The 57671-nt window shown below is 36.8% G+C and carries 48 protein-coding genes and 1 pseudogene (2 of these 49 only partly in view); 37 read left to right on the top strand and 12 right to left on the bottom strand.

All coding sequences use genetic code 11. The features are described from left to right. From DV428_RS09855 to qatD, 6 genes and pseudogenes are all read left to right on the top strand, one after another. Positions 1-1352: pseudogene (locus tag DV428_RS09855) on the top strand (surface lipoprotein assembly modifier) (it extends 117 nt beyond the left edge of the window). A 125-nt stretch (positions 1353-1477) separates the two neighbouring features. Then, positions 1478-3328 (top strand): monovalent cation:proton antiporter-2 (CPA2) family protein, encoded by a 1851-nt coding sequence (locus DV428_RS09290; RefSeq protein WP_114909522.1) that lies wholly within the window; start codon positions 1478-1480, stop codon positions 3326-3328. Between the two features lie 417 nt (positions 3329-3745). Continuing rightward, positions 3746-5512, top strand: a complete 1767-nt coding sequence (locus tag DV428_RS09285) for a KAP family P-loop NTPase fold protein (protein ID WP_114909521.1) — start codon at positions 3746-3748, stop codon at positions 5510-5512. A 3-nt stretch (positions 5513-5515) separates the two neighbouring features. Next, a complete protein-coding gene (locus DV428_RS09280) occupies positions 5516-6256 on the top strand; it encodes a hypothetical protein (protein WP_114909520.1) in 741 nt (246 codons plus the stop codon). After that, the gene (gene qatC, locus DV428_RS09275; RefSeq protein WP_114909519.1) at positions 6256-7572 is read left to right on the top strand and encodes a Qat anti-phage system QueC-like protein QatC; all 1317 of its coding nucleotides are present in this window, start codon (positions 6256-6258) and stop codon (positions 7570-7572) included. Before DV428_RS09280 ends, qatC begins: the two co-directional genes overlap by 1 nt. Then, entirely contained in the window at positions 7569-8300 is a 732-nt protein-coding gene (gene qatD, locus DV428_RS09270) for a Qat anti-phage system TatD family nuclease QatD (RefSeq protein WP_046938950.1), read from the top strand. Before qatC ends, qatD begins: the two co-directional genes overlap by 4 nt. Before the next feature lie 224 nt (positions 8301-8524). Here the strand turns inward: qatD and DV428_RS09265 are convergent, their stop codons facing one another. After that, complete coding sequence (locus tag DV428_RS09265) at positions 8525-9031, bottom strand: single-stranded DNA-binding protein (RefSeq protein ID WP_114909518.1); 507 nt, start codon at positions 9029-9031, stop codon at positions 8525-8527. A gap of 153 nt (positions 9032-9184) precedes the next feature. On the opposite strand from DV428_RS09265, the gene uvrA reads away from it, so the two are divergent. The 10 genes from uvrA to secF all read left to right on the top strand — a co-directional run bounded on the left by uvrA (position 9185) and on the right by secF (position 24498). Further along, on the top strand, positions 9185-12016 hold the full coding sequence (gene uvrA / locus DV428_RS09260) for an excinuclease ABC subunit UvrA (RefSeq protein WP_114909517.1): 2832 nt from the start codon (positions 9185-9187) through the stop codon (positions 12014-12016). A 298-nt stretch (positions 12017-12314) separates the two neighbouring features. Further along, the gene (locus tag DV428_RS09255; protein ID WP_114909516.1) at positions 12315-17027 is read left to right on the top strand and encodes a S6 family peptidase; all 4713 of its coding nucleotides are present in this window, start codon (positions 12315-12317) and stop codon (positions 17025-17027) included. Positions 17028-17174: 147 nt separating this feature from the next. Beyond that, positions 17175-17618: a hypothetical protein gene (locus DV428_RS09250; RefSeq protein WP_114909515.1), complete on the top strand. Its 444-nt coding sequence runs from the start codon at positions 17175-17177 to the stop codon at positions 17616-17618. A gap of 186 nt (positions 17619-17804) precedes the next feature. Continuing rightward, on the top strand, positions 17805-18896 hold the full coding sequence (gene queA, locus DV428_RS09245) for a tRNA preQ1(34) S-adenosylmethionine ribosyltransferase-isomerase QueA (protein WP_114909514.1): 1092 nt from the start codon (positions 17805-17807) through the stop codon (positions 18894-18896). Between the two features lie 344 nt (positions 18897-19240). Then, a complete protein-coding gene (gene tgt / locus DV428_RS09240; RefSeq protein WP_114909513.1) occupies positions 19241-20389 on the top strand; it encodes a tRNA guanosine(34) transglycosylase Tgt in 1149 nt (382 codons plus the stop codon). Between the two features lie 64 nt (positions 20390-20453). After that, positions 20454-20972, top strand: a complete 519-nt coding sequence (locus DV428_RS09235; RefSeq protein ID WP_114909512.1) for a hemerythrin domain-containing protein — start codon at positions 20454-20456, stop codon at positions 20970-20972. Beyond that, positions 20969-21190 (top strand): sulfurtransferase TusA family protein, encoded by a 222-nt coding sequence (locus tag DV428_RS09230; RefSeq protein WP_005634417.1) that lies wholly within the window; start codon positions 20969-20971, stop codon positions 21188-21190. Before DV428_RS09235 ends, DV428_RS09230 begins: the two co-directional genes overlap by 4 nt. Before the next feature lie 109 nt (positions 21191-21299). Continuing rightward, the gene (yajC, locus tag DV428_RS09225; protein ID WP_005631054.1) at positions 21300-21593 is read left to right on the top strand and encodes a preprotein translocase subunit YajC; all 294 of its coding nucleotides are present in this window, start codon (positions 21300-21302) and stop codon (positions 21591-21593) included. 69 nt (positions 21594-21662) lie between these two features. Then, complete coding sequence (gene secD, locus DV428_RS09220; protein WP_114909511.1) at positions 21663-23513, top strand: protein translocase subunit SecD; 1851 nt, start codon at positions 21663-21665, stop codon at positions 23511-23513. A 10-nt stretch (positions 23514-23523) separates the two neighbouring features. Further along, a complete protein-coding gene (gene secF / locus DV428_RS09215) occupies positions 23524-24498 on the top strand; it encodes a protein translocase subunit SecF (protein ID WP_114909510.1) in 975 nt (324 codons plus the stop codon). 98 nt (positions 24499-24596) lie between these two features. On the opposite strand, the gene DV428_RS09210 is transcribed toward secF, so the two are convergent. Then, positions 24597-25646, bottom strand: a complete 1050-nt coding sequence (locus DV428_RS09210) for an AI-2E family transporter (RefSeq protein WP_114909509.1) — start codon at positions 25644-25646, stop codon at positions 24597-24599. A gap of 77 nt (positions 25647-25723) precedes the next feature. Between DV428_RS09210 and arsC the strand changes: the two genes are divergently transcribed. The 4 genes from arsC to DV428_RS09190 all read left to right on the top strand — a co-directional run bounded on the left by arsC (position 25724) and on the right by DV428_RS09190 (position 27460). Further along, positions 25724-26074: an arsenate reductase (glutaredoxin) gene (arsC, locus tag DV428_RS09205; protein ID WP_114909508.1), complete on the top strand. Its 351-nt coding sequence runs from the start codon at positions 25724-25726 to the stop codon at positions 26072-26074. A gap of 67 nt (positions 26075-26141) precedes the next feature. After that, positions 26142-26387 carry an alternative ribosome-rescue factor A gene (locus DV428_RS09200; protein WP_114909507.1) on the top strand — a complete coding sequence of 82 codons (246 nt, stop codon included), beginning with the start codon at positions 26142-26144 and terminating at the stop codon, positions 26385-26387. 23 nt (positions 26388-26410) lie between these two features. Continuing rightward, entirely contained in the window at positions 26411-26707 is a 297-nt protein-coding gene (locus DV428_RS09195) for a DUF5377 family protein (protein WP_114909506.1), read from the top strand. Positions 26708-26848: 141 nt separating this feature from the next. Next, on the top strand, positions 26849-27460 hold the full coding sequence (locus DV428_RS09190) for a YagU family protein (protein WP_114909505.1): 612 nt from the start codon (positions 26849-26851) through the stop codon (positions 27458-27460). Between the two features lie 82 nt (positions 27461-27542). Here the strand turns inward: DV428_RS09190 and DV428_RS09635 are convergent, their stop codons facing one another. The 5 genes from DV428_RS09635 to pnp all read right to left on the bottom strand — a co-directional run bounded on the left by DV428_RS09635 (position 27543) and on the right by pnp (position 34430). Next, a complete protein-coding gene (locus DV428_RS09635; protein WP_005631066.1) occupies positions 27543-27695 on the bottom strand; it encodes a hypothetical protein in 153 nt (50 codons plus the stop codon). Between the two features lies 1 nt (position 27696). Further along, a complete protein-coding gene (gene mltF, locus DV428_RS09185) occupies positions 27697-29148 on the bottom strand; it encodes a membrane-bound lytic murein transglycosylase MltF (RefSeq protein WP_114909504.1) in 1452 nt (483 codons plus the stop codon). A gap of 168 nt (positions 29149-29316) precedes the next feature. Next, a complete protein-coding gene (locus DV428_RS09180) occupies positions 29317-31155 on the bottom strand; it encodes a DEAD/DEAH box helicase (protein WP_114909503.1) in 1839 nt (612 codons plus the stop codon). Positions 31156-31274: 119 nt separating this feature from the next. Next, a complete protein-coding gene (nlpI, locus tag DV428_RS09175) occupies positions 31275-32219 on the bottom strand; it encodes a lipoprotein NlpI (protein ID WP_114909502.1) in 945 nt (314 codons plus the stop codon). Between the two features lie 81 nt (positions 32220-32300). Continuing rightward, positions 32301-34430, bottom strand: coding sequence for a polyribonucleotide nucleotidyltransferase (gene pnp / locus DV428_RS09170; RefSeq protein WP_114909501.1), 2130 nt, complete (start codon positions 34428-34430; stop codon positions 32301-32303). Between the two features lie 243 nt (positions 34431-34673). On the opposite strand from pnp, the gene nanQ reads away from it, so the two are divergent. Then, positions 34674-35141, top strand: coding sequence for an N-acetylneuraminate anomerase (gene nanQ / locus DV428_RS09165; protein ID WP_114909500.1), 468 nt, complete (start codon positions 34674-34676; stop codon positions 35139-35141). A gap of 52 nt (positions 35142-35193) precedes the next feature. Here the strand turns inward: nanQ and DV428_RS09160 are convergent, their stop codons facing one another. From DV428_RS09160 to DV428_RS09150, 3 genes are all read right to left on the bottom strand, one after another. Continuing rightward, positions 35194-35415, bottom strand: a complete 222-nt coding sequence (locus tag DV428_RS09160) for a sulfurtransferase TusA family protein (protein WP_005631077.1) — start codon at positions 35413-35415, stop codon at positions 35194-35196. A gap of 9 nt (positions 35416-35424) precedes the next feature. Beyond that, positions 35425-36468, bottom strand: a complete 1044-nt coding sequence (locus DV428_RS09155; protein WP_114909499.1) for a YeeE/YedE family protein — start codon at positions 36466-36468, stop codon at positions 35425-35427. Positions 36469-36743: 275 nt separating this feature from the next. Continuing rightward, the gene (locus tag DV428_RS09150) at positions 36744-37451 is read right to left on the bottom strand and encodes a 7-cyano-7-deazaguanine/7-aminomethyl-7-deazaguanine transporter (protein WP_005631081.1); all 708 of its coding nucleotides are present in this window, start codon (positions 37449-37451) and stop codon (positions 36744-36746) included. Positions 37452-37735: 284 nt separating this feature from the next. Between DV428_RS09150 and pdxH the strand changes: the two genes are divergently transcribed. Further along, the gene (gene pdxH / locus DV428_RS09145) at positions 37736-38368 is read left to right on the top strand and encodes a pyridoxamine 5'-phosphate oxidase (protein WP_114909498.1); all 633 of its coding nucleotides are present in this window, start codon (positions 37736-37738) and stop codon (positions 38366-38368) included. Positions 38369-38454: 86 nt separating this feature from the next. Here pdxH and typA read toward each other — a convergent pair whose 3' ends face one another. Beyond that, the gene (gene typA / locus DV428_RS09140) at positions 38455-40305 is read right to left on the bottom strand and encodes a translational GTPase TypA (RefSeq protein WP_114909497.1); all 1851 of its coding nucleotides are present in this window, start codon (positions 40303-40305) and stop codon (positions 38455-38457) included. A gap of 233 nt (positions 40306-40538) precedes the next feature. Here typA and glnA point away from each other — a divergent pair, with 233 nt between their 5' ends. The 14 genes from glnA to rfbB all read left to right on the top strand — a co-directional run bounded on the left by glnA (position 40539) and on the right by rfbB (position 55942). Further along, positions 40539-41957, top strand: coding sequence for a type I glutamate--ammonia ligase (gene glnA / locus DV428_RS09135; protein WP_114909496.1), 1419 nt, complete (start codon positions 40539-40541; stop codon positions 41955-41957). Positions 41958-42078: 121 nt separating this feature from the next. Then, on the top strand, positions 42079-42870 hold the full coding sequence (locus DV428_RS09130) for an ABC transporter permease (RefSeq protein ID WP_114909495.1): 792 nt from the start codon (positions 42079-42081) through the stop codon (positions 42868-42870). Next, positions 42867-43598 (top strand): ABC transporter ATP-binding protein, encoded by a 732-nt coding sequence (locus tag DV428_RS09125; RefSeq protein WP_114909494.1) that lies wholly within the window; start codon positions 42867-42869, stop codon positions 43596-43598. Before DV428_RS09130 ends, DV428_RS09125 begins: the two co-directional genes overlap by 4 nt. Positions 43599-43643: 45 nt before the next feature. Further along, positions 43644-44585, top strand: a complete 942-nt coding sequence (locus DV428_RS09120) for a hypothetical protein (RefSeq protein WP_114909493.1) — start codon at positions 43644-43646, stop codon at positions 44583-44585. Between the two features lie 18 nt (positions 44586-44603). Continuing rightward, positions 44604-46814, top strand: a complete 2211-nt coding sequence (locus DV428_RS09115) for a hypothetical protein (protein WP_162790808.1) — start codon at positions 44604-44606, stop codon at positions 46812-46814. A 34-nt stretch (positions 46815-46848) separates the two neighbouring features. Further along, positions 46849-47883: a WavE lipopolysaccharide synthesis family protein gene (locus DV428_RS09110; protein ID WP_114909491.1), complete on the top strand. Its 1035-nt coding sequence runs from the start codon at positions 46849-46851 to the stop codon at positions 47881-47883. Positions 47884-47888: 5 nt separating this feature from the next. Further along, positions 47889-48599, top strand: coding sequence for a glycosyltransferase family 2 protein (locus DV428_RS09105; RefSeq protein WP_114909490.1), 711 nt, complete (start codon positions 47889-47891; stop codon positions 48597-48599). A gap of 10 nt (positions 48600-48609) precedes the next feature. Beyond that, a complete protein-coding gene (locus DV428_RS09100; protein WP_114909489.1) occupies positions 48610-48996 on the top strand; it encodes an HAD-IIIC family phosphatase in 387 nt (128 codons plus the stop codon). Further along, positions 48983-50533: an aminoglycoside phosphotransferase family protein gene (locus DV428_RS09095; RefSeq protein ID WP_114909488.1), complete on the top strand. Its 1551-nt coding sequence runs from the start codon at positions 48983-48985 to the stop codon at positions 50531-50533. Before DV428_RS09100 ends, DV428_RS09095 begins: the two co-directional genes overlap by 14 nt. A gap of 14 nt (positions 50534-50547) precedes the next feature. Further along, positions 50548-51699, top strand: a complete 1152-nt coding sequence (gene glf, locus DV428_RS09090; protein ID WP_114909487.1) for a UDP-galactopyranose mutase — start codon at positions 50548-50550, stop codon at positions 51697-51699. 72 nt (positions 51700-51771) lie between these two features. Next, entirely contained in the window at positions 51772-52701 is a 930-nt protein-coding gene (locus DV428_RS09085; protein WP_114909486.1) for a glycosyltransferase family 2 protein, read from the top strand. 1 nt (position 52702) lies between these two features. Further along, positions 52703-53473 (top strand): DUF4422 domain-containing protein, encoded by a 771-nt coding sequence (locus DV428_RS09080; protein WP_114909485.1) that lies wholly within the window; start codon positions 52703-52705, stop codon positions 53471-53473. Between the two features lie 10 nt (positions 53474-53483). Then, positions 53484-54899, top strand: a complete 1416-nt coding sequence (gene wbaP, locus DV428_RS09075) for an undecaprenyl-phosphate galactose phosphotransferase WbaP (protein ID WP_114909484.1) — start codon at positions 53484-53486, stop codon at positions 54897-54899. Then, positions 54899-55942, top strand: coding sequence for a dTDP-glucose 4,6-dehydratase (gene rfbB, locus DV428_RS09070; RefSeq protein ID WP_114909483.1), 1044 nt, complete (start codon positions 54899-54901; stop codon positions 55940-55942). Before wbaP ends, rfbB begins: the two co-directional genes overlap by 1 nt. Before the next feature lie 11 nt (positions 55943-55953). Here rfbB and DV428_RS09065 read toward each other — a convergent pair whose 3' ends face one another. Next, a complete protein-coding gene (locus tag DV428_RS09065) occupies positions 55954-57174 on the bottom strand; it encodes an O-antigen ligase family protein (RefSeq protein WP_114909482.1) in 1221 nt (406 codons plus the stop codon). Positions 57175-57321: 147 nt separating this feature from the next. Between DV428_RS09065 and pepB the strand changes: the two genes are divergently transcribed. Next, positions 57322-57671 carry the start of an aminopeptidase PepB gene (pepB, locus tag DV428_RS09060; protein ID WP_114909481.1) on the top strand. It continues 955 nt past the right edge of the window, so the window shows 350 of its 1305 coding nt (coding positions 1-350); the start codon lies at positions 57322-57324; its stop codon lies off the right edge, out of view.

The raw sequence follows: 57671 nt of genomic DNA, 5'->3' as shown, positions 1-57671 counted from the left end.
GTCGCCAAACTTGAAAAACGCGAACAAAATTTACCGCCCTTAGGCACAGAGCAAGTCGAACAAATTCAAATTACCCTTGAGCAACTTAAACAAAACCCAGTTTTAACCCACGAATTATTAACTCGTGCCATTTACGCACGCAATCCAGAAATGATAAAAAAATTGCTGGAAATTTACCGCACTTTTCCAAATCGTGACCCGATTATGGAACACTTTGCGGAAGGAAAATTGGCTGCGCTAACGGAAAACTATACTGCAGCCATTGATAAATATCGCGAAATTTTGGCGAAAAATCCAAATTTAAACCCTGTGCGAATTGAACTGGCTATCGCTTTATTCAATCAAAAACAAGATGGGGCTGCTAAAGACCAATTTGAAAAAGCACAAACCGCAGAGGATTTACCGCCTCAAGTTAAGCGTTTAATGGATGCTTATTTAGAGGCTTTAAAAGAACGTGATAGCTGGAATGTGGATTTTTCTTTTAATTATGTGCGTGATACCAATGTCAATAATGTTGGTGAGGGCAAAACGGTCGTATTAAATAATGGTGGCACCTTAACACGTTCGGAATCGATGATGCCACAAACAGCCACGGTTTGGCGTATTCACTCGATATTTCGAGAGATTTTAATTTATGGAGCTCTAATTACCTCACGGTGGGCAATGAGTTTGGGGGAAAGAGCTATTGGGATAATCATGAATTTGATGATATTTCCAACCGCACTTTTATTGGCTATGCACATAAAACCGCGAAGCAAAATTTCCGCATTAAACCTTTTTATGAAAAACGTTGGTATGGCGGCGAAAGTTACCGTTGGTCTAATGGGGCAAGGGTGGAATTTTCTCGCTGGTTAAGTCCAAACTGGCAACTTTTTACGGCGGGAGAGTTTTCAAAACAACGTTATTTAGACAGTACATCACAAAACGGTAATAACAAACTGATTTCCGCAACCTTACTTTGGGCAAGAACACCGAAACAGTTTTTCTATCTCGGTTCTGATTTTATGGCAGAAAGAACGAAGGTTCGTCAATATGGTTCAGACAGTAAAAGCCTACGTTTAGGTTGGGGACAAGAATGGAATTGGGGTATTTCCTCACGTCTCGGCTTATCCATAATGAAACGTGAATTTAAAGATATTGCCAAACTTGGTAATCTCAATTTGTTTTCTTTTGGAAAACGTCGAGAAGATAAAATTTACGGCATAAATTTATCCCTATGGAAACGCGACTGGCATATTTGGGGAATTACACCAAAACTCCAACTAAGCTGGCGTAAACAAGATAGCAATATTCCAGAAATGTATTCTTACACTCAGAAGAATGTGAATATGTTGTTTGAAAAGACATTTTAAGTTAATTAATTGAACTTAGGTTTATCCATTTCTAAAGTGAGCATAATATGAGATATGCTCACTTTTTTATTTAAAGGAAACTAGTTAGAATACAATTATATTCCATTTCATCATTGGAGCTATTAATGTCCCATCTTGCTGATTCAGATCTGATTAAAACCGTAATTTTGCTTGCGTCGAGCGTGACTATTGTGCCGTTATTTAAACGCCTAGGGCTTGGTAGTGTGCTAGGGTATTTAGTGGCTGGTTGTATGATTGGTCCTTCAGTATTCGGTGTTATTCAAGAGCCGGCTTCAGTCGTGCATTTGGCTGAATTGGGTGTCGTGATGTTCTTGTTCATTATTGGGCTTGAAATGCACCCTGAACGGCTTTGGTCTATGAAAAAAGCAATTTTTGGGCGGGGATTATTACAAGTTGGATTGTGTGGTGTTCTGCTTACTTTTGCGGGGATTTATTTACTTGATTTACCGAAAGAAGTGGCGTTTATAGCAGGTATGGGATTTACACTTTCTTCAACCGCGATTGTGATGCAAACGTTAGAAGAACGTTGTATTACCAGTACATCTAAAGGTCAGCGAATTATTTCGACTTTAATTTTTGAAGATATTGCTATTGTGCCATTATTGGCATCAGTGGCGTTTCTTGCGCCTCATTCTGAAGAAAGCACTCATACCGATTGGATGTCAATCGGCATCGCATTAGGGGCGGTAATCGGCTTGATTGTCGCGGGTAAATGGTTAATGAATCCATTATTCCGATTAATTTCTAAAGCACATATTCGAGAGATGATGACAGCGGCGGCTTTATTAGTTGTACTTGGCGCAGCATTAGCCATGGAAATAGGTGGACTTTCAATGGCAATGGGGGCATTTGTAGCAGGCGTTATGCTGTCAGAGTCTTCGTTCCGTCATCAATTAGAAGCGGATATCGAGCCATTTCGAGGTCTATTGCTTGGCCTGTTTTTTATGGGCGTGGGCATGTCATTGGATTTGAGCTTAGTGTTTAATCACTGGTTATTACTACTCGGAATTGTATTCCTTTATATTATTGGTAAAGGACTTTCTGTGTATGTTGTTGCTCGAATTACTCGCTTAGAACATAGGGAAGCAGTGGGAAGAATGTCACTTTTGGCGCATGGTGGTGAATTTGCTTTCGTACTTTTCTCTGCCGCAACAACAGCAGGCGTAATGAGCAACCATGAAAATGCCACTTTTACTGCAGCGGTAATTATTTCCATGTTGTTTTCTCCATTTATTACACAAATTACTCGTAAATTAGCGCAATCTGGAGAGAGAAAATTAGCGACTCAACCAGATACGAGCGATCTGTCGCCTATTGATGATTTAGAAGATAACGTGCTTGTAATTGGTTTTGGCCGCTTTAGCCAGATCGTATGTCAAACATTATTAATCCGAGGCATCAGCGTTTCAGTGATTGATCGTAATATAGAAAATATCCGTGCTGCGGCAAAATTTGGTTTTAAAGTCTATTATGGTGATGGTATTCGTTTGGATGTACTTTACGCCGCGGGAATTGAAAAAGCTAAATGTGTGGTGATTGGTATTAATGATACAGATCGCATTGAAACGATTGTGAGCCAACTTAAAGGGGCTTATCCAAACTTGCCGATTTTAACCCGCACTTATGATAGAAAAACGACGGTGAGCCTAATTAAGCAAGATGTGGATTTTATTGTGCGTGAAACTTTTGAATCCGCCATTGCACTTAGCCAAGCAACACTAATGAAACTTGGCATTGATAAGATTGAGGCTGATGAAGTTATTAAAGAAGTACGAGCATTGGATCAAGAACGTCTAAATGAGGAAGTTCTACATGGTTTTTCTAATGAAATCTTAAAAAAATATTGGACGCCAAAACCATTTATTAAACCTCATGTAGATGCTCAAGCGCTAAATGATGAAACAGCAGGAATATTGATTGAGGAATCTGAAGAAACGTCAAATAATAATTCTTAAAATTCTTTCAATACATTTCAACTAAAAAAGGAAGCAAATTGCTTCCTTTTTGTTTTGAGTTGGTTTGAATTAAAATGGTTGTTTCTATTTTATAGTAAAATGTAAATCATAAAGTTATTTAAAATCAAATAATTAGGTTTTAGTCATTCACTTTTTACACAATGTGCTTGCTATGAGATACCAAATTGACAATGTTTATCTATAAAATCCTTGAAAGAAGGAAAAGCTGGTCGATTATAGTAGTTTAATTTGTTTTATTCCACTTCCATCCCTTTTCCTAATATCTTTTAATTTCGATAATTCATCCATCAATCTTGATACCTTCTATATACTTATCATTATAAAAACATTAAAAATGCTTGTTGAAAAATGTGTTAGTATATAAAAATCTATATTTTTATAAATAAGGGTAATTTAGTGTGGTCAGATACTGAATCTAAAGAAGACTATCTCAATTTTGGTGAGGTATCCCAAATTGTTACTGAAATATTGGAATCTGAGGCTATGCTACCAGTTTCAATAGGTATTTTTGGTAACTGGGGAGCAGGTAAGTCCTCTTTGTTAAATTTGATTGAGCAACAAATCAAGCCTGATGAGTGGATTATAATTAAATTTGATGCTTGGCTCTATCAGGGATTTGATGATGCCAGAGCGGCGCTTTTGGAAACTATTGCAAGCCATTTGATTCAGGCCGCCAAAGATGAAGAAACCATCTTGAAAAAATCCAAAAACTTATTTGCGAGAATTAATGGTTTGCGTTTGCTTGGTTTAATGGCCGAAGGAGCTGCGTTGGCTGCAGGAGTGCCAACTTTTGGCTTAATTTCCAAAACATTTGAAACAGCAAAAGAATCATTGGATGGTGTTCAAAATGAAACAGAAAGTAAGCAAATTGTAGAAGTAGGGAAAAATCTTGTTGATTCAGGGAAAAATCTTATCAAGCCAAAAGAGAAACAAACACCACCACAACAAATAGATGAGTTTAGAAAAGAATATAGCGAAATATTACAGGATTTAGGTAAAAAGCTGGTTATTGTAATTGATAATCTTGACCGTTGTCTGCCTGCTAATGCTATTCAGACATTGGAGGCGATTCGTTTATTTTTGTTTTTAAATCGGACGGCATTCATTATCGCGGCCGACGAGGAAATGATTCGCCATTCAGTTGCGGAGCATTACAAAGATTTGTCGTATCGTCATCAAATTGATTATTTGGATAAGCTCATACAGATTCCTATTCGTGTACCCAAAGCAGGTGTGCTTGAAATTCGTGCGTATTTATATATGCTGTACGCCATTCATCAAAAAGTACCAACCGGAAAATTAGCAAGCTTACGCCAATTTTTAGAAACTCATTTGCAACAATCTTGGAAAAGTCAATCTTTAAATCCAGAAGAAGTGGCCAAAACTATTGAAGAGCAACACAATCAAGCTCTATTGTCAGATTTTGAACGCGCAAACAGAGTAGCGCCTTTATTAGCAAATTCACCTAATATTCACGGTAATCCTAGAATTGTAAAACGCATTTTAAATACCATTAAAATGCGTACCAAAATCGCAAACAAGCGTCAAATGTCATTAGATGAAGCGATTATTACCAAGTTGGTTATTTTTGAGCGATGCGTGGATTCTGATGTGGTAACAAAATTTTATCAGAGTATCAATGAAGAAGATGGTAACTCTGAATTATTAAAAGGGCTTGAAAAGAACAATGAGCAAAATTTATCAATGCTCTCCGAAAATAAATCCATTCAAACATTTATCAAAGAATGGGTAAAATTAGAGCCAAAATTATCTGATGTTAATTTACGAGCAGCAATTTATTTATCTAGAGAAACCATTCCGCTAAATACTTACACTGCTCAACTTTCTCAAAAAGCCCAAGATGTTTTAAGTATTTTACTTGTAACTAAATCAAGAACAGGCTCACAAAATACTCAGAACGCTATTCAGGGATTAACAATTGATGAACAAATCTCCGTTATGGAAGCATTGATTGAACAATTAAGAAAACTGGATAATTGGGATAAAAGCCCAGATGGTTTTATGGGGGCTTGTTTGCTAGCGGCAAATTCAGAAGACGGTGCAAAAATTTTAACTCGCTTTATTGCTGAATTGAAAAATAAAGACATTAACTATCCGTGGTTGAACAAAAGATTAAAAAGTGAAACTTGGTACAAGGAGTAAGCAATGGGTACTTCACAATCTAGCGTAGGGCCAAATGGTCGTTCGCCTCTATTGCCCTCTTGGGTTGATGATAGTCAGACATCGTTACAAACACCAGACCCACAGAGATTAAAGGGATTGCGTCAAGCAATCGGTAGGGCTGTACGAAGCGGTGGGCGTGATGATGTCCGTAAAGCACTTGGGCATTATGCACGAAAAGCCAGTGGTGGTAAGCATATAGCTGTCCAAAAATTGGGGAAAATTACCCAAGCAGGCTCGGGTTTATTTGGTATTTTTTCAGGCAGCCAGCAGCAACAATATTCGGTTAATTTACATAGTTTAAATGGTCAGCCTTGCGATGAAGCCATCAACCAAATTACCGAACTTTTGGCTGGTCATCACGGTGATTCAGACAAAATTCGTTCTGCAATGAATATTGCTTTATCAGAAGCATTGGAAGGAATGACAACTTTTGATGAAAATAGCATTACCACTGAAGTCATTGGTAAAATGATGATTTGTTATTTAACCGAAAGTATTTTTCTGCAAATTGTACACGATGCTGGTAAGGCGTGGAATAAAGGTGGCGATCTTGTTCAAATTTCAAATGTTGAAAATGATTTGAGACAATTAGTTCATGAGGTGGTGGATATTACGCTTGCCCCTAAATTTACGGATGATGTTTGTCAGTTAACAACCGAACAAATGCAAGAAATTCAAAACCAAGTTATTTTGGAAATTTGGGAAGAATGGGAGAATTATTGATGAATCAATTATTTTTTCACCACGATATTGAGCAATTAAAAAATTTGCCTAATGGTGTTTTACCTATTCGTCTTTATGGTATGGGTGATAAAAGTCTACAAATCGCTCATATTGGTAATATGGTTTTGGATAGAGTAAGAAGATTAGGTGTTGAACTCAATAATCAAGTAATGGATTTTCTAACTATTGCAATGGCAGTTACAGCAGCAGATACTTTTATTTTGCGAAAAGATACTGCAAATGGCTGGTGTCGTTCCTTTTCTATCACGTTACCATTGTGCCAGCCAGATATTTGGCAAGCAAACAAAGTTCATTTAGAACAGATTTTACACTTTTTAAGTGGTGATATTTGGCAATTTGATTTTCAGGCAGGCGGACAGTTACCGCCACAGCCCTATAAATTAAGTGGCAGAACCAAATTGGTAGATCTAAGAAATAAGGACTGTGTTTGTTTATTTTCAGGTGGGTTAGATTCAGCAATTGGGGTAGTTGATTTATTGGAGTTGGGGCATTCACCAGTTTTAGTTAGTCATTCTTATAAAGGTGATAAATCACGCCAGCAAGCTATTATTCAGCAACTTAACCGAAATGGTTATATTAATCAATTTTCCCAATTTAATGCGATTGCACAACCTCATTCAAATAATGGAAAAAGCACTGAAATCACAATGCGAACTAGAAGTTTAAATTTTTTGGCATTTGCCATTGTATCAGCTTATGCATTACAGGAAGTCGCGCAAAAAAAGATTGATATTTTAGTTCCTGAAAATGGGGTAATTTCAATCAATGCACCTTTAACAGTACGCAGAGTAGGCACTTTAAGTACCCGTACCACTCACCCTTATTTTATCCAAGAAATACAAAAATTTCTCACTGCGGTCAATATTCCTTTCACTTTAAGAAATCCTTATCAATTTAAAACCAAAGGGCAAATGATAGCAGAATGCAAAAATTTACCATTATTAAAGCAAATTATCCCTGATACTGTTTCGTGTAGCCATTGGAAACGCAAAAATCAACAATGCGGGGTTTGTGTTCCATGTCTGATTCGTAGAGCGTCATTGCATTATGCTGGTATTACCAATGATGCCCAATATGAATTTAATGACATTCGGCAAATTTTAATAAATCAGGACAGAAGAGATGATTTATTTGCTTTAATAAGTGCTATTCGTCAAAAAAATCATCGCAACATCAATCAATGGGTTTTACAAAGTGGTTCACTACCCACTCAACAATTAAATCAGTTTGCAAATGTTTTTATAAATGGGTTGGATGAAGTGGAGCAACTTTTAATAGAGAACCAAATATTATGATGGATATGCATTGCCATTTGGATTTATATACTAATCCACAATACGTTGCAAAACGATGTAAAGATGAAAATATTTATGTCTTATCTGTTACAACTACACCAAAAGCGTGGTGTGGAACAAGTTCATTAGCAAAAGATTGTCCTCGTATTCGTACCGCCTTAGGATTGCATCCCCAACTAGCTCATGAACGTTGGCAAGAATTGGAATTGTTTGATGCATTATTAAACCAAACTCGCTATGTGGGTGAAATTGGTTTGGATGGCGGAAAAGAGTTTAAAATACATTGGGAAACACAATTAAAGGTCTTTCGCCATATTTTAAGAAGCTCAGCAAAATCTGGCGGAAAAATCTTAAGTATACATTCTAGGATGAGTGCAAATGCTGTACTAGATGAATTAAGTCAAGTAAATGATAACCTGCCAATCCTTCATTGGTTTTCAGGCACAAAGCAACAGTTAAAACGAGCGATTGAAATGGGCTGCTATTTTTCTGTAGGCCCCGCAATGTTAAGTAGTAAAAAGGGGGATGATTTAGCTCAACTTATGCCAATAGAAAAAATATTAATTGAAACTGATGGACCTTTTGGGAATTTTAAAACACAAGCTTTATTCCCTTGGAATGCTGATATTGCCATTGCAATATTGGCAGATATGTGGAGGATGAATATTTCAGAAGCTGAAAGTATGCTGAGACAAAATCTCTTTAGCTTAGTTTCAAAACATATATAAACCATAAGCTTACCTCAAAATTATCAATTACTTCCAATAACTCAAATTCCTTATAATATCTCTACCTACAATCTCAACTCAAACCATTATCCTAATGGTTTGAGTTATTTAATTATAGCCAGACTTTCGTCTGGCTATAATAAACGTAAAAAGAGAAACCTTGTTTTATAAGGTTTCTCTCTGGTTATTATGATGTATTTTTACATAATTTATGTATATGGAATTCAAAACGGGATATCGTCATCGAATCCGTCCATTGGTGGCTCAGCCTGTGGTGCAGCTTGTTGTGGCGCTGGACGAGATGATTGGTAACTACCACTATTGTTAGTTTGACGAGCTTGGTAAGAGGGTTGTGGTGCAGCTCCCATATCACTAGGATAACCACCTGTGTTTTGATTGCGCGCACCAAGCATTTGCATTACATCACCTTGAATTTCTGTGGTGTAACGATCTTGACCATTTTGATCTTGCCATTTACGGGTACGTAAACGACCTTCCACATATACTTGAGAGCCTTTGCGTAAATATTCACCACAAATCTCCGCTTGACGACGATAGAATACAATACGGTGCCACTCTGTTACTTCACGGCGCTCGCCAGTATTGCGGTCGTTCCAGCTTTCACTCGTTGCTACGCTAATATTTGCTACAGCATCGCCATTTGGCATGGTACGAATTTCAGGATCATTGCCTAGATGACCCACAATAATGACTTTATTAACTCCAGCCATAAAAAAACCTCATTTTTTATCTAAAAAAGTGCGGTTATTTTGCCTGAAATTTTTCAAAAGATCTATATATTTTAACTGGATATTTGCACAGATATTAAAATATGCGATAATGATCGCAGAATTTAAACTTATTTCATCCTTTTGAGTTATTTTATGGAAAATATCGATATTCGCGGGGCTAGAACCCATAACCTGAAAAATATAAATCTAACTATTCCACGCAATAAACTTGTGGTGATCACTGGGCTTTCAGGTTCGGGAAAATCCTCTTTAGCGTTTGATACACTTTATGCGGAAGGGCAGCGCCGCTATGTTGAATCTCTTTCGGCGTATGCACGCCAGTTTTTATCTTTAATGGAAAAGCCTGATGTGGATTCTATTGAGGGACTTTCGCCTGCGATTTCGATTGAACAAAAATCTACCTCACACAATCCACGTTCTACGGTGGGAACAATTACGGAAATTTATGATTATTTACGTTTATTGTTTGCCCGAGTAGGTGAACCGCGTTGTCCAGATCATGATGTTCCATTAACGGCACAAACGATTAGTCAAATGGTGGACAAAGTATTAAGTTTGCCAGAAGACAGCAAGATGATGTTACTTGCGCCAGTTGTCAAAAACCGAAAAGGCGAACATGTTAAGATTTTAGAAAATATTGCTGCGCAAGGTTATATTCGTGCGCGTATTGATGGCGAAATTTGCGATTTATCTGATCCACCAAAATTAGAGTTACAGAAAAAACATACTATTGAAGTGGTAGTAGATCGCTTTAAAGTGCGGTCAGATTTAGCAACACGTTTAGCTGAGTCTTTTGAAACAGCATTAGAGCTTTCAGGTGGCACCGCGATTGTGGCAGATATGGATGATCCGAAAGCGGAAGAATTAGTTTTTTCGGCAAATTTTGCCTGTCCGCATTGCGGTTATTCTGTGCCAGAATTAGAACCACGTTTATTTTCCTTTAATAACCCTGCTGGAGCTTGCTCTACTTGTGATGGTTTGGGTATGCAACAATATTTTGATGAAGATCGTGTGGTGCAAAATCCAACTATTTCCCTTGCTGGTGGTGCGGTGAAAGGTTGGGATCGTCGTAATTTCTATTATTATCAAATGCTCACCTCATTGGCGAAACATTATGATTTTGATGTTGAAGCGCCCTATGAATCTTTGCCAAAGAAAATTCAACACATCATTATGCATGGTTCAGGTAAAGAGGAAATTGAATTCCAATATATGAATGATCGTGGCGATGTGGTTATTCGCAAGCATCCTTTTGAAGGTATTTTGAATAATATGGCTCGCCGATATAAAGAAACAGAATCAATATCGGTGCGAGAAGAATTAGCGAAAAATATTAGCAATCGACCTTGTGCAGACTGTGGCGGATCTCGTTTGCGACCAGAAGCGCGTAATGTGTATATTGGAAAAACGAATTTACCGATGATCGCGGAAAAAAGCATTGGTGAAACGCTCGAATTTTTCACCGCACTTTCTCTCACTGGTCAAAAAGCGCAAATTGCAGAAAAAATTCTTAAAGAAATCCGCGAGCGTTTGCAGTTTTTAGTGAATGTTGGTTTGAATTATCTTTCTCTTTCTCGTTCTGCTGAAACTCTTTCAGGCGGTGAAGCACAACGTATTCGCCTTGCTAGTCAAATCGGTGCAGGGCTTGTTGGTGTAATGTATGTATTAGATGAACCTTCGATTGGCCTACATCAACGTGATAATGAACGCTTACTTAACACGTTAATTCATTTGCGTAATCTTGGTAATACGGTAATTGTCGTGGAACATGATGAAGACGCGATTCGTGCGGCTGACCATATTATAGATATTGGGCCTGGTGCTGGCGTGCATGGTGGGCAAATTATTGCGCAAGGAAACGCTGATGAAATTATGATAAATCCAAATTCCATAACAGGAAAATTCTTATCGGGCGCAGATAAAATCGAAATCCCGAAAAAACGCACCGCACTTGATAAGAAAAAATGGCTCAAACTTAAAGGCGCATCAGGTAATAACTTAAAAAATGTGAATTTAGATATTCCCGTTGGTTTATTTACTTGCGTAACTGGTGTATCAGGCTCAGGAAAATCCACACTTATTAATGACACTTTATTTCCACTTGCGCAAAATGCATTAAATAGAGCGGAAAAGACGGATTACGCACCTTATCAATCTATCGAGGGATTAGAGCATTTCGATAAAGTTATTGATATTAACCAAAGCCCGATTGGACGTACGCCACGTTCAAATCCAGCCACTTATACAGGCTTATTTACCCCAATTCGCGAGCTTTTTGCAGGTGTGCCAGAGGCGCGTGCGCGTGGTTATAATCCTGGGCGTTTTAGCTTTAACGTGCGAGGCGGACGCTGTGAAGCCTGTCAGGGCGATGGTGTACTCAAAGTTGAAATGCACTTTTTGCCCGATGTTTATGTTCCTTGCGACCAATGTAAAGGCAAACGCTATAATCGCGAAACCTTAGAAATTCGTTATAAAGGCAAAACCATCCATCAAGTTTTAGATATGACGGTGGAAGAAGCACGCGAGTTTTTTGATGCGATTCCAATGATTGCAAGAAAATTACAGACTTTGATGGATGTGGGATTATCCTATATTCGATTAGGTCAATCTTCTACAACACTTTCAGGCGGTGAAGCGCAGCGCGTTAAGCTAGCGACGGAGCTTTCTAAACGTGATACAGGTAAAACTTTATATATTCTAGATGAGCCGACTACTGGTTTGCATTTCGCTGACATTAAGCAATTACTTGAAGTACTGCATCGATTACGCGACCAAGGAAATACTATCGTCGTGATTGAACACAATCTTGATGTGATTAAAACTGCAGACTGGATTATCGATCTTGGTCCAGAAGGGGGAAGCGGTGGCGGGCAAATTATTGCTACTGGTACGCCTGAAAAAGTCGCTAAAGTCGAAGGATCTCATACAGCCAGATTCCTTAAATCAATTTTGGAAAAACGTTAAAAATTACCGCACTTTATAGAATGTAGATATAAAGTGCGGTGATTTTATTTGCTATATGTAGGTTTAATTTAATCCCTATTTGTAAAACTTATTCCCAATATTATATAGGGCGATAATATTACCTATCAATCGGTAACCACAGTTCCTGGCGATTGCTTATTTAATGATGTATAATTTTTAACCCTCATTTTCTCCTAAACCTTTCAGTTTTTATCTGAAATATTTTCAGAAAATTACCGCATTTTTAATGTTTAACTATAAGTTTTATACATAACGAATTGTTTACTGAGTAAGTCTTATGAAAAAAACTATATTTCGTTTTAATTTTTTAACTGCTTGCATTTCATTAGGGATAGTATCGCAAGCCTGGGCAGGACATACTTATTTTGGCATTAATTACCAATACTATCGTGACTTCGCGGAAAATAAAGGCAAGTTTACGGTGGGTGCGCAAGATATTGATATTTATAACAAAAAAGGTGAAATGATTGGCACAATGATGAAAAATGTGCCAATGCCTGATTTATCAGCACTTGCAAAAGGTGGGTATGCCACATTAGTGGGCGATCAACATTTAGTGAGTGTGGCACATAACGTGGGATATCAAGATGTCGATTTTGGTGAGTTTGGACTCAATCCCGATCGACATAACTATAAATATCTAGTTGTTAAACGATATAACTATGTCAATGATGCTCGACATCCATTTATGACGGATTACCAACATCCTCGTCTGGCCAAGTTTGTAACAGAAGTCGCACCGATTGAGATGGTAACAAACACTCACGGTAATGTTTACACCGACTTAAAAAAATATCCTATGCGAGTACGCGCAGGAAGCGGACACCAATATTGGAAGAATGATAATAATGAAACCAATGGTGACTTAGCTTATAGTGGTTCATGGCTGACAGGTGGTAATACCTTTATGGATGGCGGTACAAGAAACGGCGATCTTTATCTTAATGGACGTGTACAAAATCCTAATGAATATGGACCATTACCGATTGCAGGGGCACAAGGCGATAGCGGATCCCCTATGTTTATTTATGATAAAGATAAAGGCAAGTGGTTATTAAATGGCGTGTTGCGTGAAGGACACCCTTACGCAGCGGTAGGCAATGGATACCAAGTTGCTCGCCAAGAGTACCTTGAAGAAGTGCAAAATAATGACATAACGGTAAGAGAATTTGCCAATAATGCCCATTACGTCTTTAAAACCGTAGAGGACGGGAAAGGTACCATCTCTCAAAATGGAAGAAAGCCTAAAGAAGTGGGGCTGTATAAGAGCACTCTTCTCGAGAAAGCCAGAGATCAAAATGGCGATATATCCCCAAGTTATGGTGGACCGAATCCTTGGTCTCCTGCGTTACATAATGGTAAAACTATTTATTTAGGCGACATGGGGAAAGGCATACTTACTATTGCAAATAATGTCAATCAAGGTGCCGGCGGGATTTACTTTGAAGGCGATTTCATCGTTAAACCAAGTGAAAATAATATGACTTGGCAGGGCGCAGGTGTTTCTATTGGGGAAGACGCCACCGTTGAATGGCAGGTAAAAAACCCCGAAGGTGATCGTCTCTCTAAGCTTGGGATCGGCACACTACTTGTAAACGGCACAGGGAAAAATTTGGGTGACATTAGTGTTGGTAACGGAACCGTTATTTTAGATCAAAAAGCAGATGCAAATGGTCAGAAACAAGCCTTCAAAGAAGTGGGGATTGTGAGTGGTCGAGCAACCGTAAGACTTAATAGCGCCGATCAGGTCGACCCAAATAATATCTATTTTGGATTCCGTGGTGGACGCTTGGATTTAAACGGGAACGACCTTACCTTTACTCGTATTCAAAACGTCGATGAAGGCGCGATGTTAGTCAACCATAATGCCAACAAAGAATCCAATATTACTATTACGGGAAGCAACATCATTAATAATAAAGAAAATGATCTTACCAATAAACGCGATATTGCCTTTAATGGATGGTTTGGCGATAAAGATGATACAAAAAACGTGGGTCGCTTAAATGTTCATTATTCTCCAACCAATCAAGAAAATCATCTTTTACTTTCTGGTGGCACCAATCTAAAAGGTAATATCACCCAAAACGGGGGTAACTTAATTTTCAGCGGTCGCCCTACTCCACACGCTTATAACCATTTAAATCCGCACCATGCCAAAATGGAAGGCACAAAACGCGGTGAAGTGGTAATGGATGATGATTGGATTAATCGTTCTTTTGTTGCTGAAAATTTCAACATTCAAAATGGTAAAGCTATCGTTTCTCGCAATGTTTCTTCTATTAAAGGTGGATGGGACATTAGCAATAATGCATCTGTTACTTTTGGCGTGATCCCAAATAAAGAAAACACGATTTGCACACGTTCTGATTGGACGGGCGCAACAACTTGTCAATCCGTTAATCTTACCGATCCATCTGTGATTAAATCTATTCCTACTACACAAGTTAATGGACATATTTCACTATCCGATCATGCTCGATTAAATGTGAATGGATTAGTTTCCCTTAATGGGTCTATTAGCGCTCACTCTGACAGTGAATATCACTTAACACATAAAGCTAACCAAGCAGGCGATATTCATCTTGAAGGCAATGCTCAAGTGCGCATTAATGATGCCACCATGACGGGAGATATGATTGCTTCTGATAATACTAACATTAGTATCGCTAACCACTCCACTACAAATGGATCTATTCAAATTACCGATAATGCGAATTTAAATATCGACTCTTCCACCATGAACGGAAACCTTCAAGCGATAAAGGATAATGAATTAACTGTTACAAATAGTGCTCAAGTTAATGGCAATGTCACTTTGAATAAAAATGCTACCTACACACTTAAAGATCAAGCAGTACAAGTGGGTAATTTAAGCACTTTAGGCAACAATAGAATCACACTTTCTAATCATGCCCGCTTAAATGGATTACTTGATCTTGCTACGGATAGCTCTATTGCAGATATCACCAAATCAATTATCAATGGTAATGTTCGCTCAACTGGACGAGTGAATGTTAATGACGCATCTCAAATCAATGGTTCAGTTAGCTTATCGAATATTGGTGTAATGACGATGGATCATTCTCAATTAACGGGCAATCTAACCGCACAAGAATATTCGACTTACCGTTTAATCAATAAAGCCACTCATCAAGGTAATTTAATTTTGCGAGATCAAGCCGATTCTACCATAGATGATGCTAATTTAATTGGTGATGCACAATTAACTAATTCTGCACAGCTTAAATTTAACAATTCAAGATTTGATCACCAAATCACAGGTGAAAATGCCACCCATGTGACCTTAAATCAATCACAATGGACAATGCCAACTAGCACCACTTTAGGCAGTTTGACATTAAATAATGGAAGTGCGGTTACATTAAATCCTGATTTTGCGAAAGAAACTAACCGTAACCAATTTAATACATTAACGATTAATGGTGATTTAAATGGTTCTGGGACATTTAATTATCCTACTCATTTGGATCAATATTTAGGAGATAAGTTGCAGATCAATGGGCAAGCACAAGGGACATTTAAACTCAATGTTCGTAATACAGGTGCTGAACCAACGAGACTTGCTCACCTCACTCTCATCTCACTAAAAACAATGCCTACGACTGGATTAGATGTTTCATTAACCAATCAATATGTTGATGCGGGGGCATGGCGTTACGAGTTAATTAAAGACGGTAATCAATATCGACTTTACAGCCCAATTAAAGAAGCAGAATTAAAACAAGCGGAAGCTGATCGTATTGAGTCAGAGAAACGTAAAGCTCAAGAAGAGCAAGAACGTATTGAAGCCGAGAAACGTAAAGCTCAAGAAGAGCGGGAACGTATTGAAGCCGAGAAACGTAAAGCTCAAGAAGAGCGGGAACGTATTGAAGCCGAGAAACGTAAAGCTCAAGAAGAAGCAGAGCGCATTGAAGCCGAGAAACGTAAAGCTCAAGAAGAAGCAGAGCGCATTGAAGCCGAGAAACGTAAAGCTCAAGAAGAAGCAGGGCGCATTGAAGCCGAGAAACGCAAAGCTCAAGAAGAGCAAGAACGTATTGAAGCTGAGAAACGTAAAGCTCAAGAAGAGCAAGCAAGAATAGAAGCTAAAAAACAGCTCAAACAAAAAAATTTAATTAGCAAATACTCAAACAATGCGTTATCGGAATTGTCTGCTACCGTAAATAGTATGCTTTCCGTTCAAGATGAATTGGATCGTCTTTTTGTGGAGCAAACGCAGCCTATGGTGTGGACAAATATCGCACAGGATAAAAGACGCTATGATTCCGATGCGTTCCGTGCTTATAAGCAGAAAACTAACTTGCGTCAAATTGGGATGCAAAAAGCGTTAGGTAATGGACGAATTGGGGCAGTTTTCTCACATAGCCGTTCGGATAATACCTTTGATGAGCAAGTTAAAAATTATACTACACTGATGATGCTATCGGGATTTGCTCAATATCAATGGAAGGATTTCCAGTTCGGTGTAAGCGTAGGAATGGGGAGCAGTGTAAGTAAAACCGCAGGAGAACAAAGCCGAAAAATTTATCGTAAAGTGGTAAATTATGGTGTAAATGCAAGTTATCAGTTCCGCTTAGGGCAATTAGGTATTCAGCCTTATTTAGGGGGGAATCGCTATTTTATTGAACGTGAAAACTATCAATCGGAAGGCGTGAGAGTTCAAACACCTAGCCTTGTATTTAATCGCTATAATACAGGTGTACGAGTCGATTATACTTTTACACCAACTAATAATATCACGATTAAGCCTTATTTCTCAGTCAATTATGTTGATGCATCTAATGCCAATATGCAAATCAAAGTGAATAGTGCTACATTACAACAGCCATTTGGACGTTATTGGCAAAAAGAGGTTGGATTAAGTACGGAAATTTTACATTTCCAATTTTCTGCTGCTATCTCACAATCGAAAGGTTCGCAATTAGATAAACAGCAAAATATAGGCTTGAAATTAGGTTATCGTTGGTAAAACATCATTCGTAGATAGGTTGATTTGTTTAACGAGTTGTTTAGTTTTTATCTCAACAAATTTTTACTTTAAAATAGAACTTTATTTTATTTAACGTATCTAAGTAGCGCCTCAGTCAGATTGGGGCTTAATTAAGAGGATTTAATAATGAACTTCACTAAAGTTTTACCGGCATTTGCTGCCGCTGTTGTATTATCTGCATGTGCAAAAGATGCGCCAATAATGGAAAATGCATCGACTCAAATGGCAGCTCAAACTGCGTCAACTATTACTGACAAAACAGTAGTTTATTCTTGCAATAAAAAAACAGTGACTGCAGTGTATCAATTTGAAAACCAAGAGCCAGTTGCGGCAATGGTTAGTTTAGGTAACAAAATTATTGCAAAAGATTTTGCTCGTGATAAATCACAAAACGATTTTATAAGTTTCACTTCTGGTGACTATGTTTGGAATGTAGATAGTGGTTTAACTTTAGATAAATTTGATTCTGTTGTGCCAGTGAATTTAATTCAAAAAGGCAAAACTAGCGATAAGATCATCATCAAAAACTGTGATGTAAACGCAAAAGCAACTAAAAAAGCAAATTTATAATTCATCAAAATGGCTAGCGTAATTGCTAGCCATTTTTCTATCTTAAATAACTCTTAACTTGCATCACCTCAATAGATAAATAAAAAAGTTTAACTATGAATAGAAGATAAGATTTTTATTTTTTCTTGAGATCATCCCCGATTCAAACTAGACTTACCGCCTATTTTATTTAACCTAAACTTTATTATGCGTGTTTCAGATTTTAATTTCGATTTACCTGATGAACTTATTGCTCGCTATCCCAAAGAGGATAGATCATCTTGCCGTTTATTACATTTGAATGGAGAAAATGGCGCGGTAATTGATCGCACTTTTTCAGATGTATTGGATTTAATTGATAAAGGCGATTTATTGATTTTCAATAATACTCGGGTTATTCCTGCAAGAATGTTTGGACGTAAAGTTAGCGGTGGAAAAATTGAAGTTTTAGTTGAACGCATGTTAGATGAGCATCGTTTCTTAGCGCATATTCGTTCATCAAAATCACCAAAAGAAGGAACTGAATTATTTTTAGGTGAAGATAAATTAGGCGAAAATAATGGAATTAAAGCGGTAATGACTGCGCGTCATGGTGCATTGTTTGAAGTGGAATTAAGTGATAAATCAACCGCTCTTTTAGATGTGTTGCAAACCATTGGACATATGCCATTACCGCCTTATATTGACCGTCCCGATGAAGAAGCCGATCAAGAATGTTATCAAACGGTTTATAGTAAAGTACCAGGTGCTGTCGCAGCGCCAACAGCAGGATTACATTTTGATGAGAACTTACTTGAGAAACTCAAAGCTAAAGGCGTGAATTTTGAATTTGTCACATTGCATGTAGGCGCGGGCACATTCCAGCCTGTTCGAGTCGAAAATATTGAAGATCATGTGATGCATGCAGAATACGTAGAAGTTTCTCAAGAAGTTTGCAATGCAATTATTGCAACAAAGAAAGCGGGTAAACGTGTTATTGCAGTGGGAACGACTTCTGTTCGTTCTATTGAAAGTGCGGCGCTTTCTGCTGAAGAATTTGGCAATCCAGATTTAATTGAGCCTTATTTTTCTGATACCTCTATTTTTATTTATCCAGGAAAAAAATTCCGAGTGGTGGATTGCTTAATTACTAATTTCCACTTACCTGAAAGCACTTTGATTATGTTAGTTTCAGCTTTTGCTGGTTATAAAAATACCATGAATGCGTATAAGCATGCAGTGCAAGAAAAATATCGTTTCTTTAGTTATGGCGATGCGATGTTTATTAATAAAAATTCTAATGTGAGAGGATTGGAATAAGTTGTTTGACTTGTAATTAGTCAGCACCTACAATAAAGAACAAGAGATGGCGGTAACCATCTCTTGTCGGAGAATCTACCTAGCCAGCGCTACCTTTCAATAGTAGGCAAAGTAGAATAACAATGATTAGTTTAATAATGAGATTAATCATAGTTTTTATCCTCAATTTGATTACAAATGAAGGATCTACTCAAACAGCCCGTCAGGTGCATACTGGCGGACTGATTTTAGCAGATCCGCCTCTGCTCAAAGAGCATTGGAAATATGATATCACAAGGCCTGTATTTTTTAACAGGCTTTTTTGTTCAAAAAAATCTTCGAACTGTTTATTCGTTGGAGCAAAAATGAAGTATGAATTAGATAAAACAAGCGGCAATGCACGTCGTGGTCGCTTGGTATTTGAACGTCCACAAGGCACGTTCAGCGTAGAAACACCTGCATTTATGCCGGTGGGTACTTATGGCACCGTGAAAGGCATGACCCCAGAAGAAGTGCGTGCGACAGGTGCAGAAATTTTACTGGGTAACACCTTCCATTTATGGCTTCGTCCTGGACAGGAAGTGATGCGTAAACACGGTGATTTGCACGATTTTATGCAATGGCATCGTCCGATTTTGACAGACAGTGGCGGCTTCCAAGTATTTAGTTTAGGTAAATTACGTAAAATCACCGAGGAAGGCGTGAAATTCCAAAACCCAATTAACGGTGAGCGCATTTTCCTTTCACCTGAAAAATCCATGGAAATTCAATATGATTTAGGGTCTGACATCGTGATGATTTTCGATGAATGTACGCCTTATCCAGCGACTTTCGATTATGCGAAAAAATCCATGGAAATGTCTCTTCGTTGGGCAAAACGCAGCCGCGATCGCTTTGATGAATTAGGCAATAAAAATGCGCTATTCGGTATTATTCAAGGCGGCGTGTTTGAAGAATTACGCAAAGTATCATTAGAAGGCCTAGTGAATATTGGCTTTGACGGTTATGCGGTGGGCGGTTTAGCGGTAGGCGAACCTAAAGAAGATATGCACCGTATTTTGGAATATATTTGTCCACAAATCCCGGCTGATAAACCACGCTATTTAATGGGCGTGGGTAAACCGGAAGATTTAGTGGAAGGCGTACGTCGTGGTATTGATATGTTCGACTGTGTAATGCCAACCCGCAATGCACGTAACGGTCATTTATTCGTGACAGACGGCATTGTCAAAATCCGTAATGCAAAATATCGTGATGATACCAGCCCATTGGATCCTGAATGTGATTGCTACACCTGTAAAAATTACACCAAAGCGTATTTATATCATTTAGATAAATGCGGTGAAATTTTAGGTGCACGCTTAAATACCATTCACAATTTACGCTATTATCAACGTTTAATGGCGGAAATTCGTCAAGCGATTGAAGACGATCGTTTTGATGATTTTATCGTGGAATTCTATGCTCGCATGGGCAAACCTGTTCCACCATTACAATTAGCGGATAAATCATAATTGATGAAAGTGCGGTAGAAAAATGAAGCGTTTTTTGACCGCACTTTTTAACAAAGGAAACCTTATGCAAATTCTTGAACCTCAACAATTCGCCACCTGGAATGAACCTATTGAAATGCTTTATGCCTGTCATAGTAAGGTAAAACGTTTTTGTCGTCAGTTAAGCATTTTACCTGATTATCTAGAAAAACATGGCTATACTCAGGCTGTGTTAAATGATGTCGAGCAGATTTTAACTTATTTCAATCGTGCCGCACCTTTACACCACGAGGATGAAGAATTAGATTTTTTCCCTCAATTAGTCAAAGTGGCTCCGCAAGCACAAACTTCCATTGATGAATTAGAAAAACAGCACGACTATTTGCATGAAAATTGGAATGCACTATCTGCGCAGTTAGAAGAGCTTATTTCTGAACAACGTCAAAATATTGATGAGCATTTAATTGAACGCTTTGTTCAAGGTTATGATCGTCATATTGCATTAGAAGAACCGCTATTTGAAATGGGGCGTGAATGCTTAAGTGCGGATATTTTGGCTGAAATGGGCAAGAGCATGAGTGCTCGTCGTCAAGTGAAAGAATGAAATATCAGCTCAATTTAACCGCACTTCGATGTCCAATTCCTCTTTTAAGTGCCAAAAAAGCCTTAAAAAATTTGGATAAAAATGATGAGCTAATGTTGATCTTAAACCTTGAAAGTGCGGTTGAAAATTTTTCTATTTTTGCAGAAGAAAATTCTGTTGCCTTGGTCGAGCAATATTACGCTTCGGAAAAAGAATTTATCGTTATCTTGAAAAAATAAAATTAATCGCCATAACGTAGGATATTGGGCGTGGTTCACCTTTCCCAATGAGCCAATTTATGGTATTTTAAGCGCAATTTTTAACTTAAATTAACAAGGAAAACATACAATGGAAGCACAAAACCCGATGTCCACGTTATTTATTTTCGTGATCTTTGGTTTAATTTTTTACTTTATGATTTATCGCCCGCAAGCTAAACGCAATAAAGAACACAAAAAATTGATGTCTGAGCTTGCAAAAGGTACTGAAGTTTTAACCGCTGGTGGTTTAATCGGCAAAATTACTAAAGTAACCGAAGGTAGCGATAGCATCGTGATTGCGTTAAACGACACGACAGAAATTACGATTAATCGTAACTACATTGTAAGCGTTCTTCCTAAAGGTTCATTAAAATCACTTTAAGAGTAACGTTAAATTATTTTCCAGAGCCACGAATTGTGGCTCTGTGCGTTAGAAAAGAAAAGGAAAACTATGTTAAACCGTTATCCATTATGGAAGAATTTGATGGTTATTTTTATTGTGGCCATCGGGATTTTATATTCTCTTCCAAATATTTATGGTGAAGATCCTGCGGTTCAAATTTCTGGTACGCGCGGTCAAGAAGCGAATACTAGCGTGCTTGGACAAGTTCAAGATGTGCTTAAAACCAACAATCTTCCAACCAAATCTGTCGTGCTTGAGAACGGCTCAATTCTAGCTCGTTTCACTAATACCGATGATCAACTCCTTGCTAAAGATAAAATTGCTGAACGTCTTGGCAATAATTACACCACTGCATTAAACCTAGCTCCTGCCACTCCAGCTTGGTTAAGTATGTTTGGTGCTAACCCAATGAAATGGGGATTAGACTTACGCGGTGGGGTTCGTTTTTTAATGGAAGTTGATATGAATGCTGCACTTGTAAAACGCCAAGAGCAATTACAAGACAGTTTACGTAACGAACTTCGCAAAGAAAAAATTCAATATACGGCAATTAAAAATACTGAGCATTTTGGTACTTCTGTCACATTGGCCGATGCAAGTCAACGCTCTAAAGCGGAACGTATTATTCATCAGTTGCATCCAACCTTAGATATCACAGAGTTGGATAACGATAGTATCAATTTAGGTCTTTCAACTTCAGCATTAAATGAAGCACGCGACTTAGCAATTGAGCAAAACTTAACGATTTTACGTAAACGTGTTGCTGAATTAGGGGTATCTGAGGCGGTTATTCAACGTCAAGGTGCTGAACGTATTGTTATTGAGTTACCAGGTGTTCAAGATACCGCACGTGCAAAAGAAATTTTGGGTGCAACTGCAACGCTTGAATTTCGTATCGTAAATCAAAATGTTACGGCCGATGCAATTTCTCGTAATATGTTACCAGCTGATTCGGAAGTTAAATATGATCGCCAAGGTCATCCTGTTGCATTATTTAAACGCGCGGTCTTAGGTGGTGAGCATATTATTAATTCAAGTTCTGGTTTAGATCAGCATTCAAGTACCCCGCAAGTGAGTGTAACCTTGGATGGTGAAGGTGGTGAGATTATGTCTCAAACTACCAAAAAATATTACAAGAAACCAATGGCAACGCTTTATGTTGAATATAAAGATAACGGTAAAAAAGACGAAAATGGTAAAACTATTTTAGAAAAACATGAGGAAGTCATTAATGTGGCGACGATCCAAGGTCGTTTCAGTTCTAATTTCCAAATTACTGGTGTTGATAGTATCGCGGAAGCGCATAACCTTTCTACCTTACTGAAATCTGGCGCATTAATTGCACCAATTCAAATTGTTGAAGAACGTACAATTGGCCCATCTTTGGGGGCACAAAATGTGGAGCAAGGGATTAATGCGAGCTTTTGGGGACTCATCGCTGTGATTTTATTTATGCTGTTCTACTACAAAATGTTCGGTATTATCGCAAGTTTTGCTTTGGTCATTAATATCGTGTTGTTAGTGGGTTTAATGTCTATTTTACCTGGTGCGACACTTTCCATGCCAGGGATTGCTGGTATCGTATTAACCTTAGGTATGTCGGTGGATGCAAACGTGTTGATTTTTGAACGTATTAAAGAAGAAATTCGCAATGGTCGTCCAATTCAACAAGCAATCAATGAAGGTTACAACGGGGCGTTTAGCTCAATTTTTGATGCGAACTTAACGACAATTTTAACTGCAATTATCTTGTATGCAGTGGGGACAGGTCCAATTCAAGGATTTGCGATTACGCTTTCACTTGGTGTGGCAATTTCAATGTTTACCGCAATTACAGGAACTCGAGCATTAGTTAATGCGCTTTATGGCGGTAAACAACTTAAGAAATTATCAATTTAGGTAGGGAACGATGAAAATTTTTGCAAAAGATAAAGACGGACATTTTATCCGTGAAGTCAATGGGATTAAACTCCCGTTCCCATTGACCGAATTTATGAAAGTGCGTAAATGGGGCTATGTTTTTTCCGCACTTTTAATGGCCGTTTCGCTATTTTTTATCGTATCAAAAGGCTTTAACTGGGGATTGGATTTTACCGGCGGGGTTGTTTTTGATACCCATTTTTCACAATCTGCAGACTTAGAAAAAATCCGTGGTAAGCTCCATGAAAATGGTATTGAAAGCCCAATTGTGCAGACAACAGGTTCTGTTCAAGATGTCATGATTCGTTTACCAGCGACGGATAATGATTCAGGCATTGGCGATCGCGTAAAAGGAATGCTCCAAGAAGTAGATTCTGGTATAAAGATTCGTAGTGTTGAATTCGTTGGACCAAACGTAGGGGAAGAATTGGCACAAGGTGCTGTGTATGCGACATTAGCGACATTAGCCATGATGCTAGTTTATGTAGGTTCTCGCTTTGAATGGCGTTTAGGTTTCGGCGGTATCGCATCCCTTGCGCATGACGTAATTATTACTCTTGGCGTGTTTTCAGCGTTACAAATCGAAATTGATTTAACCTTCGTTGCAGCGATTTTATCTGTTGTGGGTTATTCTATTAACGATAGTATCGTGGTCTTTGACCGTGTGCGTGAAAACTTTAGAAAAATAAGACGTCTAGATACGATTGATATTATTGATGTTTCTTTAACGCAAACTTTATCAAGAACCATCATGACCTCTGCTACAACATTAATTGTTGTTATTGCATTGTTCTTTTTCGGCGGTCCATCAATTCATAACTTCTCTTTAGCGTTACTTGTGGGTATTGGATTTGGTACATATTCTTCAATCTTTATTGCAATCGCAATTGCATACGATGTTGGATTACGCCGTGAACATATGATCCCGCCTAAAGTAGATAAGGAAATTGACGAATTACCTTAGTTAAATTCTATTCTTAGAATAAACTTCAATAAAAAATAGTTAACCAAAAATTCATGGTTAACTATTTTTTTATTTGTATTACTTTTTAATTTAGACTTCTAATCTTGAGGTAAGGCATTTATAACGGCTTTCACTAAAGTCGCTAAGGGAATGGCAAAGAATACGCCCAAAAATCCCCATAAACCACCGAAAATTAATACTGAAATGATAATAATCAATGGATGTAAATTCACTGCTTCAGAAAATAAATAAGGGACGAGTAAGTTTCCATCTAAGAGCTGGCTCACAGCAAAAGCGATGATGATATACCAAAATGTTGGGCTGATTCCAAATTGGAATAACGCAACCAATGCAACAGGAATCGTAACAATTACCGCACCAATATAAGGAACAAGAACTGAAAGCCCCACCGCAAAAGCCAATAAGAGCGGGTAATTTAGCCCGAATATTAAGAAAATAATGTAAGTGATGAGCGTGACAATCAGTATTTCTAATAATTTTCCATGAATGTAGTTGGAAATTTGCTGTTGCATTTCTTTCCATACTTTGAAGGCCAAGTTTCTATTTTTCGGTAAGAAACGGCTCACGCCTTGTAAAAGTTCTGATTTATCCTTCAACATAAAAAACATCATTAATGGCACTAAAAAGGCATAAATCCCTAAAGAAACCAAGTTCATAATGGAGGCTAAAGAAAGTTTTACCGCAGATTCACCAAAACCAAGGATTTTTTCTCGCACAGAATTGAAAATAGAATCTACCATTGAATAGTCGATGAGTTCAGGATAATGCTCAGGTAAGTTTAGTAACCATTCATTGAGCTTATTAAACATTGCTGGCAAATCACTTAATAAGGAAATAGTTTGATTCCATAACATTGGCATGAGGATTAAAAAGAAGATTGTCGCTAGTCCAATAAAGCCACCAAAAATGATGATTGTCGCTAACATTCTTGGACATTTTAAATGTTGATGCAAAAAATTGATCGGCATTTCTAGTAAATAGGATAGTACTAGAGCAATCAACAAAGGTGCGATTAAATCTCCAAAAAAATAAATGGAGATAAATCCAAATAATAATATTGCTAATAGTCCCATCGCTTGTGGATCGCTTAAGCGACGCGAGTACCAGCTTTTCAACATTTCTAGCATAATTTCTTTTCCTATAAGTATTTTTTGCCATTATAAGTTAAAATTTATAGTGTTTATAGCTACTAAAAGGAAATCCTATGTCTGTCGTTATTTATCACAACCCTCGTTGTTCAAAAAGCCGTGAAACGCTAGCATTATTAGAAAATCAAGGTGTTCAGCCAATAGTTGAATTGTATTTGCAAAAGCAGTATTCCGTTAATGAATTACAAAGCATTGCCCAAAAATTAGGGATTGATGATGTGCGCCAAATGATGCGTACGAAAGATGATTTATATAAAAGCTTAAATTTAGATAATTTAGAGCTCTCTCAAGCTGAATTATTAAAAGCCATGAGTGAACATTCAGCGCTTATTGAACGTCCAATCGTTATCAATGGTAATCAAGCTAAAATCGGGCGTCCGCCAGAAAGTGTACTTGAGATTTTGTAATTTAAACGTTTGCGCGTATAATACTCCAGCCGTGGAAATCCTTCCGCGGCTTTTTTGAGGAAAAGTTATGGGAAAGAAACAAAAAAGTGCGGTTGAAAATGAAACCATTTATTTGCACACTCGAGGAGTGATAAAAGATAATGCAGTGATGGCATTATTACATGACAAACTATTTCGTCAGCGTGTTGAGAAAAAACGTAAAGGGAAGGGGAGTTACCAACGTAAAGCGAAATACGCAGGGAAAATGTTTGAAAAGCCCGATTATAAATTTTTTGATTACAGAAACTTTATAATCGGGTTTTTCTTAGGCTAAAAATAGTAAAAAGGAGTATAAATATGTCAAATCAGCCTCAAGTCCTATTTAATAATACATGGAATGTACGCATTAGCGATCCTGGTGAAGAGGGGGCTAAAAGCCATTTTTTTGAAACTATCTACCTAACTTTAACGGCATATTTTGAAGAAAATAGAATACGTTTTGAGTTTGTGCGTAAAGTAGAAGATCAAATAAAAATTCAACGCTCTTTTACAGAACTAAATGAGTTATTCAAATTTCTGGGTGATTATTTTGATCCTGTTTTTATTGGATTATTAGGCGTGAAAATTGGGAACCTTGGTGTGAAATCAGAATAATAACTTGACTAATCCACAAAACATTCTAGTATTCTACCCATATTTTGTTATATCGACAAAATAGGGATCGCACTTTAAATTGTATAAATAATGGCATAAAAGTGCGGTTATTTTTTCTTTACTTTTATTGGAGAGCAAAATATGTCAGGTATTTTTACTCAAAGTCCAGCAAACCGTCGTCGTTATGGCGTGGCAGTATTTGTTGGTATCGTTGCAGGGATTATTTCCGCTTTTGTTAAATGGGGCGCAGAGCATCCATTTCCACCGCGTAGTCCAATCGATTTCTTTGCGGCCGCTTGTAAAGTGGATATTACAGGTTTAACACAAGATCAAGTGCTGGCAGTATGTTCCCGTGCATTTTTAAATCCACCACATGTGTTTTTACGTGATTATTTAGGTATTGATCCAACTGATGCTGCATTTACCTTTGCTGATCATGCATTCAATTGGATTGGTGTTACTCATATGATCTTTTCTTTAGTTTTTGCGATTGGTTATTGCTTAGTCGCAGAACGTTTTCCAAAAATTAAATTTTGGCAAGGTATTGGAGCAGGGATTATTGCTAATATTTGCGTGCACTATATTACTTTCCCAGCACTAGGTTTAACCCCACCAGTTGCAGAATGGCCGCTATATGAACATATTTCAGAACTAGTTGGTCATATTTTCTGGTTCTGGACTATTGAGATTATTCGTCGCGATTTACGTAATCGCTTAACTGGCGAGCCAGATGCAGAGATTCCTTTAGCTTAAGCTAAACAGTATAAATTTTGATAAAAAACGGGTTAAGACTAATAAGTTTTAACCCGTTTTCTGTTGGATAGAGATGCTTTAATTAACAACAAATTTCTTGTACGACAAATTGTAATGAATGTCTCGCAAATTGCTGTTGTTTACGGTGTTTCAAGCGTCTCAAACGTAGGTTACGTGATAAAGAGGTTTGTTGTAAATTGGTTTTCTTTTTAAGAAAAGTTTTGCGTTTTAACATTTTATTTATCCTTTTTTTCTTTTATTTTTTCTGAATTTTCAACCGCACTTTCGTTGTTGGCATTATCATTCGTTGTTTGATTTTCTTGGACTCGATGATAATTCACAATGCTATTCATATAGCGGCGAATATTTTCTACATATTGATGGGCTTCATAGCCTCGCGCATAGCCATATTTCAGCTGGGAATAATAGCGTTTTTCTGCTAATAAAGGCAGATTTTTTTTCACATCGAGCCAATTATCTGGATTTCCTCCAAGATTTTTAGTTAAACGACGTGCATCAATTAAGTGGCCCAGTCCCATGTTATAGGCGGCTAAGGCAAACCAAATTCTTTCTTCTTTTTCAATGGTTTCTGGAATTTGACTAATCAGCCAGTGTAAATATTCTGATCCCGCTTTAATGCTTTGTTCAGGATCTGTTCTATCGCTGATTTTCATATGTTGAGCGGTATCTTTCGTTAACATCATTATGCCACGCACGCCCGTAGGTGATGTTGCATCTGGATTCCAATGAGACTCTTGATAAGCGACCGCTGCGAGTAATCGCCAATCTAATTCACCTTTATATTTTTCAAAGAGCGGTGAGAATTGTGGCAGTGTATTTTCAATTGCCTTCATATAAGAGCGCGTATCGACGTAATCAAATTGTGAAATATGCCCTAAATATTTTTCTTTTAAATTATCGACTAGCCCAGTTTCTTGTGCATTATTCATAAAATTGAGTAAGGCAGCTTGCAAATCATTGTAGGCATTATTCGGTAAATACCAGTGAATGTTTGCTTCATCAGTAATATCAAAGGCAATGGCTAATTCTGGTTTGATTTGTTGGAGCGCTGCGATATCAATGGAATTTGCAATAACGTAAGGAATTTTTCCTTCAGATAGTTGTAGCAATAGTTCTTCTTGAGTGAACGCTTGATTTCTTTTCCAAGTTAATTGTGGATATTGTTTTTGTAATTCTTTTAGTGTTTCTTCCAACGATGAGTTGTTAGCGATATAAATTTCTTTCTTAATATCTCCTAGATTTTTAGGACGTTGTTCATTTTTTCGATAAGCTAATTGCCATGAAGCTGAATGATATGCTGGGCCAATTTGGAAACGTTCAGCATTATTAGGATGATATAAAAGGTGAGCCGCAGCTAAATCAATATTATGCTTATCTAACTCATTAAATAATTGTTCTTGATTATCGAAAGTTTTAATTTCGAGTTCTACACCTAGTGAATCAGCAAATGCTTTAGCCAAGTCATATTCAAAGCCTCGTTCGCCGTCTTTATTTATAAAATAAGAAATAGGATTGTTCATTGTGCCCACCATGAGTGAGCCTCGTTCTTGAATTGCTGTATAGTGGTTTTCTTCTGCATGGCGTAAAAATTGCCATGGGAATACCATATCAATAGCCCAAAGCAACAAAGCCAAGGCAGTAATAATACGTAAAAAGAGACCTTTCAATGATTTTTCCTATATAAAAAGCTTGCGGGATTGTAGCTAGAATTTAACCAATAGACAATAAAAAGCCCCTTGAGGTGCAAGGGGCTAATTCTACTTTATCAATAGTGCTAAATTTTAAATGATGGCAAAACATTAGGAAATAGCGCTATTCTTTATATCACAAGGATATTATCCTCGGCGATCACGGCGTGGTTTATCGCTAAAAGAGCGGTTACTTTTTTCATTAAATTTACGATTTCCACGATTGTCACCACCGCGTTCATTACGTCCGCGTTCTCCACGGAAATCGCCACTACGGCCTTTACGTTTACCGTTAAAATCATCGCCACCACGGGAACTATCAGACTTCACAGCACCTAAGAAAGACATTTGCATTTGTTTATTCAATACGCGTGTTTTACCGAATTGTTGCAATAATTCTTTCGGCATACCTTGTGGCAATTCAACGGTAGTGTAATCATCATAAAGTTTAATATGACCAATATAACGGCTGTTAATATCGCCTTCGTTAGCAATCGCACCAACGATATGGCGAACTTCTACACCATCTGCACGACCGACTTCGATACGATATAAATCCATTGGTTGTGGATTTCCATAGCCTTTACGTTCGCCACGACGTTCAGCTGAACGTGGATTTTCACGGCGATCACCTCGTTCATTACGTTCACGACGACGTTTTTCCATTGGTGGATCAGGTGGAAGAATGAGTTTTTGTTTGCCTTGAAGCAGCATCAACATTGCTGCAGCAATATTTTCTTGATCCTGATCGGCTGTGAATAAGTCTTCTAATAAACTACGATATTGCTCTAAATCGTGATGCTCGAGTTGTTTCGTAATTTTGGCGACAAATTTTTTGCGGCGGCATTCTTGTAACACAAGATGATTTGGCAATTCCACTTCATTGATACCTTTTTTCATTAGGTGTTCAATATTACGAAGTAAACGACGCTCGCGAGGTTCAACGAACAATAAAGCACGACCAGAACGACCAGCACGACCAGTACGGCCAATTCGGTGTACATAAGATTCTGCATCAAGCGGAATGTCGTAGTTCACCACAAGGCTGATGCGTTCAATATCAATACCGCGTGCGGCTACATCGGTTGCCACAACAATATCTAAACTGCCGTTACGTAAGCGATCGAGTGTTTGCTCGCGCAATTGTTGTGTCATATCACCATTAAGTGCGGCAGAACGGAAACCATTTTTTTCAAGTAGTTCTGTAATGTCTAACGTACCAGTTTTAGTGCGAGCAAAGATAATCGCTGCATCAAAATCTTCCACTTCTAAGAAACGAAGAAGGGCTTCATTTTTACGCACGCCGTGCACATACCAACAACTTTGGTCGATATCTGGGGCATTTTCGTTATTAACTTTGATCTTCACTTCTTTTGGATCATTCATAAAACGTTTCGTAATACGACGGATCGGTTCAGGCATTGTTGCAGAGAATAACGCTGTTTGGTGATTTTCTGGTAATTCTGCCATGACGGTTTCTACATCATCAATGAAACCCATGCGTAGCATTTCATCTGCTTCATCTAATACGATAAAACGAAGTTCAGAAAGATTTAATGTTCCGCGACGAATATGGTCAAGAATACGACCAGGTGTACCCACAACCACTTGTGCGCCTTGTTTTAATGCACGAAGTTGAATGTCATAACGTTGACCACCATATAAGGTAACAATGCGGGAGTCATGCGCATATTTAACAAATTGTTCGCACGCATCGGCAACTTGAATAGCAAGTTCGCGAGTAGGCGCCATCACTAACATTTGTGGATGCTTTTCACTTGGATCGATTTGCGCTAATAAAGGCAGTGCAAAGGCAGCGGTTTTACCACTACCCGTTTGTGCCATACCTAGCACATCATTGCCATTGAGCAAATGCGGGATACAAGCTTGTTGAATTGGAGAAGGGGTTTCAAAACCTAAGTCAGAAACAGCTTTTAAGATGAACTCAGGTAAGCCTAAGTCATTAAAAGTAATTTTGTCAGTCATTAAAATACTCGAATATAAATAAGGAAAGCTCAAAGAGGCCTTCGGTTTATTAAGTTGAGCAGAGCGAATGAATTTTTCTATTCGTTCTACTGTAAAGAGCGGTGAGTTTTGATTGATTTTTAGAAAACAATCGCTTTTGTTACCGCACTTTTCTCTTCTTTTTCGTCTTCTGTTTGAACCGGTTTTAATTTCATTAGTTCAAACGCGGCAAAACGATACTCAACAAAGTTATAAACCTGATTTGCCATAGCTAGTTTAAATAAAGCTGCCGCTTCATCTACTAGCCCTACATTGAGTTTTTGTTTTGCTAGATAAAAATAGGTTTCTGTGAGAATTTCAGCATATTGTTGTGAATTTTCAGCAAATTCACTTGCTCGTTGTTGTAATTCTTCTACAGAGATGTGTCCTAAGTAATATTGAACGATGTTTGTACCCCAGAAGTCCTCTGATAGCCCTTTTGCTCGTTCAACAAGGTTTGTTTGGGCTTCTTGTGGTTTTAATTTTTGTTCGTTCAAATATAGCCATAAGACACGATAGGGATCTTTTGTATCGGCTTGGTAGAACTGTAAGAAATCTTGCTGAGCAAGATGGTAGCGCCCTACATAATAAAAATTTAAACCACGATTAAGGTGGGTATAGTCATAACTTGAATCTAATTCAAACACCGTATTAAATGCTTCCAATGCGCCGTCGTAATCTTCTTCAAGCAATAAATAAAGCCCTAAGTAATTGTACACAGATGCCATTTTAGGCTGTAATGCAAGGGCTTGAGTAAAATCGTAACGAGCAAGTCCCCATAATCCAAGGGAATCATAGAGTACGCCACGTTCGAAATGTAGCGATGCACGTTCTTCATTACTCATTTTTCCAACGAGTAGTACTTGGCTTAATCGCACGATCATCACTTCCTGTTCAAAGTGAGTATTCGGGTTTTGCTCAGCCAACACGACATGATTTCTAGACACAAAACCGCCCCTAGACTGAACACAGCCTGCAAGGAATAAGATCGCACATAAGCTAAATAAATAGACTATAAAATGGCGAGATAAGCGAAAACACCGCATTTGCTTTCTTTATGCCTAAAAGTTGGAAAACAACAAAACTTAGCAGCGAATGCTACCAAGTTTTGATTCGATATTCCAAGATTATTCTTGTTCTTCTACAGAATCTTCTTGGTTAATTTCAGTTTCTTGTTTCGGAGCCAAGTCTTTCATTGTTAAACGAATACGACCTTGACGATCGATTTCAACAACTTTTACGTTTACTTCTTGGCCTACTTGGAGGTAATCGCTAACTTTTTCTACGCGCTCTTCAGCAATTTGAGAAATATGAACTAAACCTTCTTTATTTCCAACGATTGCTACGAATGCACCAAAATCAGCAAGACGAGTAACTTTACCTTTGTAAATTGCGCCAGCTTCAACTTCTGCAACGATTTTCTCAATACGTCCCATTACGTTTTTCGCTGCATTACTATCTACTGCGGCAATTTTCACTGTACCATCGTCATCAATGTCAATTGATGTACCAGTTTCTTCAGTTAGTGAACGAATTGTTGCGCCACCTTTACCAATGACATCTTTGATTTTCTTAGGATCAATTTTCATTGTGTAGATGCGCGGTGCGTAGTCAGAAATATCTGCACGTGGTGCAGGGATTGCTTGTTCCATTACACCAAGAATGTGCATACGTGCACTTTTCGCTTGGTTTAATGCAATTTGCATAATTTCAGGGGTGATACCTTCAATTTTGATATCCATTTGAAGGGCGGTCACACCTTCACGTGTACCCGCTACTTTAAAGTCCATATCACCTAAGTGGTCTTCATCACCTAAGATATCTGAAAGGACCACGAATTTCTCTTCTTCTTTCACTAAGCCCATTGCGATACCTGCAACAGCAGCTTTGATTGGAACGCCCGCATCCATTAATGCTAAAGACGCACCACATACAGATGCCATAGAAGAAGAACCGTTAGATTCAGTGATTTCAGATACAACACGCACTACGTACGGGAATTCCGCAAGGCTTGGCATAACAGCCGCTACACCACGTTTTGCTAAACGACCGTGACCGATCTCACGACGTTTTGGTGAGCCAATCATACCCGTTTCACCTACAGAGTATGGAGGGAAGTTGTAGTGGAATAAGAAGTGATCTTGACGTTCACCCGTTAATTCATCAATGATTTGTGCATCACGTTCTGTACCTAACGTTGCAACAGCTAATGCTTGCGTTTCACCACGGGTGAAAATCGCAGAACCGTGAGTACGTGGTAATACACCAGTGCAAATGTCTAATGCACGAACGGTATCAACGGTACGACCATCAATACGTGGTTCACCTGCAATGATACGTCCACGAACGATTTGGCTTTCAAGTGCGGTGAAAATATCCACGATTTTACCTTCGCTAATATCTTCATCTTCAGCTGTGATTTGCGCAATTACATCTGCTTTAATTGCATCGATTTGTTCGTAACGTGATTGTTTTTCAGTAATGCGGTATGCATCGCCTAAACGTGCTTCAGCAATTGCTTTTACTTTATTGATTAAATCTGTGTTTGGTTGTGGTGCAACCCAATCCCAACGTGGTTTGCCCGCTTCTTTTGCAAATTCTTTGATTGCTTCAACCACAACTTGTTGTTGTTGATGACCGAATACGACTGCCGCTAACATTTGTTCTTCAGTTAAGATATCAGCTTCAGATTCAACCATTAATACGGCTTTGTCAGTACCAGCAACCACTAAGTCCAAACGGCTTTGTTTTTGTTCAGCCATAGTTGGGTTTAATACGAATTGGTTGTCAATAAAACCAACGCGCGCTGCACCGATAGGACCGTTGAAAGGTACACCAGATAAGGTTAATGCTGCAGAAGCACCAATCATAGCCACTAAGTCTGGGCTGATTTGTGGGTTTACAGAAACTACAGTTGCCACAACTTGGATTTCGTTGAAGAAACCTTCTGGGAATAATGGACGAATTGGACGGTCGATTAAACGTGCAATTAAAGTTTCGCCTTCAGATGGACGACCTTCACGTTTGAAGAATCCACCAGGGATTTTACCCGCCGCATAAGTACGCTCTTGGTAGTTTACGGTTAATGGGAAGAAGTCTTGACCTTCTTTCACATCTTTTTTAGCAACAACAGTCACGAATACCGTGGTATCGTCCATGCTTGCCATCACCGCAGCAGTTGCTTGACGTGCAATCGCGCCGGTTTCTAGAGTAACGGTATGTTGACCGTATTTAAATTGTTTAACAATTGGATTCACAATGTTTTCCTTCAAAATAATATTTAAAACAAAGCTTTATTTTCCAGATTGCGACTAGCAAAAGAAATCTTTTGTAAAAACAACCGCACTTTCGAGCGCTTAAAATTGCTTTTGATAGCCGCACGCTAATGTAGAAAATAAAGCCTAAGCATTATACAGAGGTTTTTGTGTGATTGGTAACTTTATTTCATTTAACCGACTTGGTATCATAGTGTAACTTTTATCCACTATAAGGAAAATTCTATGATTATTAGCAGCTTAACCAGCCCAAATTTTAAAGTTGGTTTACCAAAAGTGATTGCTGAAGTATGTGATTATTTGAATACGTTAGATTTGAATGCGTTAGAAAATGGTCGCCATGATATTAACGATCAAATTTATATGAATGTAATGGAACCAGAAACAGCAGAACCAAGCAGCAAAAAAGCAGAGTTACATCACGAATACTTAGATGTTCAGGTGTTAATCCGCGGTACGGAAAATATAGAAGTTGGCGCTAATTATCCTGATTTGTCTCAGTATGAATCTTATAACGAAGCAGATGATTATCAACTTTGTGCAGATATTGATGATAAATTCACCGTCACAATGAAACCAAAAATGTTCGCTGTATTTTATCCTTACGAACCGCATAAACCTTGCTGTGTAGTCAATGGAAAAACAGAAAAAATTAAAAAATTAGTCGTGAAAGTACCTGTTAAATTAATTTAATTTTTGAAAAAGGGCGGTTAAACATGTTTTTGTTTTTAACCGCTCTTTTTTATTATTTAATCACCGTAATTGACCATTTTGCATCATCAATTTGTTCGAAGTTTGTTACTTCATAACCTTCTTCTGCAGCCCAAGCAGGAATAGCCTCGGTGGCTTGTGTGCAGTCGAATTCAATTTCTAGGCCATCGCCTTTATTTAACTTAGCCATGGCTTCCTTAGCTTCAACGAGAGGAAATGGGCAAACAAGGCCAAGTGTAGGTAATTTAACGATCATATAAACTCCTTATGATGCTTTTGTTAATTTTAAACGTTGTGGACGGATAATGGTAAAGTAGGCGGCCACCCAAGTGCCGAGAATCATCAATGGCAATGAGACCCAACCTTGCCAAGAGAAAAAGGCGGTTTCGACTAAGCCATTACCGATAGAGCAGCCACCTGCAAGCGTTGCACCAATACCCATAAGAATACCGCCGAGTCCGCTGCGTAGAATCGTGGTGGCATCCGGTACGCGAACACGAAATTCATTGCTTGCTTTCGCGCCGATGAATGACCCAATAAAAATCCCTAAGACTAAGAATACGCCCCAGTTAATAAATTTACCGTCGCCAGTAACAAGGAATTGCATGATATTGGCTGATGGACCAGTGATTCCAAGTCCAAACTCACGACCAGTAGCGACACTGAGTGGCCAAGCGGCAAGCGCGATTAATCCGATTAACACAGCAGAGAAAAATGGATGCCAGCGTTTTTCAAATAATAAGTGGGCAAGTCCCGTTTTCTTTGGTTTTAATGACGCGACTTTTGCGCTTGGTTTGCTGAGATGTTTGTATACATAGAAAGCTGTCACTAAAGTTAATAATGCGACTAACCACCAAGGTGATATACCGAATGTATCGTAAATATTGCGTTGTTCAATATTGATACTGCGTAAAGCTTTATTGAATTCGCCTAATGGGCCAGTACGCATGATGGCACTTAATAACATATAAGTGAATAACGCGACCCAACTGCCGACTAAGCCTTCTGCAGCTCGGTACCATGTGCCAGTTGCACAACCGCCAGCGAGAACAATGCCGACACCAAACACAAAGGCACCGATAATCACGGCTAAAAATGCAAAATTTTCAGCTGGATCGACATTTAATACACCGATTTCTTTTAAGAGGAAGAAACCGATGGATTGCACGGTAATCGCCAATAAAAGGGCTACAAACATTTTGTTATTTTTGGTGGCATACATATCGCGAAATGCGCCAGTAATACAAAAGCGCCCACGCTGCATCACAAATCCGAGTAAAATTCCGCAAAGTAATCCGGTTAAAAGCATAAATATTCCTTCTATTTTAGAACTAAGTAGATCGGTATTTTCTAAAAAAATAAGAAGGTAGCGCCAATAACTTTTAGCTAGAAAATATGTTTTTTTGATATAAAAAAGTGCGGTTATAAATTTATACTTTTTTACCGCGCTATTTTAGCAATGTAAGTGTAGAGAATATAATGGGGCGGTTTTATTGCGCTCTCAAGCGATTTAATGAGCTTTTTAATAATTAACCCCACTCAAAAGAGCGGGGTTAATTGTTTTATATGCGTCAGAAATTTGGTTTATGCAGGAACGCGTTCAGCTACGAGCATTTGTAGTTTTCGTAAAATAACATTTAATACTACGCCATAGGCTGGTACGAATAATATAATGCCGATAAATAGCTTAAACAGGTAATCTACAAAGCCGAGTTGTGCCCAGTGTTCAGCCATGAATGGATCTGCACTTTGGTAGAATGCCACACTGAAGAAAACAAACGTATCCGCCATTGAACCGAATGTCATTGAGCTAGTTGGCGCCACCCACCATGTTTTTAACTGGCGTAAGCGGTTAAATACGATCACATCCAGTAATTGTCCTACGACGTAAGCGGCAAAGCTCGCAATAGCAATACGGAATACAAACAGATCAAAATGCGTTAATGATTCGAAACCTTGGAATTTGCTTTCAGAGAATAAAACAGATATGACGTAACTTACAATAAGTGCAGGAAACATCACCACGAAGATGATTTTTCTTGCATCTTCCGCACCGAAAATGCGTACGGTTAAATCTGTAGCTAAAAAGATAAATGGGAATGTGAGTGTTCCCCAAGTGCTGTGGAAAGAAAAATCATTTGCTGCACCAAGTGCGGTCAATTTTAGCGTGATTTCAAAAGGGATTTGTACAAAGTAGTTGCTCGCTGCAATGATGAATATGTGGAAAAAGCTGAGCCAGATGATTGCACGACGTTTTTGTTGATCATTAAAGATCGGAGAGTTTAATTTCATGTTGTACCTTTTTAGTTTAAATAAATCGGGGTTAGGGAACCCGAGGTTGAACATAGGGAGCTAGATAATACTCATATTTCAAATAATTGCAAGATTCGATGTCATTTGAGTTTTATTTTTCACTGAATTCCAGAATACCTCGTCAGAATAAGGTGCTTTACTAGAAGGAGGGGCAGAATTACTTAATGATATGATGCTAGTTCCACAGTTTTTCCTTAAATTGACGAATGATTTCACAGCCTTTATTCTATTTGCATTTTTCATCAAATTTAAAAGGAGAGAAAATGGAGTTACACAATATCCGCGATGAATATACTAAACGAGTGCTTTCGCAACATGATTGCCATGAAAATCCAATCTCGCAATTTGAACAGTGGCAAAAAGAGGCTATTCATGCTCAAGTCAATGAGCCTACTGCAATGAATATTGCGACTGTTGATGAACAAGGTCGCCCAAATAGCCGAATGGTTTTGCTAAAAGAAGTCAATGAGCAAGGTTTTGTCTTTTTTACCAATTATCTTAGCCGAAAAGGTAGTTGTATTGAGCACAATCCTTATGTCGCGTTGACTTTTTTTTGGCCTGAATTGGAACGCCAAGTGCGAATTGAAGGTAAGGCGGTTAAAATCCCAGCAGAACAATCCGATAAATATTTTGCTACCCGACCTTACACCAGTCGTATAGGAGCTTGGGCAAGTGAGCAAAGTGCGGTGATTTCTAATTATAAATCTTTATTAGCAAAAGCCGCATTAGTTGCTGCTAAAAATCCGTTAAATGTGCCTCGACCAGATTATTGGGGTGGCTATTTAATCGTGCCAGAAACCGTGGAATTTTGGCAAGGTCGCCTAAGCCGTTTACATGATCGCATTCGTTATCGTAAAGAAAGCGATAATTGGATTAGAGAAAGGCTTTCTCCTTAGTAAATTGAGCATAAAAATAACCGCACTTTAGTTGTATCCCAAAATGCGGTTAATTTTTTCTAAATTTTAGCGTTTAGCTTTATTTATTAATGCGTGCTAGTACTTGTCGTTGTACGATTTGCACGTTTACGATCGTTTTCTGTTAAAAGTTTTTTACGGATACGAATCGATTCAGGTGTCACTTCCACTAACTCATCGTCATCGATAAATTCAATCGCTTGTTCAAGACTGAATTTCACAGGTGTAGTCAGCACAATCGCATCGTCTTTACCTGACGCACGCATATTGGTTAGTTTTTTACCTTGTAAGCAGTTTACGGTTAAGTCATTTGAACGGCTATGAATACCGATAATTTGACCTTCATAAACTTCTACGTTTGCATCAATCATTAACTTACCACGTTCTTGTAAGCCAAATAATGCATAACCCAGTGCTTTACCTGTTGCATTAGAAATCAACACACCATTTTTACGTTGACCGATATCTCCACCTTTGATTTCATCGTAGTGGCTAAAGCTTGAGTAAAGTAAGCCTGTACCAGAAGTCATGGTCATAAAGTCACCACGGAAGCCAATTAATCCACGGCTAGGAATGATGTATTCTAAGCGAACACGGCCTTTACCATCTGGCAACATATCTCGAACTTCACCTTTACGGATACCTAATGCTTCCATCACAGAACCTTGATGTTGTTCTTCCACATCAATAGTGACTTGTTCGTATGGCTCTTGTTTTTTACCGTCAATATCACGATAGATTACTTTAGGGCGAGAAACCGCAAGTTCATAACCTTCACGACGCATATTTTCGATTAATACAGAAAGATGTAATTCACCACGACCAGAAACACGGAATTCATCTGGGTTTGGTGTTTCTTCTACGCGTAATGCCACGTTGTGAACTAATTCTTTATTTAAACGTTCAAGAATTTGACGAGATGTGACGTATTTACCTTCTTGCCCCGCAAATGGAGAGGTATTTACACAGAAGAACATGGTTACTGTTGGTTCATCAACAGTTAATGATGGAAGCGCTTCAACTGCGTTGATATCACAAATCGTATCAGAAATATTTAATTCACCTAAACCAGTGATCGCCACGATATCGCCTGCGTAAGCAACATCTTCTTCATAACGTTGTAAACCTAGGTGACCAAGTACTTGACCGATACGACCTTGACGAGTTTTTCCTTCACTATTGATGATAGTAACCGGTTGGTTTGGTTTAATCGAACCGCGCTTAATACGACCAATGCCGATAACACCTACATAGTTGTTGTAGTCTAATTGTGAAATTTGCATTTGGAATGGTGCATCAAGTTCTACTTTTGGCGGTTCTACATGTTTCACAATGGCTTCAAATAATGGGGTCATATCTTTTGCTAATTCTTCGTGCTCAAGACCTGCGACACCATTTAGCGCTGAAGCATAGATAATAGGGAAGTCTAACTGTTCATCTGTTGCACCAAGATTTACGAATAAGTCAAATACTTGATCCACAACCCAGTCAGGACGCGCACCAGGGCGGTCAACTTTATTAATTACTACGATAGGTTTTAAACCATGAGCGAACGCTTTTTGGGTTACGAAACGCGTTTGTGGCATTGGGCCATCAAAAGCATCAACAACTAATAGAACAGAGTCCACCATAGAAAGTACGCGTTCAACTTCACCACCGAAGTCTGCGTGTCCTGGGGTATCTACGATGTTAATGCGATAACCATTCCAGTTAATTGCGGTATTTTTTGCAAGAATGGTAATGCCACGTTCTTTTTCAAGATCGTTTGAGTCCATAACTCGTTCATCCACATCACCACGTGCAGATTCAAAAGTACCAGATTGTTGAAGAAGTTTATCTACAAGAGTGGTTTTACCATGGTCAACGTGCGCAATAATTGCGATGTTACGGAGTTTTTTAATATCAATTTCGTTTTTCATTGTTTAATGCTTTGATTAGATGAGATGCAATTTTTATTACATCGTTACATAAAAAATGGCGCAACGAGTTGCACCCTGCGTTTCTACATTTGTCGAAAGGGCAAAAATTATACATGCATTTTTCTTTTTCTGCTATGACTAGAATAAGAAAAATAAATCTCATGAAAAAATAGTATTGTTACGTTATAATGCGCACTTCTTATTTTAATCGGATTAATATAGAGGACTCCCTAATGCCAAACGCAAATGCAATCGCCAATGTATTTAAGCTAATTGAAGAAAATAATGTGAAATTTGTACTTCTTCGATTCACCGATATTAAAGGCAAAGAGCATGGTGTATCCATTCCTGTAAGCCTTGTGGATGAAGAAATGTTTGAAGACGGCAAGATGTTTGATGGTTCCTCTGTAGAAGGATGGAAGACCATTAATAAAGCCGATATGTTGCTTATGCCAATCGCTGAAACTGCAGTGATCGATCCATTCGCGCAAATTCCAACGCTTTCTATTCGTTGTAGTGTTTATGAACCAACGACAATGCAAAGCTACGATCGCGATCCGCGCTCTATTGCAATTCGTGCAGAAAATTATATGCGTTCAACAGGTATTGCGGATCAAGCTTTTTTCGGCCCAGAGCCTGAATTCTTCTTATTTGATGATGTGCGTTTTAATGTATCAATGAACAAAGCGTCTTTTTCTATTGATGATATAGAAGCTGCTTGGAACACGAATAAAAAATATGAAGAAGGCAATAACGCTTATCGCCCATTGAAAAAAGGTGGTTACTGTGCGGTTGCTCCAATTGATACGGCTCATGATATTCGCTCTGAAATGTGTTTAATTTTAGAAGAAATGGGCTTAGTCATCGAAGCTCATCACCATGAAGTGGCAACCGCAGGTCAAAATGAAATTGCAACGAAATTCAACAGCTTAACCTTGAAAGCGGATGAAACACAAATCTATAAATACGTGGTACAAAACGTTGCATTAGAACATGGCAAAACCGCTTGCTTTATGCCTAAACCAATCACGGGTGACAATGGTTCAGGCATGCACTGCAATATGTCATTAGGCAAAGACGGTAAAAATATTTTCCAAGGCGACAAATATGCTGGTCTTTCAGAAACCGCACTTTATTACATCGGCGGTATCATTAAGCACGCTAAAGCATTAAATGCGTTCACTAACCCAAGTACTAACTCATACAAACGTTTAGTGCCTGGCTTTGAAGCACCTGTATTATTGGCTTACTCTGCAAGCAACCGTTCTGCTTCAATTCGTATTCCCGCAGTAACCAACCCGAAAGCGATTCGTGTAGAAGCACGTTTCCCAGATCCTTTAGCAAACCCATATTTAGCATTTGCTGCATTATTAATGGCAGGCCTTGATGGTGTCGTAAACAAAATCCATCCAGGTGATGCAATGGATAAAAATCTTTACGATCTTCCACCAGAAGAATTAAAAGATATTCCAGCGGTAGCAAGCTCATTAGAAGAAGCGTTGAATTCATTAGAAAAAGACTATGAATTTTTAACGCAAGGTGGTGTTTTTGCTAAAGACTTTATCGAAGCATTTATTAGTATTAAACGTAAGGAAGTAGAACGTTTAAATATGACACCACATCCAGTTGAGTTTGAGATGTATTATGCATAAGAAACAATAGATTTCTAGTTGCTAAATGAGAAAGTGCGGTCATTTTTGGCCGCACTTTTTGTATGTGATATCACGTTGAATTCGTGTATAATCGAAATCTGATTATAGATAGGACTAGATTATGCTTAATAAATTTGTAGGCAAGTTTCGCCGATTTTATGCATTTAATGAGCTATTAAAACAGCTTGTTATAAGAGATATTAAATTAAAGTATAGAAGAAGTTATTTAGGTTATCTTTGGAGTGTTTTAAACCCATTAATGTTAATGGGGGTTTTAGTATTTGTGTTTTCTAATATTTTTAGATCAAACATTCCTAATTTTCCGCTTTATCTATTAACTGGGCAAATTATTTTTAATTTCATGGTGGAAGCAACAAATATGTCAGTAGGATCTATTACTGGCAATGCTGCACTATTGAAAAAAACTTATGTGCCTAAATATGTATTTACTATATCAAAAGTTGGGAGTTCTTTAGTTAATTTAGTATTTTCATTAGGTGCGTTATTATTAGTAATGATAGTAACTAAGGCTGATTTTTCATTAGCCTTAATATTTTTCCCTATTGTTATTTTTCAGGTGTTTGTCTTTAGTTTGGGGGTTGGCTTATTTTTAGCAGCGGTGACAGTATTTTTTAGAGATGTTCAGTATTTATGGGGAGTGTTTATTTCTATGTGGATGTATTGTACTCCAATATTCTACCCTGTATCTATTATCCCTGAGAAATATTTGTTTTATTACAAAGCATTAAATCCAATGTATTTATATGTTGAACAATTTAGAAATATTATTTTATCTGCAACGTTTCCTGACTTGAAACTAATTCTAGCAGGCTTTACAGTTGCTTTTATTGCGTTAATTTTTGGCACATGGTACTTCAATAAAAAACAAGACGAATTTATTTTATATATATGATGAACGATACTTTGATTAAAGTTACCGATGCTACTGTGCGCTTTAATATGGCGACAGAAAGCTTCAACGGGCTAAAAGAATACATAATCAAAATGCTGAAAGGTGATTTGATGTTTCAAGAGTTTTTGGCGTTAAAAGATGTAAATCTTGAAGTAAAACGTGGGGAGTCTTGGGGCTTAATTGGTACCAATGGTTCAGGAAAATCCACACTTTTAAAGCTAATCTGTGGCATTTTAAAACCTTATAAAGGCACTGTAGAGGTGCACGGCAATATTGCTCCTCTTATTGAGCTGGGTGCTGGTTTTGATGGTGAACTAACTGCAAGAGAAAATATTTATCTTAATGGCGCACTTTTAGGGCATAAAAAGGCCTTTATGGAGCAACATTTTGACGAAATTATTGAATTTGCTGAGCTACAAGATTTCGTTGATGTACCAATTAAAAATTTCTCCTCAGGAATGGCCGCCCGATTGGGCTTTGCCGTCGCAACAATTGTTAAACCGGAAATTCTCATTGTGGATGAAGTGTTGGCTGTGGGAGATGCAGCATTCCAAGAAAAATGTAAAAAACGCATGGAAAATATGCTAGCCGGCGGTACGACACTTTTATTTGTTTCTCATTCTATCGAGCAGGTAAAAGAGCTTTGTCAGAACGTGATTTGGTTGGACAAGGGCGTAGTGAAAGGCTGTGGGAAGGCTGAGGATGTGATCCCATTGTATGCGGGCTAATGCTATAGGATTAACGATATCTGCTTAAAATGAGTTAATCAAAAGATGATTTACGTATCGATTCCTGTTCATGAAAAAATCGAGATTATTCTTGACCAAGCGAAAAATTTTCATCGTTTTTTTCCTGAGGCAATGATTGTTTTCCATCTTTCAAAAGGAGCTGATTTTTCTCTACATGAGCTAGATTTGGCATTGAAAGATAATGCGATTGAAAATGTTCTGCTGAATCCACAGCAGGTTGAAACAAAGTGGGGCAGTATCATTAATGCCCATTTAGAGAATGTTCGTTATATCCTAACCTTAGAGGATGCTGAAAAAGTTATATTTCATTCCTCAAATGATATGCTTGTTAAAGATGGTATCTATAAATATGTGAAGGATAGAAAAAATATTTTTCATAATAGAAAAATAAATAAAGGGACTTTTTGGTGGGTAGGAAAGAGAGCATTAAAAGATAAAGCAATGACTGGTTACTTTAATGATGGTTTGCTGGCATCTCAAATAGAAGGCTCTATGTATGAGATTGCTTTTCTAGAGATGTTACTTAAAGAAATTTATTTAAACCCGGAATTATTAAATCAAGAGTTGTTCTATCCTAAAGAAGAGATTCTTTTCTCTTCTTTTGCTAATAAATATCAGATATTAAGTGATGGACTCCCTTATATATTTTCAGAAATTCACCGGTTTGATAGAAAATTTTTTCGTTTTATTTTTATTTTTAGATTCTTTTTAGCAAAAGACTCATTTTTTTCTAGAGCAATAAAGAAAGTGTTATCTGATGTATTGATCATTTTTGGTGATTATAAAATATCAATAAGTGATATAGAGGCTATTCGTTGCAATAATAAAGAATACTTTAATGACTCTCTCACTCTTAATGATGGCGATGATTTGGATTGGAATGTAGTTGATGTAAGCAATCTTTATGGAGTTAAAAGGGTTCCTCGTAATTTAGAGGATAATATTAGACTTACTATTAATATGTAGCTATAAGTTGAGGCTGATGTGAATAATAAATTAACAATCGTTACACCTAGTTTTGAGAAACATTTTTTACAATTTTCATCGATGATCGATAGTATTGATAAAAATTGTATTGATAAAGAAAACCTAGAGATAATAGTTGTTGTTGAGGAAAAAAATGTTGGAATGTTTTCTCCTTTATCTACACAATATCGTGATTTATCAATTTCGATCGTTACAACCGAAAGCATATTAGATAGATTTAATATAAAAGAATCGCCTAGTAGCTTTTTAAAAAGAATTGGTAAGTTTACATTTCAATCATTAAAAAAATTTGGTGGTATTTTATCTTCGAATACACACTGGTCACTTGTATTAGATAGTGAGACTTTTTTCTATAATCAATTTAGCGCATCCGAATTAGTTAGAAATTATTCTGAACAGAAGTATGTTTTTTATACAAGTACTATTTCTAGAGGGAAAACTTGGAAGCATAGTACTGGATTTATAGTCAATAGAAATGCAGCAGAAGCATTAAAGTTATCTTCTATTTCTAAATGGTATATGGAAATATTCCATTGGTTCTATGAAAAAGATAAAGTAGAAGATCTGATTTTTAATAAATTAGGAAGTGATTGGCTAGATGACATATCGCATAGCTCTAAACCAATAGAGCATTTTGAGTGCGTGTTATATTATGCTTATTTAAATAAATATCATCAAGACGAATATAACTTCCTAGATTTTAAAGAAGTTTTATCTGAATTTGTAGGTGATGATATAGCTAATAGATTTAAACTTGATGATATTCCGTTTGCCTTACATGGTAATGATTTTTTATTATCAATTGTGGGGAGTAGGGAAATTAGTAAATTAGCTTCATTTTTTTCTCACTTTAAACTTCCTATTATTCGCCTAGAACCATCTTATATTGATACTACTTATATTTCGGAACTGAAAAAATTGCCGTATTTTTGTGCTACAGTTTCCAGCCAGTATTTAATGTGGATGAATAAGCGTATAGCTGTATGTGTTTCAGGTAAATTTACCCATTCTGGTCAGTTTTTGCATGATGAATTCAGAGGGTATGAGCAAGAAGTTAGACATTTACTTGGTTTTTTATCTGGGGTGGACTGTGATTTATATATTCATAGTTTGAAGCAACCCTGTGAGAGCTATATTATTGACGTTCTAAAACCTAAGAAATTCCTTTTTGAAGATCAAATAGATTTTAAAGAAATGGCTAGCCGTATTTCTTCTACTGAAAATAGTTATTTAAAACCAGGGAGAAATGAAGGTTCTATTTCGATGTTTTATAGTATGAGTAAATCATTTTCATTGATTGAAAATTTAGATGAATATGATTATATAGTTAGAATACGACCGGATATTTATTCTGAATTTACTCTGAAAGAAATATTATTTAATATTAGTGATAATGGAGATTTTATTCCGAATGTTTTATATACTCCGGCTAGTTTTTTATCAAAAGGTATGAATGACCAATTTGCTATTGGTAAAGTTGATGTGATGTCAACTTATTTTTCAATGTATTCATACTTACAGAAGAATATTGATAAAGTATTTTTTAATCCCGAGAATATGCTAGCTGAGTATTTGATAAATAGCGGTATAAAAATATCATTATTAAACATGCCGTATACACTGCATCGCGGAGAGATAATTAGACCTTGGAAAGTTTTACATTTAATGCATATGCAAGAGCATTGTTGGTGGTCTCAGACGACAAGGCTAGCTAAGTTACAGGATGTTACTAATTTTATAAAAAATAGAGTAGAGTCAGGTAAGATTATAAATGCTTATCCAGCACACTCACGTTTTTTAGCTAAAGTGAAAAATCAGGACTATATGATTCTCATTGAATCGTTTGATTATGATCCTTGTGTTCATGCAAGGGCTGTTATTGATATATGTGGTATTTTAGTACCTCAAAAAATAAAGAATGTTAACGGTATTGTAGGGTTTGATAACAAACACTACGATATTTACTATTGTATTGATATAAATGGAGATAATGAGCTTATTCTTAATCAAACTATAAGTGATGGAAATATCATAAAGTATGGTAAAGTAGAATGTGACAAATTTATTGTTCTAACTAATAGAGATCCTAAACTTGTTTTAGTAAATGCTTTTGTATTTATACGAAGAAATGGAACTAGATTATATTATAAATTTAAACCGTGTTTATTAAGATTAAAGCATAAATTAAAACAAATTTTAGGAATGTAGAAATATCAATTTAAATTCCTATTTAATTAAAATTATGGACTCTAGAGATATATCTGTTGTTTTACAAGGAGCTCTAATTCCTAGTGAATATGCGTTTTATAAAGATAATATTGCTAAGATTAGAGCAGTTCTACCAAATTCTAAAATAATTCTATCTACGTGGGAAGGAACTTTTATTTCTTCAGAACTAGATGTTGACTTAGTTGTTTTTAGTAAGGATCCCGGTGGATTAATTGGTATAAAAAGATGTGATATAAATAAGGCTAACAATATAAACAGGCAAATAATAACAACTTATAGTGGTCTTGAAAAGGTTAAAACTGAATATGTTCTTAAAATTCGTACAGATTGTTATTTAGAACATTCTAATTTTACTGAATATTTTATAAGATTTAGTAAATCTAAAGATTATATTATATCAACTTCATTTTTTACTATAGATCCTACAATGTATGAGCATATGCCATACCATATTAGTGATTGGTTTCAGTTCGGAAAAACTAATATATTATTGCAATATTGGGATGTTCCTTTAATGACTGAAGAAGATTCTAGTTGGTATTTATCCCATAAATATGCTAGTAATTCTGGTTTCTTTGATAAGGAGTTTATTTCTAAATTTGCAGTTGAACAATATATTGCAATTAATTATGCAAAAAAATTAGGATATGAAATACCAGAATTTCATAATGATAATAGAAAAATTGTCTTAGAGAGTTATTATAAGTTTCTATCTGAGAGGATCATAATTCTAGACCTATGCCAGGCAGGTTTAGTTTTTCCAAAATATCTATGGGTTTATAGTTCAGTATTTTTTTCAATGAGCTGTATTACTTTTACTGATTGGTATGGAAATTATATTAATAATATGGGGATTAGTGTAGGTAAGGATGATCCTGTTTTTTCTTCTTATCTTAAACGGAAAAAGAAGAAATATATATTAAGAATTTTAATTAATTTAATTGAGCCGGTATCTAGTTATTGGTATCCATCTAGATTAAGAGGTGTTCTTTTTAAATTAGCTAAGAGATTATCCAAGGTGCTTAAAGTTTTTAAAAATAAGGTGTGAATCATATGTTTGTTATCCCAATGGCAGGGCTTAGTTCCCGTTTCTTTAAGGCTGGTTATACAAAGCCGAAATACCAATTAGATTTAAATGGTGAGACTGTTTTTTCATGGGCGGTAAAGTCTTTTGAAAATTATTTTAAGACAGATAAGTTTGTTTTTATTTATCGTGATGTTTATGAAACTAAGGATTTCCTAGAAGCAGAAATCAAAAACTTAGGCATCACTGATTATGAATTAGTTTGTTTACCCGAAGAAACCTTGGGGCAGGCTGATACAGTTTATCAAGGTATCAAGCATATTAAAGAAGATAAAGAGATTTATATTTTTAATATCGATTCTAGAATAATTGACTTTGTGAAACCCAATTGGGTCAATGAATGTGATGGTTATCTAGAAGTTTTTAAAGGTGAAGGAGACCATTGGTCTTTCGCTATGCCTGATGGAACGTCTAAAAAAGTTATTCGCACCACTGAGAAAGAACGAATCTCTGATTTGTGTAGCGATGGTTTATATTATTTTAAAAATAAATCTGTATTTGAAAAATTGTTTTTAGATGCCAAACATTCAGGTAATACTACAAAAAATGAATATTACATAGCGCCACTTTATAATGACTTAATTACTCAAGGAAAAGTTGTTTATTACGCTCTTATCCCTAATAATGAAATTCTGTTTTGTGGAACACCGGATGAATATCTAGCATTATTAAATAAGTAGGAGCCATAATATGAAACGTTTAATTATGGATTTAGATAATACCATTACTCTTACAGAGAATGGCGATTATAGAAATGCTAAACCGATAATTCCGGTAATTGAAAAGTTACGCGAATATAAAGCAAAGGGGTTTGAAATTGTGATTAGCTCTAGCCGTAATATGAGAACTTATGAAGGCAACGTTGGCAAGATCAATGTTAATACATTACCGATTATTATGGATTGGTTAGAGCGGCATAATGTTCCTTATGATGAAATTTATGTAGGCAAGCCTTGGTGTGGACATGATGGTTTTTATGTTGATGATCGCGCGGTTCGCCCTGACGAGTTTGCATCAATGAGCTATGATGAAATCCGTAAATTAACAAAAATGGGTGGTGAATATGATTCTAATTAATTCAGCTGCCTATGTGAATGCAGAGTTTCGTAACGAGTTTGGTTTAATTCCGCCTTGTTTTTTACCTATTGGCAATAAGAAATTGCTTTCACATCAAGTGAATGCATTACGTAAGCAATTTTCACAAAAAATTATTGTTTCTCTTCCTAGCAATTATGCTCTAAGCATTGATGAATCATTATTACTTCAAGAGCTTAATATTGAGCCAATCTTTGTTCAAGAAGGTATTTCATTGGGAATGGCACTTCTTTATGTCCTAAATGCCATTGGTTATGAAAATGAAACATTAAGATTACTACATGGCGATACGTTATTAGGGTGCTTTCCTGAAGATATTGATTGTGTTGGTTTAGGTAAATCTCAAGATGACTACACTTGGGAAGTTGAAGATTTTAATGCCGTATGGTGCGGTTTCTTTGCATTTTCTAGCTCCAAAGCCTTTGTGAGGGCATTAGCTCTTTCTCAAGGAGATTTTGTAAAGTCAGTTAAAATTTATGAAGAAGAGAAAGGCATTGCTTATGAGAACGTAGATTCATGGTATGACTTTGGGCATATCAATACTTATTTCCAATCGCGCTCAACTATTACGACACAACGAGCCTTTAATTCATTAAAAATTGAAAACGGTGTGGTATGGAAATCAGGTACTCCACCAAGAAAAATTGAGGCTGAAGCAAATTGGTTCCAGCAATTGCCTGCGGAATTAAAACGTTTTACACCACAATTAATTCAGTCTGGAAAAACAGAACAAGGTAATCCATTCTATGAAACTGAGTATCTCCCTATCTTGCCATTAAATGAGATTTTCGTCCATGGTAGAAATCCCGTAGCTTTTTGGGAAAAAGTGCTTGGTTTGATTTCATTTTATATGGATGAATCTCGCAAATATTTTTCTTATGATGATAAAGATCTTATTGCAAAAATTCACCAAGATTCGACCGCTCTTTACGCAGATAAAACTTATGACCGCCTAGAAGCTTATGCAAAACAGAAAAATATCGATCTAGACAAGCCAGCCCGTTATAACGGAAAAAATTTGCCATCTCTACGCCAAATTGCGCAGGAGTGTATTGATGCTTCATTAGCATTACCTGAAGTTCCAGCTGTTGTGCATGGTGATTTATGCTTTAGTAATGTAATGTATGATTCTCGCAGCAATAGTGTAAAAGTGATCGACCCTAGAGGATTGAATATTCAGCAAGAATTAACTATTTACGGAAATCAAAGTTACGATTTGGCAAAACTCTGCCATTCTTTCATTGGCTTATATGACTTTATTATCGCTGATGCATTCCACCTTGAAAAGAGTGATGAGATTGGTGTAAAACTCAGATTTAACTTAGATTCACGTTTGAAGCAAGTTCAGTCTATGTTTATGCAAAAATCACTAATTCCGGAGTTATCGAATAAGGCTATTATTGCACCAACAATCTTGTTGTTCTTATCTATGATTCCATTACATTTTGATAAACCACATAGGCAAGAAGCGATGTTAGCAAACGCATTGCGTTTATATGTAGAATACTTCAAGGCTTAGTTTGGGAGTTGATTTTGCAAAAGCACTTTCTTTTAGTCGGTGCAGGTTTCTCCAACGCTGTTATCGCTCGCGAATTAGCGGAAAATGGTTATAACACCGTTGTTATTGATTCTCGTAGCCATGTGGCGGGTAACTGTCACTCTGAACGTGATGCTGAAACAAATGTTATGGTTCATGTTTATGGTCCACATATTTTCCATACAGATAATGAAAGAGTATGGACTTATGTGAATAATTTCGGTGAGTTTATGCCGTTTGTTAATCGTGTAAAAACGATTAGCCAAGGTGCGGTGTATTCTCTCCCAATTAACTTGCATACGATTAACCAATTCTTTGGCAAAACGTGTTCACCGAAAGAAGCAAAAGCTTTAATTGAGGAGCAAGCAGATTTGTCTATTACTGATCCGCAAACCTTTGAAGAGCAAGCAATGCGTTTTGTAGGTAAGGATTTGTATAAAGCTTTCTTCTATGGTTACACTAAAAAACAATGGGGTGTGGAGCCAAAAGAATTACCGGCAAGCATTTTAAAGCGCTTACCCGTACGCTTTAATTATGACGATAACTATTTCGCGCATAAATTCCAAGGTATGCCAAAAAACGGTTATACACAACTTGTGGAAGCGATTTTAGATCATGAAAATATTGAAGTGCGTTTAAATACACCATTTGCTGAATCAATGAAAGCAGAGTTTGATCATATTTTCTGGTCTGGCCCGCTAGATGCTTACTTTGGCTTTGAACTTGGTCGCTTAGGCTACCGCACTTTAGATTTTGATGCATTCCGCGATGAAGGTGATTTCCAAGGTAATGCGGTAATTAACTATGGTGATGAAGAAGTACCTTATACTCGTATTTCAGAACATAAACACTTTGCACCATGGGAACAACACGAGAAAACAATTTGTTATCGTGAATTTAGCCGTCTATGTGGTGAAAATGATATTCCATATTACCCGATTCGTTTAGTGAAAGATAAAGCTCTTCTTCAGCAATATGTTGAAAAAGCCAACAAAGAAACACAAGTGACTTTCGTCGGTCGTTTAGGTACTTATCGTTATTTAGATATGGATGTGACGATTAAAGAAGCCCTAGAAACAGCGGATGTTGTAAAAGAATCGTTAGAAAAACAGACCGCACTTAAACCATTCTATGTGAATATGGATTAAGTATAGCGAGCCTATCATCAAGCCATATACGATTTCGTGTATGGCTTTTGTTTAAATAAAATTGAGTCAATTATGCATACTGAAAAATCAATTTGTGCAGTGGTTGTAACGTTTAACCGCAAAGCATTATTATTAAATTGTTTAAATGCACTGAAAGCCCAAACACATCCTTTAACTCATATTGTGGTGATTGATAATGCCAGTACTGATGGAACTGCTGATTTTTTAGGTGAGAATGGTTGGACAAATAATGATGCTTTTACTTTCATCACCTTGCCCGAAAATATGGGGGGAGCAGGTGGATTCCATGAGGGGATTAAGTATGCGTTTGAACAAGATTTTGATTATATTTGGTTGATGGATGATGATGGATTTCCAGCTGAAACATGTTTGGAAAAGCTTTTACCTTATATATCTCATAATTGCTATATTGGCCCTATTGTGATTGATTGTGAAGGCAAGGAGAAACTAAGTTTTAGCTTGCGGTTGCCAAATAGTTTACAAGTAATTGATCATTACTCTGATATCCCTAAATTTTTAAAAATAGATAATCAAATTAAGGATACAGTATTACCTTTTAATGGTACGTTAATCGGAAGAGATCTTGTCCAACAAATGGGATTTCCTATGAAGGATTACTTTATTTGGGGAGATGAGCGAGAATATACTATGCGTGCAGAGGCATACCGTGCCAATATTTTGACAGTGATTGATGCATTATTTTATCATCCTATTGCAAGCTCTATATCAGAACCAATGTTTTTTGGTAAATTACGGTTTAATAATGCACATTCAGATTTAAAACAATATTGTTTTTGTCGTAATACAATTGCTACTTTTGCCAAGCATAAAGGGCTTGTTTATACGCTAGCTTTTTTTATTAAAACAACTTGGTTTTATGCATTTACTCAGCCAAGCCTTTCTCGTTTACTATTTGCTTGGCGTGCAACGTGGCACGGGCTTACTGGTGATTTTTCTCATCATAAGGATTACTTAAAATAATATGCAAAAGCTTACTGTATTAGTGATTACGCATAAAGACTATGAGTTTCCAGATTCTGCATGCTATCGCCCGCTGTTTGTAGGAGGAAAGATTGCTAGCGGTCTAAAAAATGAGGGCTTTTACCAAGATAATTCAGGTGTAAATATTGCTGAAAAAAATAGTAGTTTTTGTGAATTAACAGGGCTTTATTGGGCTTGGAAAAACGGCGTATTTGAAAATAATGAATATGTAGGGTTGGTGCATTATCGCCGCTATTTTTTGGGTAAAACATTATATTTGAAGAAAAAACAAATTGCCTCAGAGTCAGAACTGTTAGCCATTTTAGAAAAGTACGATGTAATTTTACCTAGAAAACGGAATTATTTTATCGAATCAATTTACTCTCATTACCAACACGCACATCATATCAAAGATCTTGATCTCACAAGAGACATTATCATTGAATTGCAACCTGAATATTTAAAGAGTTTTGATACCGTGATGCAAGGCCGAAAAATTCATATTTATAATATGTTTGTCATGTCATCAGAGAAAGCATCAGAATACTGTAAGTGGCTTTTCCCTATTTTGTTTGAATTAGAAAAGCGAATAGATATCACACAGTATGATAGCTACCAAAAAAGAGTATTTGGTTTTATTGCCGAGCGCCTATTTAATGTTTGGTTGGTTCATCATCAGTTAAAGTTTTGTGAAATTCCGGTAGTTAATTTAGAAGGCGAGAATTTGTTAAAAAAAGCGATTAATTTATTAAAACGAAAATTTTTAAGATAAGGATTTCACTATGCATAAAATTACGTGGTGTAAATTTATTTTGTTAGCTACTGATTTTTTAACACTTTTCAGTTCATTATTTATTGCTTATGAAGTGTTAGATATCACTCATGGCGGCCGTTTTTATTTTCCTTTGGAAGAATTTAATGCCTATGTATTGATTCATGCCTGTGTATCTTTCGCTGGTGTGTTATGGTTTTGGATACGATTACGGCACTATACTTACCGCAAACCGTTTTGGTTTGAATTAAAAGAAATTATCCGTACCTTATCGATTCTTTTTATTATTGAATTGGCGATTGTTGCTTTTTCTCGTCTATATGTTTCCCGTTATTTCTGGTCCATGGCTTGGATTTGTATCTTTGTAGGGTTTCCTTTTTTCAGGATTATTGTAAAAAAGCTTTTGATAAAAAGTGGAATATATTTGAAAGAAACGATCATTATTGGCAATGGAAAAAATGCTAAAGAAGTATTTAACGCCTTAAATAATGAATCGTATTTAGGATTCGACATAAAATTATTTGTGACAACGGAAGATTATCATTCAGAGTTTATTGAGGGTGTTCCCGTCATGCGCCATAACCCTGAGCTGCTAATGAAAGTGGTTTCATCCGAATTTACTCAGTTTATTCTAGCGATTGATGAAGAAAATAAAGCCAAACAAGATTTTTGGTTGCGTTATTTAATTCGTAAAGGTTGTCGCTCGATATCTATCATTCCTGATTTTCGCGGTATTCCGCTCTATGGTACAGATATGTCCTTTTTATTCAGCCAAGAAATAGTGCTTTTCCGAGTGAATAATAATTTAGCCAAACGTTCATCTAAGATTATTAAAAGAACCTTTGATATCTTAGGTTCATCTTTTCTCTTACTTTTATTGTTACCATTTTGTATTCCTTTATATTTTATAATCACAAGAGATGGCGGTAATTTCATATACGAGCATTCAAGAATTGGTCAGCACAAAAAGAAATTCAAATGCTTGAAGTTTAGAACGATGGTAAATAATTCCGATGAAGTGTTAGAAAAACTTTTAGCAACGGATGAAAGTGCTAGATTAGAATGGGAAACCGATTTTAAGCTTAAAAATGATCCGCGAATTACGCCTATTGGCAAATGGCTAAGAGGAAGCAGTTTAGATGAGTTACCGCAACTCTGGAACGTGCTTAAAGGTGAGATGAGTTTAGTTGGCCCCCGTCCAATTGTAAAAGAGGAATTACCTTACTATCAAGAAGATGTAGATTATTACCTTATGGCTAAACCTGGAATGACAGGCTTATGGCAAATCAGTGGGCGAAATAATGTGAGCTATGATACACGAGTTTATTTCGATACTTGGTATGCTAAAAACTGGTCTCTATGGAATGATATTGTGATTTTGCTTAAAACTGTCAAAGTGGTTTGTAAGAAAACTGGGGCCTATTAATGACGCGAATCCTCATCACCGGCGGTTCCGGCTTCATCGGTTCCGCCCTTATTCGATATATCATTAACCATACTCAAGATTCTGTTATTAATATTGATAAACTGACCTATGCGGCAAATCAATCCGCTTTGAAAGAGGTAGAAAATAATCCTCGCTATGCTTTTGAGCAAATTGATATTTGTGATCTTAAGGCGATAGAAAGCGTTTTCGAGAAATATCAGCCAGATGCAGTGATGCATTTGGCGGCAGAAAGTCATGTCGATCGTTCTATTTCGGGAGCGGCTGATTTTATTCAAACCAATATTGTTGGTACTTATACGTTGTTAGAGGTTGCTAAGAATTATTGGCATACCTTAGACGAAGCTAAAAAATCTGCCTTTCGATACCACCATATTTCTACAGATGAAGTGTACGGGGATTTATCCCTTTCTGATCCCGCCTTTACTGAACATTCCCCTTATCATCCGAGTAGTCCTTATTCTGCCTCAAAAGCAGCAAGTGACCATTTGGTTCACGCTTGGCATCGTACTTATAGTTTGCCGGTGATTATCACAAACAGCTCCAATAACTATGGGGCTTATCAACATGCTGAAAAGCTTATCCCTTTAATGATTTCAAATGCTGTGATGGGAAAGCCTTTGCCAATTTATGGTGATGGGCAGCAAATTCGTGATTGGTTATTTGTGGAAGATCATGTTCAAGCTTTATATTTAGTTTTGACAAAAGGTCGAGTTGGAGAAAACTATAATATCGGTGGAAATTGTGAAAAAACAAACCTTGAAGTGGTTAAAACCATTTGCCAATTACTCGAAGAACTTGCACCAAATAAGCCTAATCACATTAAGTATTACGAAGATTTAATAACTTTTGTAAAAGACCGACCTGGTCACGATGTGCGATATTCATTGGATTGTTCTAAAATTCATGCAGAATTAGGTTGGCAACCACAAATAACCTTTGAACAAGGACTTCGTCAGACGGTAACATTGTACTTGTGTAATAGAAACCTTAATCAAAATAAACTAAAAGAGGATAATACCTGATATCTTATTATTTAAGTTTGTTTTCGTTTAGTTAGGCAATAAAATATAAGGAAGGTAAAAAAATAAAATATATTACCTGAATTATGGGCTAAAAATGATTGACTCGTGAAAAAGAATAGGTGAGAAATAATATGTGTAATCCCTAGGATAGTAATGCATTTTATTTCTAAATTTTCAGTATTTAAATTTTTAATAAAGAAAAATAATGGTATTAGAATAACAAAAATTAAGCCTATAAATCCAATTACCCCTCGTTTCACCCACGATTCTAAATATTGGTTATGTAAACTTTTAAAGCCTAAAGTTGTTTTAGCCATTTGTCCTGAGCTCACTTGTCGATCTCTAAATTGGTTGTATCCTTCACTACCATGGCCAAATATAGGTGCTTCCTTAATAGCAATTAATGCATTTTCCCACATATCAAAGCGAGCCCCTAAGGATGTATCTTTATTACTTTCTTCAAAGTAATTAATGATATCTGATTTTGCTTCATTATAACGTTGCTCAACTCCAAATTTAGAGCTTGAAAGTAATGTGGAAAATCCCAGGGTGGTTATTATAAATAAAGATAGAATTAATTTTCTATTAATATATTTTCTATATAGAACTAAAACAATAAAAAATACAATAGGGAAGCCAATCCATCCACCTCTAGCCCCAGATAGCGCACTAGTACTTACAGCTAGTATCAGACCAATCATTCCAAATAGTGCTGATTTATATTCTTTTTTTATAGAAAAATAGATACTAATAATAAGACTTGATATTGCTAAAGATATGGCGATATCACCCATTTGTATATGCATTGTTTCAGGAAATGGTTTTTCATATCCTAATGCAAACTTCTGAAATAACGCAACACATCCAGTAATTAATGCACTAGAAGGAATCGCATATAAAATTGTTTTCCTTTTTATTGGAAAGTTTTTGAATAAAAGTAGTAGGGGAATGAATAAAAGAAGTCGGCTTGGATTATCTATTTCTCTAATCCCATCTTTATTGATAATGATAGATAATAAGAATGTGAAGAAATAAAATAAAAAAGAAAAAATTAGTTTTTTATCTTCAGAGCTAAAAGATAGTTTTTTCTTTAATGGTATGAAATAAATCAATCCAATCGTGCTTAATATTATTGGTGCATAATTATAACCCTTTGGAATGATCAAAACGGTTAAGAAAAATAGAGAAACTAAGAGGTTAATTGTAAACGTTAGATGTTTTTCTTGAATCATACGAATAAAAGCATGTGCAAACTTAAATTTTGTAGATTCTACCTTAAATATTTGTAAAATGCTTGTTATTCATGATTGAATGATGTGAAATTAGGTATAAAACTGGTATAGTTTTTTAATCCTTTTTGTTTTATGTATGGGGAAGATATGCAAATCACGATTTCAAATGCGTTAGCCACTGACGCTTGGGGAAAAAATGCTATTTTGAGCTTTGACTCTAATAAAACTACGATTCATTTAAAAAATAATGAAAAAACTGACCGCACTTTAGTTCAACAAGCTGCTCGTAAATTGCGTGGGCAGGGAATTAAAGATGTGGAATTAGTCGGTGAAAGATGGGATTTAGAATTTTGCTGGGCGTTTTATCAAGGTTTTTATACCGCAAAACAAGATTACGCGATTGAGTTTCCTCATTTGGATCATGATCTACAAGATGAATTATTGGCGCGTATCGAATGTAGTGATTTTGTGCGTGGAATTATTAATGAGCCGGCACA

The sequence above is a fragment of the Haemophilus haemolyticus genome, from assembly GCF_003352385.1.
Taxonomy (GTDB): domain Bacteria; phylum Pseudomonadota; class Gammaproteobacteria; order Enterobacterales; family Pasteurellaceae; genus Haemophilus; species Haemophilus haemolyticus_I.
This window is presented reverse-complemented; position numbering and strand designations above follow the sequence as displayed.

Excerpts from the sequence above, each read along its gene's own strand:
- DV428_RS09180 (WP_114909503.1), bottom strand. The coding sequence starts at position 31,155 with ATGACTGACAAAATTACTTTTAATGACTTAGGCTTACCTGAGTTCATC.
- DV428_RS09265 (WP_114909518.1), bottom strand. The coding sequence starts at position 9,031 with ATGGCTGGAGTTAATAAAGTCATTATTGTGGGTCATCTAGGCAATGAT.
- DV428_RS09085 (WP_114909486.1), top strand. The coding sequence starts at position 51,772 with ATGCATACTGAAAAATCAATTTGTGCAGTGGTTGTAACGTTTAACCGC.
- DV428_RS09280 (WP_114909520.1), top strand. The coding sequence starts at position 5,516 with ATGGGTACTTCACAATCTAGCGTAGGGCCAAATGGTCGTTCGCCTCTA.
- qatC (WP_114909519.1), top strand. The coding sequence starts at position 6,256 with ATGAATCAATTATTTTTTCACCACGATATTGAGCAATTAAAAAATTTG.
- rfbB (WP_114909483.1), top strand. The coding sequence starts at position 54,899 with ATGACGCGAATCCTCATCACCGGCGGTTCCGGCTTCATCGGTTCCGCC.
- DV428_RS09255 (WP_114909516.1), top strand. The coding sequence starts at position 12,315 with ATGAAAAAAACTATATTTCGTTTTAATTTTTTAACTGCTTGCATTTCA.
- qatD (WP_046938950.1), top strand. The coding sequence starts at position 7,569 with ATGATGGATATGCATTGCCATTTGGATTTATATACTAATCCACAATAC.
- DV428_RS09095 (WP_114909488.1), top strand. The coding sequence starts at position 48,983 with ATGATTCTAATTAATTCAGCTGCCTATGTGAATGCAGAGTTTCGTAAC.
- DV428_RS09250 (WP_114909515.1), top strand. The coding sequence starts at position 17,175 with ATGAACTTCACTAAAGTTTTACCGGCATTTGCTGCCGCTGTTGTATTA.
- DV428_RS09200 (WP_114909507.1), top strand. The coding sequence starts at position 26,142 with ATGGGAAAGAAACAAAAAAGTGCGGTTGAAAATGAAACCATTTATTTG.
- yajC (WP_005631054.1), top strand. The coding sequence starts at position 21,300 with ATGGAAGCACAAAACCCGATGTCCACGTTATTTATTTTCGTGATCTTT.
- DV428_RS09065 (WP_114909482.1), bottom strand. The coding sequence starts at position 57,174 with ATGATTCAAGAAAAACATCTAACGTTTACAATTAACCTCTTAGTTTCT.
- arsC (WP_114909508.1), top strand. The coding sequence starts at position 25,724 with ATGTCTGTCGTTATTTATCACAACCCTCGTTGTTCAAAAAGCCGTGAA.
- DV428_RS09120 (WP_114909493.1), top strand. The coding sequence starts at position 43,644 with ATGATTTACGTATCGATTCCTGTTCATGAAAAAATCGAGATTATTCTT.
- DV428_RS09110 (WP_114909491.1), top strand. The coding sequence starts at position 46,849 with ATGGACTCTAGAGATATATCTGTTGTTTTACAAGGAGCTCTAATTCCT.
- DV428_RS09125 (WP_114909494.1), top strand. The coding sequence starts at position 42,867 with ATGATGAACGATACTTTGATTAAAGTTACCGATGCTACTGTGCGCTTT.
- DV428_RS09130 (WP_114909495.1), top strand. The coding sequence starts at position 42,079 with ATGCTTAATAAATTTGTAGGCAAGTTTCGCCGATTTTATGCATTTAAT.
- DV428_RS09190 (WP_114909505.1), top strand. The coding sequence starts at position 26,849 with ATGTCAGGTATTTTTACTCAAAGTCCAGCAAACCGTCGTCGTTATGGC.
- tgt (WP_114909513.1), top strand. The coding sequence starts at position 19,241 with ATGAAGTATGAATTAGATAAAACAAGCGGCAATGCACGTCGTGGTCGC.
- DV428_RS09105 (WP_114909490.1), top strand. The coding sequence starts at position 47,889 with ATGTTTGTTATCCCAATGGCAGGGCTTAGTTCCCGTTTCTTTAAGGCT.
- nanQ (WP_114909500.1), top strand. The coding sequence starts at position 34,674 with ATGATTATTAGCAGCTTAACCAGCCCAAATTTTAAAGTTGGTTTACCA.
- DV428_RS09235 (WP_114909512.1), top strand. The coding sequence starts at position 20,454 with ATGCAAATTCTTGAACCTCAACAATTCGCCACCTGGAATGAACCTATT.
- DV428_RS09290 (WP_114909522.1), top strand. The coding sequence starts at position 1,478 with ATGTCCCATCTTGCTGATTCAGATCTGATTAAAACCGTAATTTTGCTT.
- uvrA (WP_114909517.1), top strand. The coding sequence starts at position 9,185 with ATGGAAAATATCGATATTCGCGGGGCTAGAACCCATAACCTGAAAAAT.
- nlpI (WP_114909502.1), bottom strand. The coding sequence starts at position 32,219 with ATGCGGTGTTTTCGCTTATCTCGCCATTTTATAGTCTATTTATTTAGC.
- DV428_RS09230 (WP_005634417.1), top strand. The coding sequence starts at position 20,969 with ATGAAATATCAGCTCAATTTAACCGCACTTCGATGTCCAATTCCTCTT.
- DV428_RS09210 (WP_114909509.1), bottom strand. The coding sequence starts at position 25,646 with ATGCTAGAAATGTTGAAAAGCTGGTACTCGCGTCGCTTAAGCGATCCA.
- glnA (WP_114909496.1), top strand. The coding sequence starts at position 40,539 with ATGCCAAACGCAAATGCAATCGCCAATGTATTTAAGCTAATTGAAGAA.
- DV428_RS09155 (WP_114909499.1), bottom strand. The coding sequence starts at position 36,468 with ATGCTTTTAACCGGATTACTTTGCGGAATTTTACTCGGATTTGTGATG.
- DV428_RS09160 (WP_005631077.1), bottom strand. The coding sequence starts at position 35,415 with ATGATCGTTAAATTACCTACACTTGGCCTTGTTTGCCCATTTCCTCTC.
- secF (WP_114909510.1), top strand. The coding sequence starts at position 23,524 with ATGAAAATTTTTGCAAAAGATAAAGACGGACATTTTATCCGTGAAGTC.
- DV428_RS09635 (WP_005631066.1), bottom strand. The coding sequence starts at position 27,695 with ATGTTAAAACGCAAAACTTTTCTTAAAAAGAAAACCAATTTACAACAA.
- DV428_RS09100 (WP_114909489.1), top strand. The coding sequence starts at position 48,610 with ATGAAACGTTTAATTATGGATTTAGATAATACCATTACTCTTACAGAG.
- secD (WP_114909511.1), top strand. The coding sequence starts at position 21,663 with ATGTTAAACCGTTATCCATTATGGAAGAATTTGATGGTTATTTTTATT.
- DV428_RS09150 (WP_005631081.1), bottom strand. The coding sequence starts at position 37,451 with ATGAAATTAAACTCTCCGATCTTTAATGATCAACAAAAACGTCGTGCA.
- typA (WP_114909497.1), bottom strand. The coding sequence starts at position 40,305 with ATGAAAAACGAAATTGATATTAAAAAACTCCGTAACATCGCAATTATT.
- wbaP (WP_114909484.1), top strand. The coding sequence starts at position 53,484 with ATGCATAAAATTACGTGGTGTAAATTTATTTTGTTAGCTACTGATTTT.
- DV428_RS09195 (WP_114909506.1), top strand. The coding sequence starts at position 26,411 with ATGTCAAATCAGCCTCAAGTCCTATTTAATAATACATGGAATGTACGC.
- DV428_RS09080 (WP_114909485.1), top strand. The coding sequence starts at position 52,703 with ATGCAAAAGCTTACTGTATTAGTGATTACGCATAAAGACTATGAGTTT.
- queA (WP_114909514.1), top strand. The coding sequence starts at position 17,805 with ATGCGTGTTTCAGATTTTAATTTCGATTTACCTGATGAACTTATTGCT.
- pdxH (WP_114909498.1), top strand. The coding sequence starts at position 37,736 with ATGGAGTTACACAATATCCGCGATGAATATACTAAACGAGTGCTTTCG.